At 44.7% G+C, this 56,859-nt stretch carries 60 protein-coding genes (1 of these 60 only partly in view); 43 read left to right on the top strand and 17 right to left on the bottom strand.

The genetic code is table 11. The features are described 5' to 3' along the window. Nucleotides 1–506 carry the beginning of a 2-oxoglutarate dehydrogenase E1 component gene (locus MD536_RS00295; protein ID WP_239594696.1) on the bottom strand. 2,254 nt of this gene lie to the left of the window's left edge, so the window shows 506 of its 2,760 coding nt (coding positions 1–506); it begins with the start codon at nucleotides 504–506; the stop codon falls past the left edge of the window. Between the two features lie 200 nt (nucleotides 507–706). Here MD536_RS00295 and rpsT point away from each other — a divergent pair, with 200 nt between their 5' ends. The 3 genes from rpsT (at nucleotide 707) to MD536_RS00280 (ending at nucleotide 3,640) form a co-directional block, all read left to right on the top strand. Then, complete coding sequence (gene rpsT / locus MD536_RS00290; RefSeq protein WP_239594695.1) at nucleotides 707–967, top strand: 30S ribosomal protein S20; 261 nt, start codon at nucleotides 707–709, stop codon at nucleotides 965–967. A gap of 93 nt (nucleotides 968–1,060) precedes the next feature. After that, the gene (locus MD536_RS00285) at nucleotides 1,061–2,791 is read left to right on the top strand and encodes a M14 family metallopeptidase (protein WP_239594694.1); all 1,731 of its coding nucleotides are present in this window, start codon (nucleotides 1,061–1,063) and stop codon (nucleotides 2,789–2,791) included. Nucleotides 2,792–2,869: 78 nt separating this feature from the next. Continuing rightward, on the top strand, nucleotides 2,870–3,640 hold the full coding sequence (locus MD536_RS00280) for a toxin-antitoxin system YwqK family antitoxin (RefSeq protein WP_239594693.1): 771 nt from the start codon (nucleotides 2,870–2,872) through the stop codon (nucleotides 3,638–3,640). 3 nt (nucleotides 3,641–3,643) lie between these two features. On the opposite strand, the gene MD536_RS00275 is transcribed toward MD536_RS00280, so the two are convergent. Then, the gene (locus tag MD536_RS00275) at nucleotides 3,644–4,366 is read right to left on the bottom strand and encodes a head GIN domain-containing protein (protein ID WP_239594692.1); all 723 of its coding nucleotides are present in this window, start codon (nucleotides 4,364–4,366) and stop codon (nucleotides 3,644–3,646) included. A 110-nt stretch (nucleotides 4,367–4,476) separates the two neighbouring features. Between MD536_RS00275 and guaA the strand changes: the two genes are divergently transcribed. From guaA to MD536_RS00245, 7 genes are read left to right on the top strand one after another with little or no spacing between them, the layout of a single operon-like run. Continuing rightward, nucleotides 4,477–6,012, top strand: a complete 1,536-nt coding sequence (gene guaA, locus MD536_RS00270; protein ID WP_239594691.1) for a glutamine-hydrolyzing GMP synthase — start codon at nucleotides 4,477–4,479, stop codon at nucleotides 6,010–6,012. Nucleotides 6,013–6,031: 19 nt separating this feature from the next. Then, nucleotides 6,032–7,243, top strand: coding sequence for an ABC transporter substrate-binding protein (locus MD536_RS00265; RefSeq protein WP_239594690.1), 1,212 nt, complete (start codon nucleotides 6,032–6,034; stop codon nucleotides 7,241–7,243). A gap of 52 nt (nucleotides 7,244–7,295) precedes the next feature. Further along, entirely contained in the window at nucleotides 7,296–7,439 is a 144-nt protein-coding gene (locus tag MD536_RS22125) for a DUF2256 domain-containing protein (RefSeq protein ID WP_369075794.1), read from the top strand. Between the two features lie 26 nt (nucleotides 7,440–7,465). Then, nucleotides 7,466–8,449 (top strand): ligase-associated DNA damage response exonuclease, encoded by a 984-nt coding sequence (locus MD536_RS00260; RefSeq protein ID WP_239594689.1) that lies wholly within the window; start codon nucleotides 7,466–7,468, stop codon nucleotides 8,447–8,449. Continuing rightward, the gene (locus MD536_RS00255; RefSeq protein ID WP_239594688.1) at nucleotides 8,427–10,064 is read left to right on the top strand and encodes an ATP-dependent DNA ligase; all 1,638 of its coding nucleotides are present in this window, start codon (nucleotides 8,427–8,429) and stop codon (nucleotides 10,062–10,064) included. Before MD536_RS00260 ends, MD536_RS00255 begins: the two co-directional genes overlap by 23 nt. 46 nt (nucleotides 10,065–10,110) lie before the next feature. Next, a complete protein-coding gene (locus MD536_RS00250) occupies nucleotides 10,111–11,502 on the top strand; it encodes a c-type cytochrome (RefSeq protein ID WP_239594687.1) in 1,392 nt (463 codons plus the stop codon). A gap of 3 nt (nucleotides 11,503–11,505) precedes the next feature. Continuing rightward, nucleotides 11,506–13,980, top strand: a complete 2,475-nt coding sequence (locus MD536_RS00245) for a ligase-associated DNA damage response DEXH box helicase (RefSeq protein WP_239594686.1) — start codon at nucleotides 11,506–11,508, stop codon at nucleotides 13,978–13,980. On the opposite strand, the gene MD536_RS00240 is transcribed toward MD536_RS00245, so the two are convergent. Further along, the gene (locus MD536_RS00240; RefSeq protein ID WP_239594685.1) at nucleotides 13,981–14,469 is read right to left on the bottom strand and encodes an otopetrin domain-containing protein; all 489 of its coding nucleotides are present in this window, start codon (nucleotides 14,467–14,469) and stop codon (nucleotides 13,981–13,983) included. It abuts the gene before it with no gap. A gap of 57 nt (nucleotides 14,470–14,526) precedes the next feature. On the opposite strand from MD536_RS00240, the gene pdeM reads away from it, so the two are divergent. After that, on the top strand, nucleotides 14,527–15,186 hold the full coding sequence (gene pdeM / locus MD536_RS00235; RefSeq protein WP_239594684.1) for a ligase-associated DNA damage response endonuclease PdeM: 660 nt from the start codon (nucleotides 14,527–14,529) through the stop codon (nucleotides 15,184–15,186). Then, nucleotides 15,183–16,094, top strand: coding sequence for a histone deacetylase family protein (locus tag MD536_RS00230; protein ID WP_239594683.1), 912 nt, complete (start codon nucleotides 15,183–15,185; stop codon nucleotides 16,092–16,094). Before pdeM ends, MD536_RS00230 begins: the two co-directional genes overlap by 4 nt. Before the next feature lie 79 nt (nucleotides 16,095–16,173). Here MD536_RS00230 and MD536_RS00225 read toward each other — a convergent pair whose 3' ends face one another. Continuing rightward, nucleotides 16,174–16,923 carry an XRE family transcriptional regulator gene (locus MD536_RS00225; RefSeq protein ID WP_239594682.1) on the bottom strand — a complete coding sequence of 250 codons (750 nt, stop codon included), beginning with the start codon at nucleotides 16,921–16,923 and terminating at the stop codon, nucleotides 16,174–16,176. 183 nt (nucleotides 16,924–17,106) lie between these two features. On the opposite strand from MD536_RS00225, the gene surE reads away from it, so the two are divergent. Both surE and MD536_RS00215 read left to right on the top strand, forming a co-directional pair. Next, nucleotides 17,107–17,907 carry a 5'/3'-nucleotidase SurE gene (gene surE / locus MD536_RS00220; RefSeq protein WP_239594681.1) on the top strand — a complete coding sequence of 267 codons (801 nt, stop codon included), beginning with the start codon at nucleotides 17,107–17,109 and terminating at the stop codon, nucleotides 17,905–17,907. Next, the gene (locus MD536_RS00215) at nucleotides 17,891–18,190 is read left to right on the top strand and encodes a hypothetical protein (RefSeq protein WP_239594680.1); all 300 of its coding nucleotides are present in this window, start codon (nucleotides 17,891–17,893) and stop codon (nucleotides 18,188–18,190) included. Before surE ends, MD536_RS00215 begins: the two co-directional genes overlap by 17 nt. On the opposite strand, the gene lpxB is transcribed toward MD536_RS00215, so the two are convergent. Both lpxB and MD536_RS00205 read right to left on the bottom strand, forming a co-directional pair. After that, nucleotides 18,151–19,278, bottom strand: coding sequence for a lipid-A-disaccharide synthase (gene lpxB, locus MD536_RS00210; protein ID WP_239594679.1), 1,128 nt, complete (start codon nucleotides 19,276–19,278; stop codon nucleotides 18,151–18,153). The genes MD536_RS00215 and lpxB overlap by 40 nt on opposite strands. A 27-nt stretch (nucleotides 19,279–19,305) precedes the next feature. After that, a complete protein-coding gene (locus MD536_RS00205; RefSeq protein WP_239594678.1) occupies nucleotides 19,306–19,467 on the bottom strand; it encodes a DUF6728 family protein in 162 nt (53 codons plus the stop codon). A gap of 121 nt (nucleotides 19,468–19,588) precedes the next feature. Here MD536_RS00205 and MD536_RS00200 point away from each other — a divergent pair, with 121 nt between their 5' ends. Together MD536_RS00200 and MD536_RS00195 are read left to right on the top strand one after the other, a co-directional pair. Further along, nucleotides 19,589–20,983, top strand: a complete 1,395-nt coding sequence (locus tag MD536_RS00200) for an OprD family outer membrane porin (RefSeq protein ID WP_239594677.1) — start codon at nucleotides 19,589–19,591, stop codon at nucleotides 20,981–20,983. 10 nt (nucleotides 20,984–20,993) lie between these two features. After that, complete coding sequence (locus tag MD536_RS00195) at nucleotides 20,994–21,176, top strand: hypothetical protein (protein WP_239594676.1); 183 nt, start codon at nucleotides 20,994–20,996, stop codon at nucleotides 21,174–21,176. A 2-nt stretch (nucleotides 21,177–21,178) separates the two neighbouring features. Here MD536_RS00195 and MD536_RS00190 read toward each other — a convergent pair whose 3' ends face one another. Then, a complete protein-coding gene (locus MD536_RS00190) occupies nucleotides 21,179–22,357 on the bottom strand; it encodes a phospholipase D-like domain-containing protein (protein WP_239594675.1) in 1,179 nt (392 codons plus the stop codon). A gap of 41 nt (nucleotides 22,358–22,398) precedes the next feature. On the opposite strand from MD536_RS00190, the gene MD536_RS00185 reads away from it, so the two are divergent. The 5 genes from MD536_RS00185 to MD536_RS00165 all read left to right on the top strand — a co-directional run bounded on the left by MD536_RS00185 (nucleotide 22,399) and on the right by MD536_RS00165 (nucleotide 26,930). Then, nucleotides 22,399–24,054 carry a Na/Pi cotransporter family protein gene (locus MD536_RS00185; RefSeq protein ID WP_239594674.1) on the top strand — a complete coding sequence of 552 codons (1,656 nt, stop codon included), beginning with the start codon at nucleotides 22,399–22,401 and terminating at the stop codon, nucleotides 24,052–24,054. 26 nt (nucleotides 24,055–24,080) lie between these two features. Further along, nucleotides 24,081–24,851 carry an MlaE family ABC transporter permease gene (locus MD536_RS00180; RefSeq protein ID WP_239594673.1) on the top strand — a complete coding sequence of 257 codons (771 nt, stop codon included), beginning with the start codon at nucleotides 24,081–24,083 and terminating at the stop codon, nucleotides 24,849–24,851. 21 nt (nucleotides 24,852–24,872) lie between these two features. Then, nucleotides 24,873–25,601, top strand: a complete 729-nt coding sequence (locus MD536_RS00175) for an ABC transporter ATP-binding protein (protein WP_239594672.1) — start codon at nucleotides 24,873–24,875, stop codon at nucleotides 25,599–25,601. Nucleotides 25,602–25,612: 11 nt separating this feature from the next. Further along, entirely contained in the window at nucleotides 25,613–26,602 is a 990-nt protein-coding gene (locus MD536_RS00170) for an MlaD family protein (protein WP_239594671.1), read from the top strand. A 100-nt stretch (nucleotides 26,603–26,702) separates the two neighbouring features. Then, complete coding sequence (locus tag MD536_RS00165; RefSeq protein ID WP_239594670.1) at nucleotides 26,703–26,930, top strand: YtxH domain-containing protein; 228 nt, start codon at nucleotides 26,703–26,705, stop codon at nucleotides 26,928–26,930. Between the two features lies 1 nt (nucleotide 26,931). Here the strand turns inward: MD536_RS00165 and MD536_RS00160 are convergent, their stop codons facing one another. Then, nucleotides 26,932–27,954, bottom strand: a complete 1,023-nt coding sequence (locus tag MD536_RS00160) for a metal-dependent hydrolase (protein WP_239594669.1) — start codon at nucleotides 27,952–27,954, stop codon at nucleotides 26,932–26,934. 21 nt (nucleotides 27,955–27,975) lie between these two features. After that, a complete protein-coding gene (locus tag MD536_RS00155) occupies nucleotides 27,976–28,404 on the bottom strand; it encodes an RrF2 family transcriptional regulator (protein WP_239594668.1) in 429 nt (142 codons plus the stop codon). 132 nt (nucleotides 28,405–28,536) lie between these two features. Here MD536_RS00155 and MD536_RS00150 point away from each other — a divergent pair, with 132 nt between their 5' ends. From MD536_RS00150 to MD536_RS00115, 8 genes are all read left to right on the top strand, one after another. Continuing rightward, a complete protein-coding gene (locus MD536_RS00150) occupies nucleotides 28,537–29,952 on the top strand; it encodes a S41 family peptidase (RefSeq protein WP_239594667.1) in 1,416 nt (471 codons plus the stop codon). Further along, a complete protein-coding gene (locus MD536_RS00145; protein ID WP_239594666.1) occupies nucleotides 29,952–31,031 on the top strand; it encodes a sensor histidine kinase in 1,080 nt (359 codons plus the stop codon). Before MD536_RS00150 ends, MD536_RS00145 begins: the two co-directional genes overlap by 1 nt. After that, entirely contained in the window at nucleotides 31,006–31,770 is a 765-nt protein-coding gene (locus tag MD536_RS00140) for a LytR/AlgR family response regulator transcription factor (protein ID WP_239594665.1), read from the top strand. Before MD536_RS00145 ends, MD536_RS00140 begins: the two co-directional genes overlap by 26 nt. Before the next feature lie 133 nt (nucleotides 31,771–31,903). Continuing rightward, entirely contained in the window at nucleotides 31,904–32,914 is a 1,011-nt protein-coding gene (locus tag MD536_RS00135; protein ID WP_239594664.1) for a hypothetical protein, read from the top strand. Nucleotides 32,915–32,941: 27 nt separating this feature from the next. Further along, complete coding sequence (locus MD536_RS00130; protein WP_239594663.1) at nucleotides 32,942–33,133, top strand: hypothetical protein; 192 nt, start codon at nucleotides 32,942–32,944, stop codon at nucleotides 33,131–33,133. Nucleotides 33,134–33,181: 48 nt separating this feature from the next. Further along, entirely contained in the window at nucleotides 33,182–33,769 is a 588-nt protein-coding gene (locus MD536_RS00125) for a DUF1349 domain-containing protein (protein ID WP_239594662.1), read from the top strand. Between the two features lie 110 nt (nucleotides 33,770–33,879). Next, nucleotides 33,880–36,144, top strand: coding sequence for a xanthine dehydrogenase family protein molybdopterin-binding subunit (locus MD536_RS00120; RefSeq protein WP_239594661.1), 2,265 nt, complete (start codon nucleotides 33,880–33,882; stop codon nucleotides 36,142–36,144). Nucleotides 36,145–36,162: 18 nt separating this feature from the next. Next, nucleotides 36,163–36,621, top strand: a complete 459-nt coding sequence (locus tag MD536_RS00115; protein ID WP_239594660.1) for a (2Fe-2S)-binding protein — start codon at nucleotides 36,163–36,165, stop codon at nucleotides 36,619–36,621. Here MD536_RS00115 and MD536_RS00110 read toward each other — a convergent pair. Both MD536_RS00110 and MD536_RS00105 read right to left on the bottom strand, forming a co-directional pair. Continuing rightward, complete coding sequence (locus tag MD536_RS00110) at nucleotides 36,618–37,451, bottom strand: hypothetical protein (protein WP_239594659.1); 834 nt, start codon at nucleotides 37,449–37,451, stop codon at nucleotides 36,618–36,620. The genes MD536_RS00115 and MD536_RS00110 overlap by 4 nt on opposite strands. An 83-nt stretch (nucleotides 37,452–37,534) precedes the next feature. Next, nucleotides 37,535–38,170 (bottom strand): hypothetical protein, encoded by a 636-nt coding sequence (locus tag MD536_RS00105; protein ID WP_239594658.1) that lies wholly within the window; start codon nucleotides 38,168–38,170, stop codon nucleotides 37,535–37,537. 96 nt (nucleotides 38,171–38,266) lie between these two features. Here MD536_RS00105 and MD536_RS00100 point away from each other — a divergent pair, with 96 nt between their 5' ends. The 5 genes from MD536_RS00100 (at nucleotide 38,267) to MD536_RS00080 (ending at nucleotide 42,511) form a co-directional block, all read left to right on the top strand. Further along, nucleotides 38,267–39,814 carry a glycosyltransferase family protein gene (locus tag MD536_RS00100; RefSeq protein WP_239594657.1) on the top strand — a complete coding sequence of 516 codons (1,548 nt, stop codon included), beginning with the start codon at nucleotides 38,267–38,269 and terminating at the stop codon, nucleotides 39,812–39,814. Nucleotides 39,815–39,875: 61 nt separating this feature from the next. After that, nucleotides 39,876–40,205, top strand: coding sequence for an ArsR/SmtB family transcription factor (locus tag MD536_RS00095; protein WP_239594656.1), 330 nt, complete (start codon nucleotides 39,876–39,878; stop codon nucleotides 40,203–40,205). Between the two features lie 17 nt (nucleotides 40,206–40,222). Next, nucleotides 40,223–40,672 (top strand): DinB family protein, encoded by a 450-nt coding sequence (locus MD536_RS00090; RefSeq protein WP_239594655.1) that lies wholly within the window; start codon nucleotides 40,223–40,225, stop codon nucleotides 40,670–40,672. 4 nt (nucleotides 40,673–40,676) lie between these two features. Continuing rightward, on the top strand, nucleotides 40,677–41,741 hold the full coding sequence (arsB, locus tag MD536_RS00085; RefSeq protein WP_239594654.1) for an ACR3 family arsenite efflux transporter: 1,065 nt from the start codon (nucleotides 40,677–40,679) through the stop codon (nucleotides 41,739–41,741). Beyond that, nucleotides 41,738–42,511, top strand: coding sequence for a metallophosphoesterase family protein (locus tag MD536_RS00080; protein ID WP_239594653.1), 774 nt, complete (start codon nucleotides 41,738–41,740; stop codon nucleotides 42,509–42,511). Before arsB ends, MD536_RS00080 begins: the two co-directional genes overlap by 4 nt. Here MD536_RS00080 and MD536_RS00075 read toward each other — a convergent pair. Then, the gene (locus MD536_RS00075; RefSeq protein ID WP_239594652.1) at nucleotides 42,489–43,430 is read right to left on the bottom strand and encodes an NAD(P)-dependent alcohol dehydrogenase; all 942 of its coding nucleotides are present in this window, start codon (nucleotides 43,428–43,430) and stop codon (nucleotides 42,489–42,491) included. The genes MD536_RS00080 and MD536_RS00075 overlap by 23 nt on opposite strands. 242 nt (nucleotides 43,431–43,672) lie before the next feature. Then, nucleotides 43,673–44,056: a Crp/Fnr family transcriptional regulator gene (locus MD536_RS00070; RefSeq protein WP_239594651.1), complete on the bottom strand. Its 384-nt coding sequence runs from the start codon at nucleotides 44,054–44,056 to the stop codon at nucleotides 43,673–43,675. A gap of 112 nt (nucleotides 44,057–44,168) precedes the next feature. On the opposite strand from MD536_RS00070, the gene MD536_RS00065 reads away from it, so the two are divergent. The 6 genes from MD536_RS00065 to MD536_RS00040 all read left to right on the top strand — a co-directional run bounded on the left by MD536_RS00065 (nucleotide 44,169) and on the right by MD536_RS00040 (nucleotide 51,720). After that, nucleotides 44,169–45,143, top strand: coding sequence for a DUF1259 domain-containing protein (locus tag MD536_RS00065; protein WP_239594650.1), 975 nt, complete (start codon nucleotides 44,169–44,171; stop codon nucleotides 45,141–45,143). A 47-nt stretch (nucleotides 45,144–45,190) separates the two neighbouring features. Continuing rightward, a complete protein-coding gene (locus tag MD536_RS00060) occupies nucleotides 45,191–45,577 on the top strand; it encodes a DUF6769 family protein (RefSeq protein ID WP_239594649.1) in 387 nt (128 codons plus the stop codon). A 96-nt stretch (nucleotides 45,578–45,673) separates the two neighbouring features. Next, entirely contained in the window at nucleotides 45,674–45,919 is a 246-nt protein-coding gene (locus MD536_RS00055; protein WP_239594648.1) for a hypothetical protein, read from the top strand. 15 nt (nucleotides 45,920–45,934) lie between these two features. After that, nucleotides 45,935–47,446, top strand: a complete 1,512-nt coding sequence (locus MD536_RS00050; protein ID WP_239594647.1) for an efflux RND transporter periplasmic adaptor subunit — start codon at nucleotides 45,935–45,937, stop codon at nucleotides 47,444–47,446. Between the two features lie 11 nt (nucleotides 47,447–47,457). Next, the gene (locus MD536_RS00045; protein WP_239594646.1) at nucleotides 47,458–50,538 is read left to right on the top strand and encodes an efflux RND transporter permease subunit; all 3,081 of its coding nucleotides are present in this window, start codon (nucleotides 47,458–47,460) and stop codon (nucleotides 50,536–50,538) included. A gap of 3 nt (nucleotides 50,539–50,541) precedes the next feature. Next, nucleotides 50,542–51,720 (top strand): TolC family protein, encoded by a 1,179-nt coding sequence (locus MD536_RS00040; protein WP_239594645.1) that lies wholly within the window; start codon nucleotides 50,542–50,544, stop codon nucleotides 51,718–51,720. On the opposite strand, the gene MD536_RS00035 is transcribed toward MD536_RS00040, so the two are convergent. The 4 genes from MD536_RS00035 to MD536_RS00020 all read right to left on the bottom strand — a co-directional run bounded on the left by MD536_RS00035 (nucleotide 51,715) and on the right by MD536_RS00020 (nucleotide 54,914). Continuing rightward, nucleotides 51,715–52,911 (bottom strand): hemolysin family protein, encoded by a 1,197-nt coding sequence (locus MD536_RS00035; RefSeq protein ID WP_317208114.1) that lies wholly within the window; start codon nucleotides 52,909–52,911, stop codon nucleotides 51,715–51,717. The genes MD536_RS00040 and MD536_RS00035 overlap by 6 nt on opposite strands. Next, entirely contained in the window at nucleotides 52,880–53,332 is a 453-nt protein-coding gene (locus tag MD536_RS00030; RefSeq protein WP_239594643.1) for an efflux RND transporter permease subunit, read from the bottom strand. The genes MD536_RS00035 and MD536_RS00030 overlap by 32 nt, the downstream gene beginning before the upstream one ends. Before the next feature lie 31 nt (nucleotides 53,333–53,363). Further along, entirely contained in the window at nucleotides 53,364–54,473 is a 1,110-nt protein-coding gene (locus MD536_RS00025) for an efflux RND transporter periplasmic adaptor subunit (protein WP_239594642.1), read from the bottom strand. A 75-nt stretch (nucleotides 54,474–54,548) separates the two neighbouring features. Then, a complete protein-coding gene (locus MD536_RS00020; protein ID WP_239594641.1) occupies nucleotides 54,549–54,914 on the bottom strand; it encodes a hypothetical protein in 366 nt (121 codons plus the stop codon). A 74-nt stretch (nucleotides 54,915–54,988) separates the two neighbouring features. Here MD536_RS00020 and MD536_RS00015 point away from each other — a divergent pair, with 74 nt between their 5' ends. From MD536_RS00015 to MD536_RS00005, 3 genes are all read left to right on the top strand, one after another. Beyond that, complete coding sequence (locus tag MD536_RS00015; protein WP_239594640.1) at nucleotides 54,989–55,630, top strand: (4Fe-4S)-binding protein; 642 nt, start codon at nucleotides 54,989–54,991, stop codon at nucleotides 55,628–55,630. Nucleotides 55,631–55,641: 11 nt separating this feature from the next. Then, nucleotides 55,642–56,223, top strand: coding sequence for a Crp/Fnr family transcriptional regulator (locus MD536_RS00010; RefSeq protein ID WP_239594639.1), 582 nt, complete (start codon nucleotides 55,642–55,644; stop codon nucleotides 56,221–56,223). Nucleotides 56,224–56,328: 105 nt separating this feature from the next. Continuing rightward, a complete protein-coding gene (locus MD536_RS00005) occupies nucleotides 56,329–56,763 on the top strand; it encodes an NAD(P)-binding domain-containing protein (protein ID WP_239594638.1) in 435 nt (144 codons plus the stop codon). Nucleotides 56,764–56,859 lie beyond the last annotated feature (96 nt).

The following is a 56,859-nucleotide window of genomic DNA, read 5'->3' as shown; positions in this document are numbered from 1 at the left end:
TTGGTCAGGAAGTCAACCTTACCCTGGTCGCTGATGTATTTGAATTCAATACCAACTTTAGACGCATAGGATTTTTCGAGATGAGCCAGGATATTCCGCAAGGTAGTTGTACCAAGCCCCACCCGGTTGCCAGCATAAAATTGTTTGTCCAGGTCTGCCTCCGTAAAACCAAAAAAGCCCAGATCCAGGTTGGCACCGCGATCGCGGCGTGTCCGAATTGGGTTGGTTTTGGCAATCAGGTGCCCCTTATTCCGGTACCCCAGGATCATGCGATAAGCCGCAATTTCCTTTTTGATATCCAGATCAGCAGGTAATCCGGGAGTAGTAGTGCCTCCTGTTACCGCCTGTTCCTTTCCATTTACATGGCCCTGTTCTACTGCAAAGTCAAAACCTTCAAAAAACTTCCGAAGCTCGGGGTCAACCGAAGCCGGATCTTTTACAAAATCCTGGTAAAGTGATTCAATAAAGGCTGGAGACGAATTGGTTATATACGAAAAATCCTTCATATGGATAGCCCTGTTTACGCGTAAAAAATGGGTCAGCAAATATCGGGAAAAGAAGTGAAGAAAGGCACTCAAACCGGTAATTTGCAAATCGGTTTAACAAACGTTAAAAGGGATGTTTTTCGGATATCCATCAATTTTTTTAATTTTTATTTTTTAGTATTTAGTTTTCCCATTACCTTTGCCGTCCAAAATTTAGAAGAATGGCTAATCATAAGGCAACCAAAAAAGATGTGCGTCAGGCAGCCAAGCGCCGTGAAAGAAATCGTTACTACGGTAAGACTACCCGTAACGCAATTCGTGATCTGAGAGCCACTACTGAAAAGAAAGCGGTTGATGAAACTATGCCGAACGTAATCTCTATGATTGACAAGCTGGCCAAGCGTGGAATTATTCACAAGAATAAGGCTGCCAACCTGAAGAGCAAGCTCGCCAAGCGTGCCAACGCTGTGGCTTCAGCATAAGCGATTTCAATCCCGATCTATCTGACCTAAATACGGGTCCAGTCACCAGACTGGACCTTTTTTTGTTTATTTTCCCGTCCTAATTCTCTGGAAATGAAAGCTTCCCGCATCTTACTGGTCCTTCTTTTTTATTGCAGTCAAAGCCAGGCACAGCTAGCTCCTACCCCTTATGAACGAACCCAGGGAGCAGAAACTTCCACCTACCCGGAAGTGATTCGCTATTACCAGCAACTGGATAAGCAATCAAGTCGCCTGACCTTGAAAACCATGGGACCTACAGATGCCGGTCATCCCCTGCATCTGGCACTTTATTCCAACGATGGAACAGCTGACCCGGTTCTATGGCACCGCCAGCAAAAAGTGGTATTGTTTATTCTCAATGGTATTCATCCCGGTGAACCAGATGGAATTGATGCCAGCATGCTTTGGCTGCGCGACCTGATCCAGGCTAAAAAGAAAATCCCCAATAATGTGGCCCTGGCTATTGTTCCGGTTTACAATATTGGAGGAGCCCTGAACCGCTCTCCTTATTACCGGGTGGATCAGAATGGTCCGGCTGCCTTTGGCTCCAGGGGCAACTCCCAGAACTACGACCTGAACCGCGATTTTATAAAAAATGACTCCCGGGAAGCCCGCAGCTTTGTTCAGATTTTTCATTATCTCCAGCCGGATGTTTTCATTGATAATCATGTCTCTAATGGCGCGGATTATCAACATATCATGACCCTGATCGCTTCCCAGCACAATAAGCTGGGAGGACCAATGGGCGAGTTTATGAACAAACAGTTTGAACCCGGATTATACAGTCTCATGAAAAAGCGCGGTTATGACCTGATCCCCTATGTAAATGCCTTTAGTGATACACCTGAATCCGGCTGGCCGGAATTTCTGGAGGGCCCCCGTTATTCCAGCGGTTATGCGAGCCTGTGGAACTGCTTTGCGTTTGTTCCCGAAACCCATATGCTCAAACCCTATCCGCAACGGGTGGATGCAACTTATGCCCTGATGGAATCCTTTGTAAGTTTCGTGTCTGAAAATGCTAGCACCATCAAGTCGCTGATCCGCCAAAGTTTTGAACAGCAAAAGCAGGTAGATCAATTTGCTTTGCAGTGGAAATTGAATCGTGACAAATGGAGCGACCTTGTATTCAAAGGATACGAGGCAGGGAGAAAACCAAGTGGCATATCCGGCTTACCCCGCCTCTATTATGATCGCAGCAAACCTTTCGAGAAAACCATCCGCTTCTTTAATCAGTATGAGGTGGCAGAAAAAATATCCAAACCAACAGCCTATATCCTGCCGCAGGGTTGGTGGAAAGTAGCAGAACTTCTGCAGCTCAACCGGGTAACGATGATCCCCCTGGCAAAAGATACCACCATAGAAGTGGAATATTATAAAATTGAGCAGTACTCCCCATCGGCCAGGGCTTTTGAAGGCCATCACCTGAATAGCAATGTGAAGGTTAGCACACACAAGGGAAAAATTCAATTTCGCAAAGGCGACTGGTACATTCCTCTCAACCAACGGGCCAATCGGTTTTTGGTAGAAGTATTAGAGCCACAGGGAATGGACTCCTATTTTACCTGGAATTTTTTCGATCCCATACTCGGACAAAAAGAGGGGTACAGCTCCTATGTATTCGAAGACACAGCAGAAAAATACCTGAAAGAACATCCTGAACTGCAAAAAGCACTCGAAGACAAAAAGGCAACCGATACCAGTTTTGCCAAATCAGCCGGTCAGCAACTGGATTTCATTTTTAAAAATTCTCCCTATTACGAACCTGGTCATAACCGCTATCCCGTGTACCGGTTATTACGCTAAGAAAGATTAGAATATAATGAGGCCTGAACCAGATAACCATCGGCTTGTTACCTTGTGCCTGAACAAGTACTTGCATCCATGAAACAATTACTCTATACCTGGCTGATACTTATCGGGACTGGCACTGCACTGTTATGGTCTGGCGAACAGGATGGAAATGCTGCTTCAAACGGGTATCGTTTCACGGTCAGCTATAAACGAAAATTGCCTCATGGTTTGTACCAGAGCTGGTTTGATTCGGCTCAACTCCGGGACAAAGGCAATTTCGTAATGGGGATTCCGGATGGAGAATGGAAAGGCTGGTACAGTAATGGACAACCGAGATTTATCAGAACCTACAGTGCCACCAAACTGCAACGCGTAAAGCAGGAAATAAAAAAACATCCCAAACATGTGCTGCTGCCATTGGCCCAGCAAGCCCAGAAGGATCGAAATGCGCTCACACAGGCAAGCTCCCCGATTCAATCTTTCTGGCATCTGTATGGAAAACGACATGAAGAGCTGCCTCCCGTACCCATCGACAGCCTGGTGCTGGCAAGTGTGCAGCTGAATGAGCAGGCGGGTGATAATGCTTATATGCCCCCATTCAAGGAATGCCTGCACCATGGGCTGTACATGAATTATTTTCCAAATGGAACACCCAAAGACTCCGGATACTTCAGAAATGGATTACGTGAAGGGCATTGGGAGCACTGGCTGAGCAAAGGTTTATTGCGCGCTTCCGGCTCCTATACACATGGAAAAAGAAGCGGCACCTGGTCTTATTATGATCCCCAGGGCCGCATCCGTTCACTGGCTACCTATGATCGCAATGGCAAATTGGTACACCAACAGTTTTATGATAAATAAGGATTAATCCAGTTTTTTAATATTCCCGCTTCCATGGATATCGGAGCGAATGGAAGGATTTCCTTTGTAACGAACATCGCCACTTCCCTTTACATCCACCTGCAGGCTTTTGCTGGAATTAACACTGGCATTGCCACTTCCCTTAATATCCACATTGGCTTCTTCAGAAAGCAGGTCAACTGCATTTAGGTCTCCACTACCAGTACATTCCAGGGTCACTTTCCTGGTTTCTCCTTTCAGGGTAACATTTCCGCTACCATAAATGGAGGCAGTTACTTCAGGTGCTGTGATTTCCATTTTGATATCCCCACTGCCTTTGGTTCCCACTTCAATAGGCTCATCATTTTTCACCATAGAATTAGAAACAATGTTACCTGAACCATAGGAGTACACTTTCTTATAGGAAGGTGCAGTTACTTTAATCCGGACATCCCGGGTAGGACGCAAATCAAACCCATCTTCAGTCTGAATCTTCAGCGTAGAGCCATCTATATAGGTTTCAATTTTCGAGATGATATTCTCCTCACCTTCCAGCATCACAGCATGTTGATCACCTACCAGCAATTCCACATCAAAAGATCCTTTTTGCTCAACTGCTGTGAAGGTACCAGGCGTACGATTGGAACTGGTACTATTTCCATCTCCCCTTACTTTTTTTCCGGTATTAAACATGCAGGCGGAGAATCCGAGGCTGAAAATCAAAGCAGCCATTAAAATTTTTTTCATGTGAGGTTGTTTAGTCAAAAAAACAAAATATTTACTGTCTTAGACGCCCATTCCTGTAAAAAGTTACCGGAATCTGAAGGGCTGGAAAAAGATTGTAACTTCGCGCCACCATGACTGAAAAAATTCTCATCCTCGATTTTGGCTCTCAATATACTCAGTTGATTGCCAGGGCTGTACGGGAGGCCAATGTATATTGTGAAATCATTCCCTATCACAAAGCCTTCGAATATGAACCAGGTTTAAAAGGGATTATCCTTTCAGGATCTCCTTTTTCTGTAAATGATGAAAACGCCCCGGATGTGGATATTCAGTCCATGATTTCCCGCCTTCCTGTTTTGGGTGTATGTTATGGTGCCCAGCTGACAGCCAAAAAATTTGGAGGCAGGGTAGAAAAAAGCAGCAAGCGCGAATATGGTCGGGCCATCCTTCAAATCCTGAAAGAAGACCGGATTTTCGAAGGCATGTCCAAACAGAGCCAGGTATGGATGAGTCACGCAGACAGCGTGAAAGAAATCCCTGCCGGATTTGAACTGCTGGCTGATACGCAATCCATCCCCATTGCAGCATTTCGCAAAATAGACGATAAAGAAATTTTATACGCCGTACAATTCCATCCCGAAGTGTACCACAGCATTGAAGGGAAAAAACTGATCCGCAACTTCCTGGTGGAAGTATGTGGTTGCTCGCAGGATTGGACACCAGCCCATTTTATCTCTGATACAGTTGCTGCCCTGCAAAAGCAAATAGGTGATCGTAAAGTGATCATGGCACTCAGTGGTGGGGTGGATAGTACCGTGGCTGCAACTCTTATTTCAAAAGCTATTGGCGACCGGCTCTACGGTATTTTTGTGGACAACGGAGTACTCAGAAAAGGAGAATTTGAGCAGGTATTAAAAACCTATAAAGACAATTTGCACCTCAATGTAAAAGGGGTGGATGCTAAAGATCGCTTCTACTCAGAACTGGCCGGCAAAACCGACCCGGAAGCCAAAAGAAAAGTCATCGGAAAATTATTCATTGATGTTTTCCAGGAAGAAGCCAAAAAAGTAGAAGGCATTGAATTGTTGGGACAGGGAACGATTTATCCGGATGTGATTGAAAGTGTTTCCGTGCACGGTCCTTCTGTAACAATCAAATCTCATCACAATGTGGGTGGATTGCCGGAGCAGATGCACCTGGAGCTGGTAGAACCGCTGCGCTATCTTTTCAAGGATGAAGTTAGAAAAGTAGGCCGTGAGCTGGGAATTCCGGACGAATTAATTGATCGTCATCCTTTCCCGGGCCCCGGACTGGCTATACGTATCCTCGGTGAAATAACAGAAGAAAAAGTTAAACTGCTGCAGGAAGCTGATCACCGATACATCTCCGGACTCAAAGAACACAACTTATATAAATCAGTATGGCAGGCAGGCGCCATCCTGCTGCCGGTAAAGAGTGTAGGAGTTATGGGCGATGAAAGAACCTATGAATATACCGTTGCGCTCAGAGCAGTAACTTCCGTAGATGGAATGACTGCCGACTGGGCTCATCTGCCCTATGATTTTCTGGCACATATTTCGAGTGATATAATCAACAACGTTCGGGGTATCAACCGGGTGGTATACGATATAAGCAGTAAACCACCAGCTACCATCGAATGGGAATAAGTAACTAAACCCAAGGCACATGCGCAACTACAGCAGGCTCTTTTTTCTTACGGTTGTTTTGATAAGTTCATTGATTGTCCCGGTATTAGCCCAGGACAGTGCACTGGTAACGCTGCCACAACAACTAACTAAAAAAAAGCAGGTAGTAACTTTCCTGCTACCGCTGTACCTCGATTCCGCTTTTGATGCAGGAGGGCAATATCGCTTTGGGAAACAGTTTCCTCGTTATTTTTTACCCGGACTTGAATTCTACGAAGGAGTTCAGCTCGCCATTGATTCCCTTAATAAGGAAAAAGTGGAGCTGGATGTGAACGTGATTGATACCCGTTCGAACAGAAACCTGCAGACCTTAATGCAGGATCCGGCAGTTCAGAATGCCAATCTGCTGGTTGGACATATCGGCAATAATGAAGTAAGGCCCTGGGCTGATTTTGCGAATAAAAAGCAGGTGCCATTTGTGAATGTAAACCTGCCCAATGATGCAGGCATCACGAACAATCCTTACATGGTAATTCTGAACAGTACACTTGCTACCCATGCGCAGGGTATTTATGAATACCTCGAGAAAAAAAGAAACCAGGCCTCCATCATTGTATTCACCCGAAACGGTGCACAAGAAACCCGCTTAAAAGGATACCTGAATGATGTGGAGAAATCCAAACCAGGCGCCCAGTTAAAACTGAAATACGTAACACTTCCAACAGATTTTGAAGCAGCTAATTTGCTTCCCTACCTGGATAGTACCAAAAGTACACTGGCAGTAGCCGGTAGCCTGGATGTGCAGTTTGCCCGCAAACTCGCTGGCCATTTAGCAGAACTCAATAAGACCTACCCTGTTCAGATTATGGGCATGCCCACCTGGGATGGTATCCGGGATTTTGAAAGCGATGAATACAAAGACCTCGAAATCTTTTATACTATTCCGTTCAATCCTGTTCGGACGGATTCTTTGAGTGTCTCCATCACCAATTATTTCCGCGACAAATTATTTGCACGTCCCAGTGATATGGTATTCAGAGGATATGAGGTGATGTATCGCTTTGGAAAAATGGTAGCTGACCAGGGACCTAATCTTGCACTGGGACTCGGAGAAAAAAAATACCAGGTATTCACTGATTTTGATATCCAGCCTGTATTACTCAATAAGCAGGAACAACAACTGGATTATTTCGAAAACAAAAAAATGTATGTGGTCAAACTCCTGAATGGTACGATCACCACTGTGAATTAAGGCAGGCCTGGCTTTTGCATAAACCTTCCCGGTGAAGGATTGTTAATAGGTTATGAAGCAAGTCAAAAAAGCCAATCTGCCACAGAAGATTTGCGTTACCTGTAATCGTCCCTTTTCCTGGAGAAAAAAATGGGCCGCGGTTTGGGAAGAAGTCAAGTATTGCAGTGAACGCTGCCGCCGCTCCCGCAATTCATAATTCACAATTCATAATTCATACTTCCATTGCTAAGCTTTACTCCATCAGGTATCTATTGCTCCCAAGGTGGATTTTATATCGATCCCTGGAAACCTGTGGAGAAGGCTGTAATCACACATGCCCATAGTGATCACGCGCGCTGGGGAAGTAAACAATATCTCTGTCACCCGGATACTGCACCTCTCCTGCAATTGAGACTGGGTCCGGTTGAAGTACAATCACAGGACTGGGGAGAGCAGTTAGATATCAATGGTGTTAGGGTAAGTCTGCATCCAGCCGGACATATCATCGGCTCCTCCCAGGTTCGGGTAGAATACAAAGGAGAAGTTTGGGTAGTAAGTGGAGATTATAAAGTAGTGTCAGATGGCATCAGTGGTGATTTCGAACCGGTAGCCTGTCATCATTTTATAACCGAATCTACATTTGGATTGCCCATCTACCAATGGGAAGACCAGGAAATTATATACCAGCAAATCAGGCAATGGGTGTTGGATAACCAGACAGCAGGATATAGTTCTGTATTACTTGCCTATAGCCTGGGAAAAGCACAACGCTTGATCAGTTGCCTGGCTCCCTTGCAACAACCCATTTATGCTCATGGTGCCATTGCTAATGTGCAGGAAAAATTGATAGACTCCGGATGGAAATTAACACCGGTAGTAAGGGTACCGGTGGAGCCTAACCGAAATCAACTGAAGGGATCAATAGTAGTAGCACCACCCAGTGCAGATGGCAGTAGTTGGCTGAAGAAATTCGGTCCGGTTAAAGTAGCTGTTTGCAGTGGCTGGATGCAGGTTAGAGGCAATGCCCGCAGAAGAAATGTGGATGCCGGATTCGTGTTAAGTGATCATGCCGACTGGAATGGATTGATAACTGCTGTCAAAGCAACCGGGGCTTCCTCTGTATATGTAACCCATGGATTCCAGGCAGCTTTTTCGCGGTATTTAACAGAGCAGGGAATCGAAGCCAAAGAAATTCAAACAGCTTATGGAACCGAAGAACAGGAATAGCAATACTGGCATGCGCCTGTTTGCCGAACTGGTGAAGCAACTAGGTTCCAGTACCAAAACCAATGATAAGCTGGCAGCCCTGCTAAGTTATTTTGAAACTGCACCGGAAGCTGATACCATTTGGGTGATCGCACTCTTTACCGGAAGGCGGCCTAAAAGAACAGTCAGCAGTACCTATCTGAGAGAATGGTGCATTGAACAAACCGGTTTATCTGCCTGGCTGTTTGAAGAATCCTATCATACCGTAGGGGATCTCGCTGAAACCATTGCATTATTATTGCCACCACCGACCAATGAATCCAGTCATTCCCTCCAGACCTACCTGGAGGCATTGCAAGCGCTCAGCGACCAGGAAGTAGAAGCAAAAAAATCATTTGTACTGCATGCCTGGGATGAGCTGAATCGCGAAGAACGATTTGTGTTCAATAAGCTAATAACCGGAGGATTTCGAATTGGGGTATCACAACAATTATTGGTGCAGGCACTTGCCAAACTGGTTAATCTGGAACAAAGCCAGATAGCCTATCTGATTAGCGGTCAGTGGGATCCGCGCCAGACGAGTTTACAACAATTGCTGTCCAGCAGTTATGCAGCCACCGATTTCTCCAAGCCCTATCCTTTTTATTTGTGTTATCCGGTAGAAGGGGAATTGGAAGCGCTAGGGAATCCGGCCGAATGGCAGGCAGAGTGGAAATGGGATGGTATACGCGGACAATTAATCAAGCGCAACGGCGAGCTCTTTGTCTGGAGCCGGGGAGAAGAATTGATAACTGAGAAGTTTCCGGAGTATCAGGGTTTACTGAATACCTTACCAGATGGGTTGGTTTTGGATGGTGAAATCCTGCCCTTTATGGAGGGGAAACCGATGCCCTTTGCACTCTTACAAACCCGGATTGGCCGAAAAAATATTACCAAAAAACAACTGGAAGCTGCACCCATTCATTTTTTCGCCTATGATTTATTGGAATGGGAAGGAACCGACTGGCGGGATCAGCCCCTGCAACAAAGAAGAACTAAATTAGAAGCGCTGGTAGCACAGGTTCAGCACCCGAAGCTGCTACTCTCTCCCAGTGTAAACTTTGATACCTGGGAAGAGCTTGCGGAACTCAGGAGCCGATCCAGAGAATTTGTAGCAGAAGGCATTATGCTGAAGAAAAAAGACTCGGTATACCAGGTAGGCAGGAAGCGGGGCGACTGGTGGAAATGGAAAACAGATCCCATGACCATTGATGCCGTTCTGATTTATGCGCAAAAAGGCCATGGGCGCAGAAGCAACCTCTATACCGATTACACTTTTGCAGTTCGAAAGGATGATAAACTGCTGGCATTCACCAAAGCGTATTCAGGACTCACGGATAAGGAACTGCTGGAAGTGGATGCATTTGTGAAACGCAATGCACTGGAGAAATTTGGTCCCGTTCGAACTGTGCCAGCCGAACTGGTTTTTGAGATCGCTTTTGAAGGAATTGCAGCTTCTTCCCGGCATAAAAGTGGAGTGGCACTTCGTTTCCCCCGAATCCTGCGCTGGAGAAAAGATAAAACCGTGCAGGATATCAACACGCTGGAGGATCTGCAGCAATTATTGCAACAATTTGGCAATGAAAAAGCAGATTAGAACCGTGGGAACAAGAAATTTGTTAGATTAAGATCAATACAGTGTTATGCTTACCCGAATCTTTTTATTACTGGTGCTCTTAGCCGGCAGTGGCGTGGTGTTGCTAACCAGCCATACAACCGCGCTGAATCCGGATAAACCGGTGCCAATTCCTCCTTCCAAACAACGAAGCGGTGATGCTGCCAAAGGATTTGACTACCTGACCACCGGAGATTATGTCAAGGGAGGAATTCCCTATGATTTTTTCTTGATGGGCAAAGGCAAGGAGCAGCAGAATTTTCTGAAAAGAACCGGACTCAATGCAACTGTACCGCATGATTACACCGTGGTAAAAGCAGTGAATGGAGAAAACCTGGTGGCTCCCAACTGTATGCAATGCCATGCGCAGGTATTCAATGATTCTTTGATTGTAGGTATGGGCAATACCCTGATTGATTTTTCCATGGGACAACAACTGAATCCTGCTGCCATCAAGATGATGGGCACCTTGATGAAAGCTAACGCTCCCGCAAAATACGAAGCAAGCAAACATTTCCTGCAGGTAGCAGGCACCATTGGCCCCTATTTGACAACAGCTGTACGAGGAGTGAATGCTGCAGACCGGCTGGCAGCAGTATTGGTGGCGCATCGCGATCCCAATACACTGAAATGGTCCGACTCTGCTTATATGGAGATTCCGAAAGAAGTAATTCCCAGTGATGTACCTGCCTGGTGGTTGCTCCGGAAAAAGAATGCCATGTTCTACAATGGATTCGGTCGCGGTGATTTTGGAAGATTTCTAATGGCCTCCAACCTGCTAACCGTAACCGATTCTTCTGAAGCAGCGGAAGTGGATAAACGCATCAGTGATGTACTCGCCTATATCAACAACCTGCGACCACCTGTTTATCCTGGCAAAGTGGATAAGGCATTGGCAGAAAAAGGGCGCATTCTCTTTATTGATAACTGTTCCAAATGCCACGGAAAATATGGTAACGAAGAAGAATATCCGAACTTATTGATTCCCGCTTCGATTATTAAAACCGATTCGGCCTTGTACCAAAGCAACTATCAGAATCCGCAGTTTGTAAATTGGTTCAATAAAAGTTGGTTTTCTCAAGGGGATCATCCGGCAAGCCTGGTGCCTTTTAATGGATACATTGCACCACCGCTGGATGGAATCTGGAGCACTGCCCCTTATTTGCACAATGGTTCCGTACCAACCCTGGAAGCCGTATTGAATAGTAAAATCCGGCCTACCTACTGGCAACGCAATTTTGACAAGCCCCGCTATGATATCGAGAGCATGAGTTGGGAGTACAAGGTAGTTGATAAACCGGGAGGCAGCCAGATTTATAACACCACGCTCAAAGGGTATGGTAACTATGGCCATTATTTTGGCGATAAACTAACAGACACAGAACGCAAGGCGTTGCTGGAGTATCTCAAAACCATCTAAGTATTGAAGCTCCGGCAAACGATAGGATACCAGGTCATACGGGATTGGTTAGCCGAAAACAACAGAACTCCGTTTGCCTACCAGGAAGAAGCATGGCAGTTGATATTGTCAGGTTCCTCCGGACTGGTAAATGCTCCCACCGGATATGGAAAAACATTTTCGGTTTTCTTAGGTGCCCTTATTCAATACATCAATGAACATCCGGATACCTTTAGAAGCAAACGACCACAGGCGCTGCAACTCTTATGGATCTCTCCTCTGAGAGCACTCGCCAAAGATATCGGTCGCGCTATGGAGGAAGCATTACTAGCTTTAGGCATTCCCTGGACCGTGGGTATACGAAATGGGGATACTCCAACCAGTGAACGACAGAAACAAAAAAGAAAATCACCGGAAATACTGATCATCACACCGGAGAGCCTGCACCTGGTGCTGGCACAGAAAGGCTATCCGGATTTTTTCAACTCACTCCGGCTCGTTGCTGTAGATGAATGGCATGAACTGATTGGCAGCAAGCGGGGGGTGCTGGTGGAACTGGCCATGTGCAGAATAGCGGCACTAAGAAAAGAGCAAGAACCTGAGCTAAGTTTTTCCATTATTGGTATATCCGCCACCATCGGTAACCTGGAACAGGCAATGGAGGTATTGTTATCGCCGCTGCAGGAGGAAGGAAGGATAGTACGGGCGACCCTTCCTAAACAAACAGAACTTATTTCCATCCTGCCGGATGAAATTGAAAAATATCCATGGGCCGGTCACCTGGGATTAAAGCTGGTAGAAAAAATTATTCCCATCATTGAAGCGAGCACCACTACCCTGCTCTTTATCAATACCAGGGGAATGAGTGAACGCTGGTACCAGACCATTCTGGATGTGGCACCACACCTGGCGGGTGCCATCGCCTTACACCATGGAAGTATTGAGCAGGAATTGCGGATCTGGGTGGAAGACGCATTACATGCGGGTACATTGAAATGTGTGGTCTGTACAGCGAGCCTGGATTTGGGTGTTGATTTTCGGCCAGTCGAGACTGTTATACAGGTTGGCTCGCCAAAAGGAGTCGCGCGCTTTTTACAAAGAGCCGGAAGAAGCGGTCACCAGCCGGGGGCGGTAAGCAGAATTTATTTCCTTCCCACCCATTCACTGGAACTGGTAGAAGCTGCCGCATTGAAAGCCGCCATGGACAAGCAACTGATTGAATCCAGGGAACCCTTCCTGTTATGTTATGATGTGCTGATTCAATACCTCAGCACACTGGCTATATCGGAAGGATTTACTTCAGAACAGGCATATCATGAAGTGAAATCTACCTTCTGTTTCAGGGAGATGACAAAAGCGGAATGGCAGCAGGTATTGCAGTTTTTGGTGCATGGCGGACAGGCCTTACAGCAGTACGATGAATATAAAAAAGTAGAATTGATCGATGGGCTGTATCGCATTACAAGCAGAAGAGTAGCCATGCGGCATCGCATGCATATTGGGACTATTGTAAGTGATGCCATGCTGAAGGTCAAATTTGTATCGGGTGGATATATTGGTGTGATTGAAGAATGGTTTATCTCCAAACTGGAACCGGGAGAAGTCTTTACCCTGGCGGGAAGAAACCTGGAGCTGGTAATGATCAAAGACATGACCGTATTAGTACGAAAATCAACCAGTAAAAAATCAATTGTACCAAGCTGGATGGGTGGGCGTATGCCCTTGTCTGCCAACCTGGGACAGCTCTTACGGCAAACCTTAAACGAAGCCGGAAAAGCGGGACCGGATAATATCGAAATGTATGCACTGGCTCCCTTATTTGAATTGCAGAATCAACTCAGCCAGGTACCGGAAGAAAATGAATTGCTGATTGAACAGATAGAAACCAAAGATGGATTTCATTTGTACGTCTATCCCTTTGAAGGCCGGCTGGTACATGAAGCGATGGCAGCCATCCTGGCATACCGCATCAGTAAAATCCAGCCCATCAGCTTTTCCTTTGCGATGAATGATTATGGATTTGAATTACTGAGTGACCAGCCCATACCGGTGGATGATACCAACGTGTATGAGCTCTTCAGTACGGAAAATCTGTTTGCCGATATCCAGCGAAGTGTGAACAGTACGGAGATGGCTAAACGAAAATTCAGGGATATCGCGGTGATCGGTGGCTTATTGTTCCAGGGTTATCCGGGTGAACATAAAAAAGCGAGACACTTACAGGCAAGTGCCTCGCTCTTATTTAAAGTATTCCAGGAATACGAGCCGGATAATCTCTTAATGCGGCAGGCCTACCAGGAAGTATTTGATCAGCAGATGGAAGAAACCCGCTTACGCAATATGCTCGAACGCATTCAGCAAAGCCGGATCATTTTGCGGTTTCCGGAGAAACTCACTCCTTTCTGTTTCCCGATTAAAGTAGACAGTAAGCGGGAACAGTTATCCTCCGAAACCCTGGAAGACCGGGTGCGTAAAATGCAGTTGCAATTGCTGAAATAATTATTTTAAATGTTTGAGCTGGGTTGCGTATAAAATGATCATGAGCAGTGGTACACCCAGGTTCGAGATATAACTGCTACCTCCAATAAATAGATTGGAAAATCCAAGTATGATGGTGAGTGCAATGATGGGTAATATCTCACCGATTACATACATAAAAAATCCATCCTTTTTAAATTTTCTCATTTGGATAGCACCATAAATACAAAGCGCCGCACTGGCAATTGTGATAATCCAAATAAGCGTAGCATTGGACTCCATCAAATCAAATACACGTACACTTTTTTCAAGATCCGCCACTTCTTTTTCACTCATCTTTTCTAACGCATCCGGGTTTTCTAATGCTTGTTTTGCGAATTTCATTCCAAACTTGGAAAGTGGGATAGAAAAAAGCTGAATTGCCGAGCCAATAAATGTCAGAATGGTCAGTACATTCAACATGGTGGGCAGCTTTTTCTGCTCTTGTTCGAATGGATTCAGGACGTTCATAATGAGGTGATTTGATTTAGGAATTCTTAAAAATAAAGCATTTAGCTTTGCCCTCCGATGAAAGCGCCGCATTCTTTTACCCTTTTCGGTCAGCAACTCTGGCTCACCCCCATGAAAGCGATTTATTGGGAGGATCAATCTGCCCTGATCCTCTCGGATCTGCATTTCGGCAAAACCGGCCATTTCAGAAAGTCCGGCATCGGAGTACCACAGGAAGTATTCAAACAGGATCTGCAGCGCCTCTTTCACCTGGTTCAGTATTATAAACCGAAAGAACTCATTATTGTAGGTGATTTCTTTCACAGCAGTTATAACCTGGAATCGGACTGGTTTGCACGCTGGAGAAAGGATCATGCTGATCTGGCCATTACCCTGGTAAGAGGCAATCACGATATTTTACAGGCATCCTGGTATGAGGAACAGGCCATTCATGTGCAGCAGGGAATGTATGCCAGGGGCCCTTTCCGATTTGTTCATGACCCGGAAGAATTACCGGAAGCAGAAAACGATACCTATACTTTTTCAGGTCACCTGCATCCGGGTGTGCTGTTAAGTGGTTCTGGTAAACAATCGCTTCGCCTTCCCTGTTTCTATTTCGGCAAAGCAAAAGCGATCCTGCCGGCATTCAGTGGATTTTCCGGGTTGGCATTGGTTTCTCCTGAAGCAGGGGCATCGGTATTTGCTATAGCCGGACAGGAAATCATCCCCATACAATGAAGGCCAGCAATCGATTTATAGCATTTGATCCGATCTATGCCCACCCCTTACCACCCGGACATAGGTTCCCCATGTTGAAATATGAACTGATACCTGAGCAGTTACTCTATGAAGGAATAATCACTGAAGAAGCACTGGTGTCTCCTGCCAGCTGCCCCACGGAATTGGTACTGAAAACTCATGATGCCGATTATGTGCAGAAGCTCCTGGAACAGACACTCTCAGCCAAAGAGCAGCGTCATATTGGATTTCCTCAATCGGAGGCCCTGACCAAGCGGGAATTCATCATCACCCAGGGCACGATTGATTGTGCCAGGCATGCCCTCCAGCATGGAGTAGCGCTGAATGTAGCGGGGGGAACCCATCATGCATTTGCCGACAGAGGCGAAGGCTTTTGCCTGTTGAACGATGTGGCTGTAGCAGCCAATGTATTGCTGGAAGAAGGAACAATTAAACAGGCAATTGTTATTGACCTGGATGTGCACCAGGGCAATGGAACTGCCAAACTATTTGAGCACAATCCGAAGGTATTCACCTTCAGCATGCATGGCCGGCATAATTATCCCTTTCACAAAGAGCAATCAGACCTGGATGTTCCGCTGGAAGATGGAACCACCACCGACGCCTACCTGGAGTTATTAGCAAAGCACCTGCCCCTATTGCTGGAAAAAGCGCAACCAGATTTTGCCTTTTTCATTTCAGGAGTGGACATCCTGGAAACCGACAAGTTTGGTAAACTGAAAGTAAGCAAAGCAGGTTGCCGCGAAAGAGACCGAATGGTATTCAGTACGCTCAAAAAAGCAGGTATACCCTGTGCCGTTTCCATGGGTGGGGGTTATTCTCCGGATATCCGGGATATAGTAGAAGCGCATTGCAATACCTTCAAAGAAGCTTTTAGTATTTACTGAAAAAAGAAAGCCCCGTAAAAACGGGGCCTTACTAACCCATAGTACTAAAAACAACAGATATGCATCAGGGGTAAGCCTGCTAATTCATTTTTTTCTTCAGGGAATTAACCTGGTCGTGCAAATTGGAAACAATCGAAGCCAATTGATCCACATCCCAGCGCTGTTGCTGGTTGGCCCGGGTAATTACCATCTGTGCCTGCCAGATTTCCAGCACATCATTGGCATCGATCTGGTAAGGCTGGTAAACCGGGTTATCACTAACCAGGGTAAGTTTCTGTTTAGACCGCCCATTTTTCATGATGCGTTTGTAAACAATTCCTTCCTGGCGGGAAACCACGATATACGTATTGCTGGATTTAAGATTCTCCGTGTCTTCCACCTTTTCCCCCACAATAATGGAACCACTGGGCGTTGGCAACATGGAATCCCCAACGATTTCAAAAGCCCGGTAAGAACCTGGGGCCAGCATGGGCAGGGTGAAGGTATTCAACTCATCAATGAACTCCGGATCTGCATAGCCATTCAAATAACCGGCAGCAGCTTTCATAGGCACATACTGAATAACAGTAGGCTCAGCAGCCAGCTTTTGTGCACGGCGTTTCGCAATATAACTGCCCTTGGTTTCAGAAAGATCCTTCAGGAAAAGCTCATCCAGACTCACTTTAAACAATTCACTCACCATTTCCAGCACCTCGAGCCGGGGTTCCGCCCGCTCTTCTTCATAAGCGCCCAGCAAGGAACGCTTGATCTTCAATTTGGCAGCAAAATCTTCCTGCGTCCATCCCCGCAGCTTACGTAAATGCTTTAGATTTTTTCCGGCAAATGACATGCTAACAGATTTAGTACGAAAATACTAAGAAATTTATCAAATAGAAATTTTTTTGAGAAAAATTTCTATTTGATAAATGTGAAAGGTGAAAAGTGAAAGGTGAAAAATGGTCAAAGGGAATAGGTGAAAAGGAGTTCTACTCTCTCACTTCTCACCTTTCACCTTTCACCTTATCTTCGCTCCATGCCAACCAGAAAAAAGAAAGAAGAACCTATTATCCTGATCACGAATGACGATGGCGTAACTGCCCCGGGAATCCAAAACCTGGTAGAAGCAGTACGCGGATTGGGGAAAATTGTAGTAGTAGCACCAGATAAGCCGCAGTCCGGAATGGGACATGCCATCACCATAGGATCTCCCCTCAGATTACACCCCGTTCAAATCTATGAAGGCATTGAAGCCTATGGTTGTACCGGCACCCCGGTAGATTGTGTAAAACTCGCGGTAGATAAAGTATTACATCGCAAACCGGATATCTGCCTGAGTGGTATCAATCACGGTGCGAATCATTCCATCAATGTGATTTATTCCGGTACCATGTCTGCTGCTGTGGAAGCGGCTATTGAAAGTATTCCTTCCATTGGCTTCTCCCTGCTGGATTACAGCATCGAAGCTGATTTTACAGCAGCTGCGCATTATGCCCGCATCATCACAGAAATGGTGCTGAGTAAAAAACAGGATAAACACCTGGTATTAAATGTGAACATACCCGCGGTTCCAAAAGATCAGATCAAGGGGATTAAAATCTGTCGCCAGGCATATGCCAAGTACCAGGAAGATTTCCTCGAGCGCCAGGATCCTCATGGTCGCCGGTATTACTGGCTTACCGGAGAATTTCTCAACTTTGACAAAGGCAGAGATACCGATGTTTGGGCCTTGCAGAATAACTATGTAAGTGTGGTGCCTGTACAATTTGACCTTACGAATTACGTTCTTAAAGCCAAACTTGAAAAAAGCTGGAAACTCGATGCTAAAAAAAGATAATCTCCAACTGGGTATTGTACTTGGATTTGTAGCTCCTTTAATCGGACTGGTCATCTACTACCTGATCGTGTTCATGCCCAGGCATGTGAGTTTCATGGAATACCTGGTTTACCTGAAACAACTGAAATCACTGCTGACGGGTGTTAGCAGCATTTCTCTGATTGCAAATGCTATTCTCTTTACGATTTATATCAACAGCCGGAAAGATAAAACCGCCAAAGGCGTGTTTGTTTCAACGCTTATTTACGGTGTTGTTGTTTTGCTGATCAAGCTGGTAGCATAATCCACAATTTCCTCCGCTGCTTTTGCAGATGCATTACCTCCCTGTTGCAGGAGCTGCCTGAGTTGATCGTAATCACCGGTTATCCTATTGCGGTATTCCTGGTTATGTAAGAGATTTTTTAATTCCTGCACCAGGTTCTGTGTATTCATATCATCCTGGATCAACTCCTTCACTACAAGCCGGTCCATGATGAGGTTTACGAGTGAAATGTATTTGACTTTGATGAGGCGCTTCGCGATGAGATAAGATATCTTGTTACCCTTATAACAAACTACTTCCGGCACTCCAAACAAGGCAGTTTCCAATGTTGCAGTTCCGGAGGTGACCAACGCTGCTTCCGCCTGCATTAATACGGCATAGGTTGCATTGCTGGTGGTGCGCACATTCGGAAATTTTGCCAACAATGGTGCATAAAAGTCATCGCTTACTCCCGGTGCCTTGGCTACCACAAATTCATAGTCCGGAAATGAAGGCGTCACAGACAACATCACCGGTAATTTTTTCAGGATCTCCTGCTTGCGGCTACCTGGCAGTAAAGCAATCAGTTTTGGATTGCGTTGCACCGATGCATTGTCCTGCTTGTATTTTTCTATCACTTCAGCCAAAGGATGCCCGACATAACTCACCGGGTACTTCCATTTGCGATAAAAATCCAGCTCAAAGGGCAAAATGACCAGCATCTTATCAATAGCCGTTTTGATCGTTTTCACCCGGTTCTCTTTCCAGGCCCAAACCTGGGGCGATATATAATAGACATTGTGAAAACCTTCTCTTTTGGCCCAGTCCGCCACTCGCAAATTAAAGCCGGGGTAATCAATGTAGATCAGCAGATCCGGCTGGAATTGCCGGATATCCTGCTTGCAGAAATCGAGGTTGCGAAGTATCGTCCTGAGGTTGGCTACCACTTCCACAAATCCCATAAAGGCCAGATCGCGATAATGTTTCACCAGGGTAGCACCTGCTGCCTCCATCAGATCACCTCCCCAGCAACGGATTTCCGCTGCCGCATCTCTTGCCTTTATCTCGCGGATCAGGTTGCTGCCATGCAAATCGCCACTGGCTTCACCGGCGATGATATAATACTTCATGCAACAAATATAGGAAGCCGGAGGTACTTACTTTTTGAGGAATACCAGTTTGATAAACAGGAAGATGAGCGCAAAGAGAAACATCAGGATAGAAATCCGGTTGATCCCATGCATGTACTTGAGCCATTTCGTCTCCGGTGTATTGGGGTCCTTTTTCTTGATATACAGATATTCCGCTATCTGACGCATGATGCCCATAACTGCTTTTCCAATTTTAACAAAAATAGTCCTTTTTTGTTCCGGCCCATTCCCACAACGTGATGCTTATCACAGAAATGCTGCCCCTCTTTTTCCAGTTTTGCACCACAATATGAACCGGATTCTATTCATACTTCTAGTACAAGTAACCCTGATCAGCGCAGCAAGCGCCCAAAACCTGCCTGAACCGGAAAGCACCAGGGATACCAGTTCCCTCTTGCATGTGTTCAAATCAGGCACTATCAATGGCCATGCACGTCTCTTTACAATGGCAACTGATAATGCAACCGGCATCCGGGATTATGCAGCTACTGCCATTGGAGGTGGATTGCGGTACAAAACAGGCTCCTTTCATGGATTCACAATGGGCATCGGAGGTTATTTCATTTATGATCTCGCTTCCTCCAACCTGGCCAAACCGGATCCCCTGACCAATGCTGCTAATCGTTATGAAATCGGGCTGTTTGATATCCAGGATGTTTCCAACAAAAATGATATCAATCGCCTCGAAGAATTGTATCTGCAATACAAATACAAAACATTCAAAGCAACTATCGGAAAACAATTACCCGATATGCCTTTTATCAACCAGCAGGATGGCAGGATGAGAGCAACCGGCATTGATGGTTTGCAAGTACATTGGAAACCCGGAAAAAATACTGCCTTACAAGCTGCTTATCTCTGGCAGATCTCTCCCAGGAGCACCGTACGATGGTTTTCCATTGGCGAATCGATTGGTGTGTATCCTGCAGGTATTGGTCCGGATGGCAAACCTTCCAACTACAAAGACGCACTCAAAAGCAAGGGTGTTGTGGTAACCAGCATCCAGCAACAAGTACACCCTACCCTTAGTATCCAGGTATGGAACCAGTTTGTAGAAAATATTTTTAATACAGCGATGATACAGGCTGATTTTCGAAAACCAATCGGGAATCAAAACAACCTGACAGCCGGCTTGCAACTGATCCGCCAGGATGCGATTAATGATGGAGGGAATGAAGATCCATCCAAAACCTATTTTACAAAAGGTGGGAAATCACTTGTTCTGGGTGGCAGTATTGGTATTGAGCATCAACCCTGGAATATCTCCCTGAATTATACCCGCATCACCAAAGACGGCCGGTACCTGATGCCACGTGAATGGGGTAAGGATCCTTTTTATACTTTTCTGCAGAGAGAACGAAACGATGGGTATGCAGATGTCAACGCAATTGCACTTAAAGCTAATTATAAGCTAGAAAAACTGCATTCCAAACTCTTTCTCGGGTATGGACATTATTACCTTCCGGATGTGCAGCATGCTGCATTCAATAAATATGCAACTCCCTCGTATCAGCAACTCAACCTAAGCTGGAAATACGATTTCCAGGCTTTCCTGAAAGGAATGGATATTCAGTTTTTATATGTTCACAAATCTGTATTGGGCAATGAATCCTATGCAGCTAAATACCTCGTGAACAAGGTCAATATGTCGAATTACAATCTTATCTTAAACTATACTTTTTAAATCCGTCATCATGTTAGAGAAAATCAATCCAGTCTGGTTTCACCGCATCCTTCGATTTGGCTTAGGCGGACTCTTTATCGGTATCGCATTCTTTTATAAAGATGCCTGGCCAATGTATATTTTTGGCGGCATTACTTTTATAACCGGATTTATTCGTCCGCGCAGGTGTATTGATGATCAATGTGAATTGTAAATTCAGTTGCGCCGCTGTTTAAAGTAAAAGGTAAACAAAACAAAAATCAGGCGAATACTGGTATAACAGATCTTCTGCCAGGCACGTGCTGCCCAACCATATTTCTGTTGCGCTTCAGATTCCGTAACCGGAACTGATTCCTGCTGAATGATTTCAAGTAACTCCTGTTTTACATGTGCCGTAAATTTTTCATCCAGTACTTCCAGGTTGAGTTCTATGCTGGCATAAGCACTGATAAAGTTGATATTAAAGGAACCTACCGTAGCCCATTTTTCATCTGCACAACTGATCTTGCCATGCAAAACATTCGACTGGTATTCGAATAAGGAGATCTTATTTTTCAACAACCATCTGTAGAGATAACGTTCGGCCTCTTTGGCCATCCATACATCCGATTTCCCTGCTGCAATTACATAAATTTTTACTCCCCGTTTGACAGCGTTTTCCATTGCCTTCCGCATTTGCCGACCGGGCAGGAAATAACTTGATAACATGTAGACTTCTTTTTTCGCATCCTGCATCATATGCAGGTAACTATTGGATATCTCTATGCGAAAGCGTACCCAGTCCTGCCGCCGCACCCGAACCAGGCAGTTCTCCTCCGGCAATGGTTTTCTATGATGTGGTAATCTGAATTGAATCGGTTTGGATTTACCCCAGCCTGCCTTGTTCCAGAGTTCCAGGCATACCTGGTATAATTTCTCCGCGGCTTCCCCTTCTACCAGCACCGCCCAATCGAGCCAGGCTGATTGTCCAGGTAAATCATTGTATCGGTTACTCACATTCACCCCTCCTACCAATGCAGTATCTGCATCCACTACACATACTTTCTGATGCAGGCGGCGACCGAAATAAAACTTGCGGGCTCTTAGCAATGGTTCAAACCACCTGAAATGCACACCGCGACCCCGGATTGCCCGGATTCGTTTTTTGGTCAGGTGCAAAGAAGCATAACCATCGACCAACATGTATACCTTTACGCCTCTCTCTGCAGCCAGGCAAAGATGCTCCAGCACTTCACCGCCGGTTTCATCTTCATCGAGAATATACATTTGGAAATGGATGGAATGGGTTGCTTCATCCAGCAAACGAATCAGGTTTTCAAAATAAGCTTTCCCACCCCGAACCAGTTCAACCCGGTTGCGTGAGGTATACCCTTTTAATGGATTCGGCTTTTTCATCCTACTGTTAATATAGTACATTTAGGCATAGCTATTGAAGTATGAACCAGGTTTGGGAATTATTAGCAGGAGTTGTGATTTTCATCATCGGCATGCATTGGCTGGAAGATGCCTTGAAAAGAATTGCCGGCCGATCGTTCAAACTGTTCCTGAAAAAACAAACCAGCAATAAAGTAAAAGGTATACTCGGCGGCGCATTGGTTACTGCTCTCCTGCAAAGCAGTTCGGTAGTGAATATCATGGTACTTGCTTTCGTGGGGGCGAAAGTGTTACAAATGGAAAATGCACTCGCCCTGATGCTGGGTTCCAACCTCGGTACCACTTTTACCAGTTGGATCATTGCATTGGTTGGATTCAAATTGAATATAGAAGCATTGGCATGGCCACTTACCGGAATCGCGGGATTAATCTGGACCATGCTCTCACCGCACAACCGATTTTATTCCTGGATACAATTTCTATTGGGATTTGGATTCCTGCTGCTGGGATTGTACTTCATGCAAACCGGCGTTGCCTCCAGCCTTGAACATATTGATCTGCTGCAGTTCAATCGCTTTCCACTGATTGTATTTCTCTTATTGGGTGCAGTGATCACTACCATTGTGCAGGCCAGTTCAGCCACGATTGCATTAACACTTTCGGTGCTGCATGCCGGTGGTATCAGCCTGGAAGCTGCAGCCGCTATTGTATTGGGAGCAGAAATTGGCACCACATCCAAACTGCTGATTCTTGCACAGGGTAAACTGGTTGATAAAAAACGTGTGGCACTTGGAAATTTTTTATTCAATACGATCTCCTCCATACTGGCTTTTGCTGCTATCAGTCCCTTGCTACATATCATTCAGCACTGGATTGGTGTTAAAGATGAGCTTACCTCCCTTGCTTTTTTCCAGACCCTCGTGAATTTATTAGGCATCCTCCTGTTTTTTCCTTTCCTGCAGCTCTTTGGCCGATTCCTACAAAACCTCTACAGCAACAACCAGCAGGATACCAGTTTCATCCACAAAGTATCTATTAAAGAAACGGAACTGGCATTACTGGCCACACAGGAAGAGATCAAACATTTTATGTATCATACCATCCAGTATGCAGTGGAGGCAATTGGCATCAAAAACTTTCAGTTACCGGTAACAGTCTGGAAACCCAGCCATCAATTTGCCAATCCTGATGACCGGTACGATTACCTGAAAGATGTACACGGTGATATCCAGCAGTACTATGTACAACTGCAGGCAGCCATTACAGAGAAAGAGGATACCGTTTTACTGGACCAGTTAGTTGCTGCACTCCGCAATGGCATGTATGGAGCGAAAAGCCTGAAAGATGCAAGGCTGGATGCAGAACAGCTGCGCAATTCTTCCAACGATAGTAAATTTGGTTATTACCAGATGAGCAGGCAGCGCATGGGAGAATTCCTACTGGAACTAGCTCCTTTTCTAACGGGAGAAAAACCAGCCAGCAGTGAAGAGCTGAAGAAAGCATTTACGGAACTGGCTGAGCAATACCAACATTCTATTATGGAGCTCTATGGTAAAAACCGGAGCCAGGAATTAACAGATATCGAACTATCTACCCTTGTTAACTATAACAGGGAGCTGTATACGGCGAAAAAATCACTGCTGCTGGCAGTATCGGAACTGATGCTGAACCCTCCAGATGCAAGCCGCCTGCGCGAATTACCGGGCTTTATCCGATAAGTTTTGTAATTTTTGATCACCCAATCATGAGACTCCCCCCCAATACCAAAAAATTCCTGGAAGAAGCCGGAGCTATTGCACAATTCACGGGCAGATTTTTCCGGGAAGTATTTCGTCCCCGGTACGAATGGGCTGCGTTTATTCATCAGTGTTATATGATCGGATACAAATCGCTGCCCCTGGTGGGCCTCACTGGTTTTATCATGGGCCTTGTACTCACTATGCAATTACGCCCCTCCTTAATTGACTATGGTGTGGAGAGTGAATTACCTGCCATGGTAGGCATTGCCATCATAAGGGAAATCGGTCCGGTTATAACCGCCCTCATTTTTGCAGGTAAAATTGGTAGCAGCATTGGCGCAGAACTGGGTAGCATGAAAGTAACAGAGCAGATCGATGCTATGGAAGTAAGTGGTACCAATCCCTTCAAATACCTCGTGGTAACACGTGTACTGGCAAGCACCCTGATGTTACCGGTCCTGGTATTATTAGGGGATGCCATTTCCTTATACGGAGCCTATCTTGGTGTAAACATAAAAGCCACTACCAGTTTCAGTCTCTACTACACGCAGGTGTTTGATAATCTTAGTTTCGGAGACGTGATACCTGCCTTTGTAAAATCTTTTTTCTTTGGATTTGCAATTGGCATCATCGGTTGTTTCAAAGGATTTAATTCCAGTAAAGGCACTGAAGGAGTTGGACATAGCGCAAACAGTTCGGTAGTGTTGGGGAGCCTGATGGTATTCATTCTCGATTTGATTGCCGTGCAGGTAACAGATATACTCGGACTCAATTAAAAGTGACAACCTATCTCAAACATGGAAGCAGCAATCATCATACAGGATCTTTATAAAAGCTTTGGGAGCAACCATGTGCTGAAAGGATTTAATCTGGAGCTAAAAAGGGGAGAAAACCTGGCGGTTTTGGGAAAATCCGGCAGTGGCAAATCGGTGCTGATCAAATGTATCATCGGACTGATGCAACAGGATGAAGGCGAAATCAATGTTTTGGGTCAATCAATCAGATCTCTCAACCAGGATGAACTGGATCACCTCAGGGTGAAAATTGGCTTCCTTTTTCAATCCAATGCCCTCTATGATTCTATGACAGTACGCGAGAACCTGGAGTTTCCTCTACGCAGGCACTGGATGGAAATCAGCAACAAAGAAACCGGGGATCTGGTAATGGAATCGCTCGAGAATGTAGGCCTCGCGCATACAGTAGATTTAATGCCCGCGGAATTATCAGGTGGTATGAGAAAGCGAATTGCGCTGGCGCGAACACTGATCCTGAAGCCGCAAATCATCCTGTATGATGAACCTACTACAGGCCTGGATCCCATCACTTCTAAGGAGATCAGCGAACTTATGAATGAGTTACAAAAAAAATACAATACTTCCTCGATCACCATTTCACATGATATGAATTGTATCCAGCGCACTGCCGACCGGGTGATCCTGCTGGTAGATGGCATTGCTTATGCAGATGGAGAATTTGATCAATTAAAAGCATCTACGGATCCGGTTATTTTACCGTATTTTGAATAAGTCAAGAACCCATGCAGAACAAAAGAACCAACCTGGTCAAACTTGGAATCTTCACCATCAGCGGATTACTCTTCCTGGTGTTGTCGCTCTATCTGATTGGCAGAAATCAACAACTCTTTCGTTCTTCCATCCAGGTTAAAACTTATTTCCGCCATGCAGGTGGCGTGGTTCCCGGAAACAATGTACGGTATGCAGGCATTCAGGCTGGTACAGTGAAATCAGTGAAGCTGATCAACGATACCACCATAGAATTTGAATTATTAATTGATAAGGAAGCTTCCAAACATATCCTGAAAAATGCCCTCGCCTCCATAGGTACCGAAGGATTGATCGGAAACCGGGTGGTGAACCTGGTACCAGGCATTGGAGTAGCCGAACCCATCCAGGAAGGAGATGAAATCGCCACAAAAAAAACCACGGATACGGATGCAATTCTGGAAACACTTTCTGTTACCAATCAGAATGCTGCTGTATTATCATCCGAATTGGTGCAAACCATCACCCGTTTTAATAATAGCAGTGCGCTCTGGACATTGCTGGAGGACAGCAGCCTTGCTGTATCCATCAAAACCAGCCTGGGAAATATTGAGCAGGCATCTGTTTCAACGCGGCAACTGACTGAAGAATTGAACCAGGTAATTCATGATTTGAAACAGGAGCGCGGACTGGTACAACACCTGATCTATGATACCGTGATGAGTGGGCAACTGGAAAGAACTCTGGCACAGTTGGAACAAACCAGTCAGCAAACTGTTACCATGACACAAAAAGTAAATGACCTGATCACCGGGGTACAAAATGAAATCAAGGAAGGGAAAGGTCCGGCTAATGCGATCTTATCAGACACCAGCATGACGGGCAGCCTGCATCGCAGCCTGAGCAATATCGAAAAAAGCACTGCCACTTTCAATGAAAACATGACGGCCCTGCAACATAATTTCCTGTTCAGGGGATACTTCCGTAAGAAAGAGAAGAAGGCCACCAAAGAGAAGAGCAACTGATTTTTATCATACATTTTAACAACTTCTATCAGGGTATACTGGCACTGTATTTGGTAACTTTATAATGAAACAAGATTACCTCATTCTACAACCATTCGTTATGACAAACACAAACAAGATTTTGACAGCATTGGCAACAGGCATTATCGTAGGTGGAGTATTAGGGGTGCTGTTTGCTCCTGATAAGGGCGAAAATACCCGGAACAAAATTGCTGAAGGCGGAAGGAAACTCTCCGACTCCCTTAAAGATAAAATGAACCAGGGCAAAGAAAAGCTCGCAGGTATGCGGAATTCCATCCGCGACCGCGTAGAAGAATTTTCAAGCTAAACTAGTCCCGCGCATCTTTTCCAATAGCCCTTCTTAACAAAGCAAGGGCTATTTCTTTATCCCACCTGGCGAAACGGCCGCGCTGTACTACCAATTCATTGCTTTGGGGATGTTGCAGGTAATAGTGGAAGACAAATTTCTCCCGGGGATCTTTCCAACCGATGATCTGGCCAAAACGCAGGTCGTTGAACACGAGGCTATCGCCATATTTTTCCACTGTGTAAAATTCCTGTGAAAAACGGATGAGGTCTTTTACTTCGGGGTGATCTCGTATTGTATCCAGCAATTCATCCTGCCGGGGAAAATATTCAAAATGCAGGGTACCGGGAGGATCAAAAAGTGATCGGAATCCAACATGATAACCGGAATCATTTCCTGCCACCACATACCATAGCCAGTTATTCAAAGGAGCAGGGGTTGTAAAATAGCGGGTATAGGGAATTTCTCTTTCCGCTAGAATAGTACGGGTATCCCGATCAATCTTTAGTTTATTCAGCGTCGCATAACCGAGGTAAACAATGGGCAGTATAATACCCAGTTTAATCCAAAAAGGGCGCTTCGGACTCATGATGGGAATGAACAGCAGGGCAACAGCAGCCAGGGCCGGCCAGAAAGAAAAGAAGGGATCTGCCACATAGATGGTATTGAAAGAAAAGCGGCAGTGACTAAAAGGTTCGAGCCAGCCGGTGCCATAGTTGTTGAACCCATCCAGGAAAATATGCACCATGATTTCGATTCCGAAAAAAAATATCCAGCGATTCAGTGAAATAGGAAGCTCCCGGTGCAGGGACCTGCCCAGCAGTGCCATAAGCGGCGTTATCAATACCAGGAATAAAATAGAATGTGTAAAGCCCCGGTGCGCTAATAATTCCTCTGAAAGGGGCATCCAGAAACCAGCCACAAAATCCGCATCCGGAATGCTTTGCGCCAATCCGCCCCAGAGCAATGCTTTCTTTCCGATTTTTTTATCCAGGAAAGCTTCCCCGATACAGGCACCTAATGCGAAATGTGTGATGGAGTCCATGCTGAAATTTCCGGTGAAAAATTAAGAAAGAAAAGCGGCACCCTTTGAAATATCCCTGCTAATCGCTTCAATAGAATTGGTGCGAAAGAGTTGCTCCAACTTATCCCGCACTTTCGCGTAGGCAGCATGCAGGGGGCAGGGCTTGGAGGCTGAACAATGCGGTAATCCGAGTCCGCATGCTGTAAAGAGTTCATCCCCATCCAGGGCCAATACCACATTCAATAGCGGTGCCTGAACCTGCTCAGCTGTCATGAAGAAACCACCGGTTGGCCCCTTGCTGCTACTGATCACTCCTTTTTTCACCAGCATTTGCAGGAGTTTTCCCAGGGTATGTTCATTGCCTTCCACCCCGGAAGCAATTTCCTGGATGGAGAATTTATCCCCGGTTTTGAGTCTGGTTGCCAGAAAAAGCACTGCGCGTATGCCGGTTTTACAGGTAATGCTAAGCATGGCTCAAAACTGCTGCTTTTTTCCGATTCATCCATAGCCAAAGCAGGTTCAGCTACAAAAAATGCGGGATCGGCAGAATTGGCTGGTGGGGGCGCCTGCCGCCAATGAATTTTGGGTCTCAAACTTATATGTATGAACCTATCCATGATCTGGCAGTTCTTGATTGGCTGCCTTCTCAGTACCGGGCTACAGGCCCAGCAAAAAATGACACCGGCTCAATTGAAAGAAGACTTGGCACTGGTAGATCAGGCTTTGCAGGAAGCGCATCCCGGACTCTTTCGGTACACTAACAAGTCCGCCTATACGCAGTTGGTGCGTTCTATAGAAACCGAACTGAAAGAAGCATTGACAGAAAAAGAATTCTTAGTGAGGTTACAGTCGCTGATTGCGCAGATCAGTTGCGGACATACCAAACTCCTCCCTTCAGCCTACCAGGAAGGAAAGTTCTTATACCCGGCTGCACACGCTTTTCCGCTTCGTTTGTATTTTGAAGAGCAGGACGTATTTGTGTTGGAAAGTTATAGTGCAGAAGCAGGCATCCCGGCCGGCGCGCGTATCATCCGAATCAATGGGGTTGCCATGCAGGAAATCAGAAAAAAACTAAGTTCCTTACTGCCGGCGGATGGAACCATGCAAACAGGTATAACAGCAACCCTTAACCGCTCCTTCAATTCCTTGTATGCAATATTTTTGGGCGAGTCGCCGGTTTATACAATCAGCTATGAATACAAGGGCAAAAAGCGCACAGCTGCACTGAAAGGGATTGCTTCTGAAACTATTGAGCAGGCCAATGCCAACCAACAAGCAAGTGGGCTAAAGCCCTTTGAACTGGAGTGGAAAGGCAGCACTGCCTGGTTAACCATTCGCAGTTTCATGGCGGATAAGCAACAATATCCTTTTGAGAAATTTGCAGACAGCGTATTCAGTGAATTAAAAACTAAACTAACCAGTAACCTGGTGATTGACTGCCGGGATAATGAAGGCGGTATTGAAGACTGGGGCGGATATCTCTACTCCTACCTGGCAGACACCAATTTCCGATATTACGATCGCATACTGGTCAACAAAAAAGACAGTTTCAGTTTTCAGCCCTATGCCTGGTTGCCTCCCTTTTATCACCAGGCCCGCAACCTGATCCAGGAAAAAGACGGAAAGTTTTATTGGCCGCTGCAAACCTATCTGAAAGAGCTACCTGCAAAAGAAAACCGCTTTACCGGAACTGTTTACCTGTTGGTTAATGGTCGCAGCTTTTCAGTAACTTCCGAATTGGCCACGGTAGTAAAACAAAATAAAAGAGCCATCATTGTTGGAGAAGAAACAGGGGGCAATGGATACGTGAACAACAGTGGACTGTTTGCTGTGCTCACCTTACCTAATTCCAAACTGCAAGTGGGTATACCCCTGGCATCTTTTTATATGAACAGTGATCCCGTGAATGGCAGAGGAGTTGTACCTGATTTCAAAATAGCAACAACCATCAAGGATGTCCTGAACAAGAAAGATCCGGTTGCAGCATTTGTGCTGAACAAGATTAAGACAACACATTAATGCGTACACAAAAAAATACCAAAACTTACCGGTTGAAAGATAACTGGATCCGCTTTATCGGCATTCCGCTGATTGCCTTTACTTCTCATATCATTTTTTTTAATGAACAACATTTTGAAGAAGAGCGATTTGGTTACTGGCAGATATTTCTGATCAGCCTGGCAGAAGCTGTGCTGCTCTGGGAAACCAACCGGTTGGTATTACGCTATTTTCATAAGCGCTATACAGAAGGAAAAGATGGTGTTAAACGCATAATTGGTATTCTGATAGGCTGTATGCTGGTAACCATATTGGTGCGTTACCTGAATATCTGGTTCTATGATAAGACCCTGTTCTGGGGTTATCTCTTTCCGCCGGAAGGTTATCTCTACAATATCCTGATCGCTTTATTGTATGTGGTGATTGTGGTGGGCATTTATGAAGGTCTTTATTATTTCCGGGAATGGAAGCGCACATTTGAAGAGAAGGAAGCATTGGAACGCGCATCGCTGACCATACAACTGGAATCACTCAAAGCACAGATCAATCCGCATTTTCTATTTAATAACCTGGGCTCGCTGGCATCGTTGATTACTGAGGATCAGGAGCGGGCGGTTGAATTCGTTCGACAGCTATCTTCTGTATACAGGTATGTATTAAAAGCCAATGAAAATCATTTAGTGCCATTGAACATGGAACTGGATTTCCTGGAACAGTATTTTAGGTTACTGAAAACCAGGTTTGAAGATGGTATAGAACTGATGATTCATATTGCCGAACCTTATCACAAATGGCAGTTACCTCCTTTAACGCTACAGGTACTGCTGGAGAATGTGATCAAACACAACAGCATATTACCCGATCAGCCCTTACTGGTGAAACTCTATACAAATGAAGAAGGTAAACTGGTGATGGAGAACAATCGCCAGTCCAAGCAGGTGCTGATCGGGTCTGAAAAAATAGGCTTATCCAATTTGCGCAAAAAATATGAGTTGCTACATGAAGGAACTGTGCTGGTGGAGGAAACGTCCTCGCATTTCAAGGTAACCATCCCTTTAATCAAAAAAGAAAACTATGCGCTTGCTGATAGTGGAAGATGAAAATTTGCTGGCGAGTCAGCTTACCAAAATGGTGAAGGAACTGGAGCCGAATGCATCAATCATGAGCCGGACTAACAGTGTGGCATCCACAATATCTTTCCTGAAGGAAAATGAAGCACCGGATTTGATCCTGATGGATATTGAGCTGGGAGATGGTCAGTGTTTTGAGATCTTCCAGGAGGTGAAAATAACTGCACCGGTAATCTTCACCACAGCCTATGATGAACACACCCTGAAAGCTTTTAAAGTAAATAGTATTGACTACCTGTTAAAGCCGATTGAGCCAAAGGAATTGAAAGCGGCATTTGAAAAATACCGCGAGCTTTACGGCAACCAGCAGGTAAGTCCTTCAACTGAAAAATTGAGTCGCCTCCTCAGCCAGTTGCAGGCTGATAGCCAGGTAAAGAACAGGTTCCTGGTCAAAAAAGGGCAGCAGTACCTCACCATATTAACCAGTGAGATTGCCTGCTTTGAATCGAAGCAGAAATTAACTTACCTGCATACCTATACCAAAAATAAATATGTAGTGGATTACACCCTGGATGAGCTGGAAAACATGCTGGAGCCCGGAGATTTTTTCCGGATCAACCGCCAAACCATCTTACATATTGGAGCCATTGAAACGATCTATCCCTGGTTTAAGGGAAAGATCAAACTTGAATTAAAGATCCCGCTGGAGGAGGAAATGCTGGTGAGCCGGGAGCGGGTTACGGACTTTAAAAACTGGCTGGGAGCTTGACAGGCGCACTAATCAACGGGAAAAAAAGTCGATTTATCTAAAATAAATAAAACACTTATACTAAGACTAGGTGGATACCGTTAGATCTAGGTAGTTTTGCTTACTGATCGTAAGTACAACCCTTAGAAAACTCATGAAAAAGCTAACCGTTACCCTTCTGGCTGTTTTTCTGTTGTCCGTGGCTGTTGCAGCCTGGTACAGCTCCAATACTACCCTAACCAGCGGGGTCTATCCCAATACCGGCTGGAATCAAACCCTTACCATTGCAGCAAATAGTACGGTTCGCTTTACCGGAAATACCAATTTCGCGGGGGGCAACCTGGTGATAGAAGAAAATGCCAGCCTGACCATCCAATCACAGGGACTTGCGGCCAATGGGAATATCACCCTGAGGCCAGGTGCCAGTTTAATTGTAAATGGTAACCTGGTGATCAATCATGGAAGTGCCAGTTTGCGAATCAACCAGGCAACGGTAACGGTTAATGGAAATTTTACCCAATCCACCGGTCCGGTTGAAGTAGGAAATGATGCTTTGCTGGATGTTTCAGGAACAGTTACCTCTAATTCAGGAGGTATCACTGTGTTGGACGGAGGTCGCATCAACGCTAACAATTTTGTTTTTAATGGAACCAATACAATAGCCGGCTTACTGGTTGCGAACCAGAACAGCCGGATCAACAATGGCAACCTGGCCTTTACGGGATGCGGTGAGCTACGTACCAGTACCCTGGACATAAGGAGTCCCAATACCGTATCCGGCAATGGCTTCCTGGTAGTATCGCAGAGTTTTGCCAATGGAAGAAATCCGGGCTGGACAGGCCATCAGTTAACCAGCAGTAATGCAATTGGGGTTTACTATACGGGTCCGGCTATCAATGCCAACTGGGGAGGAGCTTACATGAATCCAACAGCCAATAATCCATGCCTGGATTTGCTACCTGTTTCCTTTGAAAAATTCCAGGCGCGCCCGCAAACCAATAATCAATTTATGTTGGAATGGACTGCACCCGAAAACGAAGAAACAGAAAGTTATGAGATCCAAGTATCCGAAGACAATATCAATTTCCGCACCATAGAAATCGTACCTGCCAGAGGAGAAAAAGGCGATAAACGATATCAACAGAAAGTTCATTTAGGATTTTAATCAAGACTTCCCTTAAGCCCGACCGTTATGAAAACAACTATAGCAACAACTCTATTCTTCCTTAGTGCCTTATTCCTGCTCAGTTCCTGCGCAAAAGAAACTGCCGAACCAGTACCAACTGGTCAGAAGCAAATGATCATCCGCATCAAACAGGTGCAGAAAGATGGAACGGTTACTTATTCACCCAGGGTGAGGGTGCAGGTACGGAGTGTGAGGTGAGACGTCAGATGTGAGACGTGAGACGTGAGAAAGTAACATCTTTGTAGCATGTCAAACAAGATCGACCTTACTAAATGGCAATGGTTACATCAACCGGATAGATTTGAACTAACGGAAACGAGTGTATCCATTCATACCACTACTAAAACAGATTTCTGGCAAAGGACCTATTATGGATTTCGGGTAAACAATGCCCCTGCCCTGCTTACGGAAACAGCGGAAGATTTCAGCTTTTCTGTGAAAGCAGCCTTTCAGTACAATAAACTGTATGATCAATGCGGGGTGCTGGTATACCACGACGAAGAAAACTGGTTCAAGGCATCCATTGAATTCGAGAACGCATCCATCTCAAGACTGGGTAGTGTAGTCACCAACCTTGGTTATTCCGATTGGGCAACAACTGATATTCCTACCGGATTAAAGTCAATCCATTTCAGGCTATCCAGAAGGGGCAACGACTTTTTAATCGAACAAAGTAAAGATGGCATTACCTTCACACAAATGCGGATTTTTCATCTGCATACCATCCAAACAACGATTAGAGTGGGAGTATATGCCTGCAGTCCGGTTGGTCCGGGATTTCCTGCAACCTTTTCAGCATTCAAGATAGAGTCCTGTAGCTGGCCAAAATATTAGTCAATCAGGAATACTGGTAGGAAAAACCGGAATTTGTATACTTCCTATAATCCTCAACAATGGGATCTTTAAAATTGTATTTAAGGTAACTTACAGTAAAACAAACGACCATGAGCCAGACCAACAACTCCGTTAACCGGCGAACTTTTCTGAAGTCGTCCGCACTTGCCGGAGGCGGACTCTTACTCAGCTTCACCTTTCTCTCCGCTTTCAAAAAAGGAGAACTGCCAACAGATCTTGAAGCCGAAGACCAATGGTATGAAATAACCGGATATATTAAAATCACACCGGACAATAAAATCAAAATATTGAATCCGAATCCGGAGTTCGGACAAAATGTAATGACATCGCTACCCATGATCGTGGCGGAGGAACTGGAAGTAGACTGGGACAAAATTGTGGTGGAAATGGGCCCGCACGACAATGTAAAATTAGGGCCTCAGTTCACGGGTGGAAGTAATTCTATCCGGATGTACTGGAAACCCCTTCGGGAAGCGGGTGCTGCAGCGCGACAAATGTTGCTGCTGGCGGCTGCTCAAACCTGGAATCTGCCAGCAGATGAACTGACAGCCAAAGCAGGGATGATCTATCATGAAAAATCAGGTAAATCAGGCACCTATGGAGAATTTGCATCCAAGGCCGCCACTATACCCATCCCCAAAGGCATGAAGCTTAAAGATGTAAAGAACCTCAAGCTGGTGCGGAATTCAAAAAAGAATGTAGAGGGACAGAAAATCGTATCCGGCCAACCACTCTTTGGCATCGATTTTAAACAGGAAGGCATGTTGATCGCGATGATTGAACATCCGCCAGCATTTGGGATGAAACTAAAATCATTCGATGCAACAGAAGTGTTGAAAATGCCCGGGATCAAAGATGTATTCCGGCAAACATTGTACGCAGATGGTATGGAGCAGGGAGGTTTTGATACCCGAAGCTTTAATGAATTGTTGGTGATAGTTGGAAAGACTACCTGGGAAGTGATGAATGCCCGAAAAAAGTTGAAAGCAAACTGGGAGCCGGCAGGTGAAACAAAGGACATTATCAATGGCAGAGGTGGTAAAAAAGAAGTGATTGTTCCTGGAAAACTGGAAACTACCAGTGAACAACGAAAACTTATGCAGGAATATGCCAATCGCCCTGCACAGCAATTACGAAAAGATGGTGATCCGGAAACAGCGTTCAAAAATGCTGCACAAATCATCGAACGCACCTACAATGCACCTTTTTTGGCACATAACTGTATGGAGCCGATGAATTTCTTCGCGCATGTTGAAGCTGACAAAGCATTGTTGGTAGGACCCTTGCAGGCACCCGCCTGGACGGAGCCCCTGCTTTCCAAAGTATTAGGCCTTCCAGCAGATAAAATCGAAATACAGATGACCCGGATGGGAGGAGGATTTGGTCGCCGTGCCTATGGGCATTATCTCGCAGAGGCTGCCTTAATTTCAAAAAAAGTAAACGCTCCGGTTAAGCTGATTTATACCCGGGAAGATGATATGACCTATGGTATTTATCGACCCATGTATACCGCCACCTACCGGGCGGCGCTTGATGCCAATAAAAACCTGATTGGATTTCATGTAAAAGGAGGTGGTATTCCTGAACATGCAATTCATGCCAACAGATTTCCGGCAGGTGCAATTGACAACTACCTGGCAGAGGGCTGGGAGATACCCTCCAATATTACCATCGGAGCATTCAGAGCACCACGATCCAATTTCAATGCCGCTGCGGAACAATCTTTTCTGGATGAAGTAGCAGAAGCAATGGGCAAGGATCCGATTGATTTCAGGCTGGAGTTATTAAAGCGTGCGAAAGAAAATCCGGTTGGAAAAAACAAAGAGTATGATGCTGACCGTTATGCCGGCGTATTAAATCTGGTAAAAGAAAAATCCGGCTGGAATATGGAAGAAAATAAAAAATACAGTCGCGGTGTAGCAGCTTATTTCTGTCACAATTCCTACGCAGCCCATGTCATAGATTTCATCAACAAGGACGGAAAACCAACTGTTGAGCAGGTATTCAGTGCAATTGATTGTGGTATCGTAGTAAATCCGGATGCCTCCACCAATATGGTGCAGGGAGCAGTAGTAGATGGTATTGGCAATGCGCTATATGGTTCACTCACACATAAGGAAGGAGCAGCTGAACAGAATAACTTTCATCGATATAAAATGATCCGCATGAATGAAACACCGAAAAAGATCGAAGTACATTTTGTGCAGAATGATATTGATCCAACCGGATTGGGTGAGCCGCCGTTCCCGCCTGTATTTGGGGCAGTTGCGAATGCATTGTATAGAGCAACCGGAAAACGTTATTATGATCAGCCTTATGGGCCTCAATTAAACAGTGCAAAAAGAGCTTTCTAACAACAAAATTATTCAACGATGATTTCCTTAACTATCAATAATAAATCGTACAACCTGGATGTAGATCCTGCAACACCATTGTTATGGGTACTCAGAGACCATTTGGACCTGGTTGGAACCAAATATGGTTGTGGCATGGCGCAATGCGGTGCCTGCACTGTGCATCTGAATGGGGAAGCGGTTCGCTCCTGTGTAACAAGAGTGAGCCAGGCGGCTGGTAAAAAAGTAGTAACCATAGAAGGTTTGTCTGAAACGAATGAACATCCGGTGCAAAAAGCCTGGCTGGAATTGGATGTTGCACAATGTGGTTATTGCCAAACCGGTCAGATCATGTCTGCAGCAGCCTTGCTCAGAAAAAACAGCAATCCTACAGACAAAGAGATTGATGCTGCGATGGCTGGAAATATTTGCCGCTGTGGAACTTATCTGAGAATACGGGAAGCTATTCATATGGCGGCGGAGATGGGGAAGGGTTAACCTGCTCCTACCCTGTTCTGAATTCTTCTAGAGAGGATGGCTGTGGTTGCTGCAGCAATGGCGGACCGGGTGGACTCATCCAACTCTTTGTAGAGCCACAGGTTTTTACCCCAGGTATCAATGATGGCGCAAACTTCATCGCCGATTCTGAATTCATAAGCGAAGGGGATGGCAAAAGGCATGGCATGTTCCTGTCCGTGTTTATCAATCACACGTTGTACCCGTACTGTTTTTATAGTAAGCGTATCACCGGCGGTAACCAGCAAACCACCCTCATTGAAATCAGCTGCCTGGAAAGGTTGTTGGATCGACCAATCATAATTGCTATACATCACCAGGTTCCATGGCTCGCCTTGATTAGGGTTCTGGGGTATAAACCTGGCGGAGAAAGCATATTGAAAAGACTGCTCCCGGTACACTTCACTCACCCAACGCGTGTTGGATTGAAACCTGGCCCCTTCTGAGATTTCCTGTTCCTGTGCGAGTACCTGAACAGCTTGTTTCCCATCGGTAAAACTAAACTCAAATTTATCCCGCTGCACCGAACGCAGGGAACCTAATTCAATCTGAAACAGATTCAGCAGATTTTCCTGTAAGAGCGATTGTTCATTCCTGTTATATCGGCCCCTGGTAGTAAGCAAGCCGCGTTTGATCCGGGAGGTAGAATAAGGCCCTAGCCGGACAGGCTTTCTGCCCTCCCCGGTACCGGCTATTTTCACCGGATACTGGATCGCCTGCTCTTTGAACCGGTCTGGAATGGCAATCTGCATATTGGGAGTTCCGCAGGCAAGGAAAAGGGAGGCCAGTACGAATAAAACACAGGTTTTCATTTGTTTCATTTAATAATTGGTAAGGTGTTTATTCATATACCCCTGCAAGAAACAAAAGGGTTGGGTAAACGCTCCAGTTTTTTTTAGTTGGCTGGCATCGGCTTCATCTTGTGTTTGGAAAGCAACTCACTCAGGGGCGCTACATTCAACCGAATGCGCTCCTCATCTGTAGCCAGGGTAGTATCAATAGGTGCCAGCAGCGAAGCTCCGGTAGCAGCATCAAACACGAATTGGGTACCATATTTCTGATAGCCTTCCGTGTATAGTAGAAAGCGATCATAATTCAACGCAACCATTCTTGGGAAGTTTTCCTTTTTCAGGGAGGCGGTATCATTCGCTGACTGCAATTCTTGCAAAGCAGCACTGGAAAGATGGTAGGCCAGTAAATAATTCTCGGGACTAACACTGCCCAGTTCCCCCTCGCAAAGTTTACCAGCAGTATGTTGCAGGATCAGTGCTGCACGAAATTTATCCAGGGGTGTCTTCACCTGGCCGGCTGCCAGCAACTCAAAAATCCGGTTGCGATGCACTTTATCAAAGTTTTCCAGGATTACCGTATCGGTTCTGGCATCAAGCTCCCGCACTTCAATATCCTTGAGGAAAAGCTGTTCAATTTCAGGATGATCAACTGGCTTTACTGTTTTCTCTTCCTGCGCCTCTTTACAACTCAAAAGCGATACAAGGCCAATCAGCAGGAAAGACAAGTGAAAATTTCTCATGGTGTTGAAATTAAAAGCAGTGTGCAAATAACAATATCCGGGCAGACAGATAAATTATCTTATGGTAAGTTTTATAAGATTATTTAAATTCAGCATATGAGAAAAGACTATAGCCCCAGGAAGCTCAATTTTTGGCTGCTGTTAGTCTTTATAGTAGCCGTTGTATTGCGCGCCGTCCATTATTTTAGCAGATCCTCCATGTGGCTGGATGAATTGGCAGCTGCTTTCAATGTCAGTGAACGAAGTTTTTACCAATTAGCAACAGAAAGCCTGGATTTCAACCAGGTAGCTCCACTGGGTTTTTTATGGCTTCAAAAAACAGCTACATTACTGTTTGGTGTAAACGATCATGCTTTTCGATTTTTCCCCTTTGTATTATCCTTGCTATCCCTCGTATTGTTTTTGTCCATCTGTAAGAACTTCCTGAAAGGATTACCCCTGCTAGGGGCTTTTACCCTATTTGCATTAAGCATTTCGATGGTATTCTATGGAGGTGAATCCAAACAATATTCGGGAGATGTAACAGCAGCGCTGTTCCTGGTTTGGAGCAGTCTTCAATTAGTTAAAGGAAAACTGAAAACTTCACAGCTATGGGTGCTATGCATTGGCGGATTTCTGTTCATCTTTTGCTCCATGCCGGCAGTAGTGCTGGCTCCTTTTGTACTGGGCATGGTGTTTCTCCAACTGATAAAAAAGAAAACAGCTTTATCCGTCCGGCAATTTGCGCTGGTAGCTGCCAGCTGGGCTGTTGCCTGTATCTTATTAACCTACTACGCCAAATTTGTAATCAGTACCGGCACACAAGAGGCCATGAGTGAGTACTGGTCAAGAGGATTTGCGCCACTTAGCTCTGTTCCGGATTTTTTACTGTGGATACCATTTAAATTACAAAAGGAACTAAGTTTTTCATTAGCCTGGTTCGCAACGGAAGAACTACCACAATTGAAATACATAGCCTGGGCACTATTGATACTCTCAGTACCAGGTATGCTTTATTTGCGAAAGCAGTCTGGCATGGCAACGGTGATGCTGCTGGCGTCGGTTATTGTTGCCTTGGTACTTGCTATTTTCCGGGTTTTACCTTTTGATGGCAGGGTATCCATTTATGCAACCTGGCCTTTTTTAGTAACAGGTATGGCAGGAATCAATGCTATTTCACAATGGGTTCCCAAAACAGTAGCACCTGCTATTTCAACGAGCTTAACACTTTTGGTTTCCTTGCCAATCGGATTACTATTAATCCTTGTTCCACCTCTTCACCCACCCTATAATAGCCAGTCGGCCCAGCCGGTATTAAAAGAACTTAAAAAACAACTGCAACCGGATGACATACTTTATGTTTATTTCAAATCGAATTATGCCATTCGGTTTTATGGACCAGAGGAAGGAATCACCAACTATATCGCGGGTCTTGGTTATGCAACAGCAGACTCCATACTCAGAGATATTGATACATTCAAAGGACGCAAACGTGTCTGGTTTTTCTTTACCCAGTGGACCCGCAAACAACCTTTCCCGGATACGATTAAAGCCTACATGGGCAAGGTTATCGGAAAGCAAATAGGTTATATTCCAGACCCGGATGGCAATACAGCCGATACAGAAGCGGCGGCCTATTTGTATGATTTATCCGGGAAAGATTAAAAAATTCTTCCAATCTGCCTGAATTAAATTTTCCATCGTAATATTGCGATACAATAATACAATGGGCGCAACCAAATCATCCGAATTCAGTGCGAAAGAGAACCTGCTGGCTAAATATGCCAAGGCACTGGGACATCCTGCAAGAATTGCCATTCTTAAGCTATTGGTAAGTAAATCCACCTGTCAGTGCGGGGATATCGTTGAAGAACTGCCACTTTCGCAAAGCACGGTTTCTCAACATTTAAAAGAACTGAAAGAAGCCGGGCTCATCAAAGGGGAGATCGAAGGTGCCAAAGTATGCTATTGCATAGATGAAAAAGAATGGAAAAAAGCACAGAAATCCCTTAATCAATTGTTCGATAGCTACAAGGGATGTAATGAATGTTGCTAATTAAAAACACACGTATTATGCAAGCCGAAAACCTCTTACAACTCTGGACCGAAGGCAGAACCCGGTTCACCAATCAGCTTTCTTCCATCACCGAAGCGGATCTGACTAAACGATTAGGAGATGCGCCGAATTCAGCAGGATTTCTTATCCGGCATATTGCGGATGTAGAACTCCTGTTCACCAAAAATGTGTTTAAAGCAGAGGGACTGCAGGTACATGCCAAAACAGTGATAGCACAAAAAGATACCGGCGAATGGACCAATCTGTCGGAATTGCTATCCTATCAGCAAACAGCATATGAAGCACTAAGAGCGGTATTACTCAACCAGCCGGATAGTGCATGGGAAGAGATCATCACGACCAAAGAATTTGGTACCAAAACGAAAATAGAAGCTCTGGGGCGCATCACTACCCATACCGCCTATCATGCAGGGCAATTAGCGATCATTTTAAAATACGGCAAGTAATAGTATGTCAGCAAACAACTGTGCACCCGCACATGAAAGAAAACAGTTGAACTTTTTAGACCGGTATTTAACCCTATGGATTTTTTTGGCCATGGGACTGGGCGTTGCGATTGGTTATTTTTTACCTGAATCCTCTGGCTTTATCAATTCTTTTTCCTCCGGCACTACGAATATTCCACTGGCAGTGGGACTGATACTGATGATGTATCCGCCCTTTGCCAAAGTGCGGTACGAACAACTGAAAGAAGTATTCCGGAATACGAAAGTGCTGGGTATGTCGCTTTTTCTGAATTGGGTGATTGGCCCCATTCTGATGTTTATCCTGGCAATCGTTTTTTTGCAAGATTACCCGGAATACATGGTCGGACTCATACTCATAGGCCTCGCACGCTGTATTGCGATGGTCATTGTATGGAATGAGCTGGCAGAAGGAAGCAGGGAATATGCAGCGGGACTGGTAGCACTCAACAGTATCTTTCAGGTGCTGCTATACAGCGTTTATGCCTACCTGTTTGTAACCGTTTTGCCTCCTCTCTTTGGCGTTACAGGTTCTGAAGTAAACATCACCATTGGCCAGATAGCGGAAAGTGTTGCCATTTATCTGGGGATTCCTTTTGTTGCCGGATTCCTTACAAGGATCCTGCTTCGCAAAGCAAAAGGTGATGAATGGTACAACAACAGTTTCATTCCCTTTATTTCTCCCATAACCCTAATCGCATTGCTTTTCACCATTGTAGTGATGTTTAGTCTCAAGGGAGAACTGATTGTTCAGATCCCATTTGATGTGGTAAGAATTGCCATACCGTTGGTGATCTATTTCGCAATCATGTTCCTCGTGAGTTTTTTCCTGGGTAAAAAAATGGGGGCGGATTATTCCACGAATGCTTCCATCGCATTCACAGCGGCAGGCAACAATTTTGAGCTGGCGATTGCAGTGGCGATTGGTGTATTTGGCATCAACAGCGGGCAGGCATTTGCCGGGGTAATTGGCCCACTGGTGGAAGTCCCTGCTTTGATTGCCTTGGTGAATGTGGCTTTCTGGCTGAGAAATAAATACTACAGTATATGAGAATAGCCTTGTTCAGCGATATACATGCCAATCTTCCGGCATTGGAAGCTTGTTTTAAAAGTATGGAAGAACACCAACCGGATGCCATTTATTGCCTGGGTGATTTGGTTGGATACAATGTTTGGCCCAATGAAGTGATCAACGAAATCAGAAAGAGAGGCATCCCAACCATTGCAGGGAATTATGATCAGGGCATCGGGTTAATGAATGGTGAAAGCGGTTGTGCCTACAAAACAGATACCGACAAGGACATGGGCAAAATCTCCATCGGCTTTACCAATTCAATAGTAAAAGAAGATGAACGCCGCTATCTGAGAACTTTACCTGCTCATATCCGGGTAGAGTTTCAACTGAACGATGACAAACTCAATCTTTTACTGGTACATGGAAGTCCGAGGAAGATAAATGAATACCTCTTTGAAGACAGGGAGGAAAAAAGTCTGTTACGCATCATGGAGGAAGCAAATGCAGATATCCTGTGCTTCGGACATACACATAAACCTTACCATCGTATATTGCCAACTGAACCAACTACACCAGCGCACTATCGGCATGCTATCAATATTGGGTCGGTTGGAAAACCTAAGGATGGTACTCCTAATGGTTGCTATGTAATCCTGACAATCAACTCCGAAAGCAGCATCACCAATAAAGAGGCCATACAGGTTGAATTTATCCGGTTTGCATACGATGTAGAGAAAGCCGCAAAAGCAATAGAGGACAGTCCCTTGCCAAATGAATTTGCAGCTATGCTACGAAAGGGATATTAATCCTTACATCCACATTTCCTTTCTTTTTTCCGGCATCAACATATCGGTGGGCGGCAACGATTTCACTGAATGGGAATACCTTGTCGATAACAGCAGAACATTTCCCTTTCTCAAATAAATCGCAGATCAACTGCAAATGCTCTATTTTCTCAGATGCCATAACCATGCCATTGACAGTTAGAAAGCTTCCCCCCTTTTTTAACAGGGGCTGGCAGATTTTTTTATTTGTGTAACCCACTGCATCGAATATGATATCGAATTTTTCATCTAATTGCGTAAAATCTAGTCGGTCGTAATAAACTACCTTATCTACTCTCAGTTGGTCCATTAATTCTCCCCCGGCGCTACTGCAAACAGCTGTTATGGTTGCCCCATAAAACCTGACTACCTGAACAGCTGCGCTACCGACTGATCCGGTTGATCCATAAATAAGTACGTTGGGATTTTCAAATTTCCGGATACCTGCTTTGTCTAAAAAATAAATCGCGGTATGCCATCCAAAAGGAAGGGCAGCAGCTTCCTCAAAACTTGCATTAGCAGGCATACAGGCAACAATGCCGGCTTCATTTAGGGTAATGTATTCAGCATGGGTACCAAAACGAAAGCCAGTCATACCGAAAACCCGGTCCCCTTTTTTAAACCGCGACGTTTTTTTGCCCGTCTGTTCTACTATTCCGGAAAACACAGTCCCCAGTATAGACCTGCGGGGTTTATAAAAACCAAAGATGATCTTCATGATAAATTTTTGAAACCTGCTAACTGCCAAACTGCGAACTTTTACATCGCCGGAATTTACAGACGCAGCCATAATGCGCACCAATAGTTGATTTTCCTGGCAGACAGGTTTGGGCAGCTCCCGGATCTCCAATTGCTCCGGTGCTCCGTATCTTGTACAGATGGCAGCTTTCATTGTTTGCATCTGCAAGTATAGGTTACCTGGACGCATCAACTTCTTAACTATAGGTAAGATTGCTGGCGTTTAACCAGCCTGCCTCTTAATCGGCTCAGCGATTCAGGAGTAATACCAAGATAACTTGCCAACTGATGTTGAGGCACCCGCTGAAACAAATCTGGCCGCGATTCTATAAGAGCCAGGTAACGCTCTTCCGCAGAGGAGGTTTTAAACTTGTCTAATTCCAATCGGGCTTTAGCAACTAATTGTTAAGACAATACTCTGCACATCATTTCATAACGGGGGAACCTGGTAAATGCTGCTTGTTCAAGTTCAGGGTTCGAAATGCAAACGAGGGTATCCTCAACGCAGGAAATAGAATACTTTAAGGGGGATCCATCAAGAGAAGAAGCAGCGGATAACGCCTCCATTTCGGTATAAAATTCAGTAGTTTTCTCTTCGTTGTTTTTCAGGCAGAAGGTTCTGAGGCAGCCTTCCAAAACAAAATAGCTATCATGAGAAACCTTGCCCTCTTTTAAGAGAATTGTACCTTTTTTGTAGGATTTGATGATACTCAACTCGCGGATAAGCTGCTTTTCATCCGGCGAAAGTTCCATATAACGTTCTATAAAATCAAAAAGCACCTGTTCCATAGTAACTTATTATCAATTAAAACCATTCTATTCAACTAAGATACTTCATCATTGGCCGAAAGTTAATAGCTTTAGAATGATACCAATGTTTTTTCTGATTATAAAGTAACCAATGATATACAAATTTCGGATTAATACACCATCTCTACTACTGCTTTTGTTTACAATTGTATTCAAGTCCTGCACCTCCTTAAAAAAGGATGATAAGGAGCTATCTACAACATCAGCCACATCGAATGATACCATTTATTGTGCACCGGGAGCCTCTCAGATCGACACGGCAATTATCCAATCCATAACAGGTGAAAAAGGGGTTTATAAAAATGGAGAATTTAAAATCACCATCCCCCAGAATGATCTTTCCATCATAGTGGACGGATTTAAAATCATCCCACCAATGGGACTTGGTACCTGGGTAGCTTTTACCCCCTGTGCAGATACTGCCATGGTGATGGGAGACCTGGTACTTACCGAAACTGACCTGGCCCCCGTTCAACGCGAGGTCATCCGGCAGGGATTTACGATCACTGCCATCCACAACCATTTTGTCCGCAATCGTCCGAATGTGATGTATATGCATATTGATGCAAAAGGCAGAGTACCTGAGCTGGCAGGCAAAGTCAAAACTATTTTGGCCAAAATAAATGAAGTTAGAGGGCATATTCCTAAGGAAGGTAAAAGCGACAGCGTAGTAAATTCCTTAAACCGGATGAAATTGGATACCCTCCTGGGTTATACAGGTGAATACGCCAAAGGCGTTTATAAGTATACGATCGGACGGCCGGATGTGAACCTGCGCGAACATGGGATTCCGGTTAGCAGTTTTATGGGATTCAATACCTGGGCAGCCTGGCAGGGCAGCATGGAGAAAGCCGCAGTAGCAGGTGATTTTGCCATGCTGGAGAATGAGGTGGAGCCGGTTATCAAAACCCTGATTGAAGGAAATATTGAAGTGGTAGCGGTACACAATCATATGGTACATGAAAATCCCCGGATATTTTTCCTCCATTACTGGGGTGTCGGAAATGCTGATTCCCTGGCAATTACCCTGCGCAAAGCACTGGACCAGACCGGTACCCCAAAATAAAATTAGCCATCCTGAAAGCCATTCTAAATTTTTATACCTTTGGGCGGATGGGATTCAATAAAAAAATAAGTAGCTTTTTTCTGCTGGCATTCCTGCTTTTGCAGATTCACAGCCTTATTCCCCATCATCACCATAAAGAGCGTACATCTGAACATACCCATCATGGTTCCGGTGCGCACACCCATCACCATGATGAGGAACCTGCCTCAGATCTTCCACATGATGCAGATCTTGGGAAGATAGTAACCCGTCAGGAAGAGTCCGGTTTATCAGCTTATACCATCCTTGTAGAATTTGATTTACCTGAACAATTCACGTTTCAGCTTAAGGCCAGGGAATTCAACCAGGATACCCTATTTAGTGGAAATAAGGCCTTCGAACCAGATCCCGGATTCCCTCCCGGTAATTCGCTGCGCGGTCCACCCAGCGCCTGATCCCCCATTTACATAATTAGTTGTAGCTGATTAGCTGGCAGACTTAGCCGGCTACAGTTGCAGGCCCGCATTTATTCATTTCTTAAATAAACAATCATGAAGCCTTTCATCAGTTTGCTGCTGTTGGCAGCAGGATCTTTTATCATGTCTTGTAATGACGCTCCGAAAGAACAGACTCATACCCACGAGGATGGTTCTACGCACGCTGACCATGCAACGGATACCACCAAACCCGTACAACAGGAGTTTACACTAACGGATTCCACTAAAACAGATTCCTTAAAAACGGATACCAGTGGAAAAGCGCATACCCATGCAGATGGAAAAGAGCATGTACACTAAAAATCAAAAAAACGCATGAAGCAGTTTTTAACAGTTTGCCTGATGCTGGCACTAGGTATCGGTTGTAAACAACCGGCCCCAGACAGCCATGCCCATAATGCGGATGGCAGTCATCCGGAAGAAGGACCAGCCGCTATTTCCTATACCCAATACAGTAAGCAATCCGAATTGTTTGTGGAATTCAAACCCTTGATTGTTGGTAAGACTTCCTCCTTTGCAACCCACTTAACGGTGCTTGGGGAAGTCTTCAAACCACTTACCAGGGGGAAGGTAACACTGAGTCTGATCATCAATGGAAAAGGAATCAGAACTATAGCAGCAGAACCTGGTTCTCCGGGTATATTCCGGCTTGCCTTACAACCTGTAACCGCCGGCACAGGCAAACTGGTTTTTACCATCGAATCTGACTCCATAACCGACGAACATATCATTGAACCGGTGGTGGTTTATGCGGATGAGCAATCGGCTTCCAGTCAACCGGCCGCCGCCACAACGGCTGATATCAGTTTTCTAAAAGAGCAGGCCTGGAGAATTTCCTTCGCCAATGAACCAGCTACCAATGAACGGATTATTGACCAGATTAAAGTTACCGGCCAACTCATTGCAGCCCCGGGCGATCAGGTAACAATGGCTGCTCCCACCGCCGGCATCCTTCAATTTAGTGGCAATAAAACCATTCTGGGTACACCTGTCCGTAAAGGGACTACTCTGTTCACCATTAAAGGTGCCGGACTCACCACTGACAATATTGACGCAACCGTACAAGTTGCAAAAGCAGAGGCCAATACCGCCAGTATTGAATATGAAAGGGCCAAACAATTGATGGCAGACAAACTGATTACAGCAAATGAATACCAGGCAACAGAATTGCGGTACAGGAACAGTCAGATCCAATTAAAAAACCTTACGAATCAGTATGGCCAATCCGGGAAATCAGTCATCGCACCCATAAATGGTTTTCTGGGTACGGTGCTGGTGAACGATGGTCAATATGTTCAACCCGGACAACCACTTGCTGTAATCAGCCAGAACAAAAAAATCCTGCTGAAAGCTGATTTGCCTATGAAACATGCGGCATCTCTTAAGAAAATCAGAGGCGCTGATTTTACCATTCTTCAGAATGATCAGTTATACACTACAGAAGCATTGCATGGAAAACTGATTTCATTTGCAACAACTACCAGCCCGAATCTGCCGGCAGTACCACTGCATTTCGAAATTGATAACCGTCCGGAATTTTTACCCGGTTCTTTTGCAGATGTATTTCTTAAAACGGATTCGCTTGAATCTTCTATTACCATTCCCGTTACTGCATTACTGGAAGAGCAGGGAAATTTTTCAGTATATGTGCAAACAGCAGGTGAAAGCTTTCAAAAAAGAGAAGTACAAACCGGTGCCCGGGATGGCAAAAGGGTACAAATCCTTACCGGCATAAAGCAAGGAGAGCGGGTGGTTACAAAAGGTGCCTATCAAATCAAACTGGCTTCTGCAAGCAGTGCGCTGCCTGCCCATGGCCATGAGCATTAAACCCTAACAAGATGTTGAACAGGATCATACTTGGATCAATACAGAACAGGTATATAGTACTGGCGATTTCCGCATTACTTATTATAACCGGAACATATACTGCCAACCGCATGGAAGTGGATGTATTTCCGGATTTAACAGCCCCCACTGTAGTCATTCTCACAGAAGCACATGGAATGGCTCCCGAAGAAGTGGAACGAATGGTAAGTTTTCCGGTTGAAACTGCGGTTAATGGGGCAGGCAATGTAAGGAGAGTGCGTTCCAGTTCTTCAGCAGGAATTTCCATTGTTTGGGTGGAGTTTGACTGGGGTACTGAAATTTATCGCGCCCGGCAGATTGTTAGTGAAAAACTTGGCATGCTGGCCAATCAATTACCCGCAGGTGTCAATGCACCCGTGATGGCTCCCCAATCCTCCATCATGGGTGAAATTATGCTGATCAGTGTAACCGGAAGCCAAACCTCTCCGATGGAGCTACGCACCATTGCAGACTGGAATATCCGGCCACGATTACTTTCCATTGGCGGAGTTTCCCAGGTGGTTGTGATCGGAGGCGCTTACAAACAATACCAGGTCCTGGCTTCCCCGCAAAAGATGGCCTATTACAATATTACCCTGGAAGAGCTTTTAACAACAGCCCAACAAGCCAACCTCAATGCCTCCGGTGGCTTCATGAATGAATACAGCAATGAATACATCATCAGGGGAATTGGACGCACCAATGAGCTGCAGGAACTGGGAAAATCAGTTGTCAAAACCACCAATGGTCTGCCTGTTAAACTGGAAGATATAGCCAGTATTGTTATTGGTGAGGCGGTCAAAATCGGAGATGGCTCTTTTAAGGGTGAGCCGGCTGTGATTCTCACTGTTATGAAGCAGCCAGGTACCAATACACTGGAACTGACCGATCAGATTGACACTGCGATTGCTGGTTTACAAAAGACGCTCCCAAAAGATTTAACCATCAATACAAAAATATTCCGGCAGGCAGATTTTATCAATGCATCCATTGGTAACATAAAACAGGTATTACTGGAAGGGTCCTTATTTGTTGTGCTGATTTTATTTCTGTTTTTAATGAATACAAGAGCCACGCTGATTTCCCTGCTGGCTATTCCAATCAGTTTGCTTACTGCCATTCTGGCGCTGAAACTCATGGGTTTCACCATCAATACCATGAGTTTGGGAGGAATGGCAATTGCTATTGGTGATCTGGTAGACGATGCCATTATTGATGTGGAAAATGTATTTCGTCGCTTAAAAGAAAATGCTGGCAGACCACCTGAACAAAGACAATCGAACCTTAAGGTAATATATGATGCGTCTGTTGAAATCCGTAGTTCTGTTATTAACGCAACCTTTATTATCATCGTTGCCTTTCTTCCCCTGTTCTTTCTTTCGGGTATGGAAGGAAGATTACTTGCTCCGTTAGGCATTTCCTTTATTGTGGCATTATTTGCCTCCCTGATTGTAGCCATTACACTTACACCGGTATTGTGCAGCTACCTGCTTACGAATGAATCAATGCTGCTAAAGCAAAAGAAAGAAAGCTGGTTGGTTCAGAAATTGACAGCCGGTTATGAAAAATTATTGATTCCGGCATTAAAAATTCCGAAACCGATTTTATTTACAGCCCTCCTGCTTTTTGTTGGTGCTCTCCTTCTCTTAAGCAAACTGGGTCGCAGTTTCTTACCAGAATTTAATGAAGGTTCCCTGGTGGTCAGTGCTACCAGTTTGCCTGGCATTTCACTGGAAGAAAGCAATGCAATTGGTACTAAAGTGGAACAGGCACTATTAACCATTCCGGAGATCAGCATGACAACCCGCAGGACCGGCCGGGCAGAACTGGATGAGCATGCACAAGGTGTAAATGCTTCTGAAATTGATGCTCCATTTGTGCTGAAAGACCGTTCAAGAGAAGCATTCCTGGAGGAAGTAAGAGAAAAAATGCAAGAGATTTCCGGTGTTAATATTACCATCGGGCAACCCATCGGTCACCGGATTGATCATATGTTATCAGGTACCCGGGCCAATATTGCTATCAAGTTATTTGGCACAGATCTGAATAAATTATTCTCCTTATCCAACGAGGTGAAAGCTGCTATTGAAAACATACCCGGACTCGTTGATATCAGTGTGGAACAACAAGTGGAAATTCCTCAAATCCAGATAAAGCCCAACCGGGAACGCCTGGCCTATTATGGCATCACCATTGGAGATTTTACCAATTTTATTGATGTAGCATTTGCCGGTGAAAAAGTAGGAGAAGTGTATGATGAAAACAAGCGATTCGATTTGGTGTTGAGATTCGACAGCAGTAATCGGGGAAGCCTGGACAAACTCAGGAATACACTTATCGATGCAGCTGACGGACAAAAAATTCCACTGAGTTCAGTGGCAGAATTGGTATCGGCATCCGGTCCGAATACCATTAACAGAGAAAATGTTGAAAGAAAAACAGTTGTATCGGTAAATGTAGCCGGAAGGGATCAGAAATCTGCCGTAGCTGCCATTCAGCAGGAAGTTAACAGCAAGCTACAACTTCCACAAGGATACCGCATTGAATACGGCGGACAGTTTGAGGCAGAGAAGGAAGCATCGGCAACCCTGGTCTACACCTCACTTCTTGCCATAGTTATTATATTCTTCCTGCTGTACCATGAATTCCAATCTTTGAAAACAGCCGGAATCATCTTATTGAATTTGCCATTGGCTTTAATCGGCGGTGTACTCAGTATTTATTTCAGCTCAGGAATCATCAGCATTCCGGCAATAATTGGCTTTATCACATTATTTGGGATTGCCACAAGAAATGGTATACTACTTATATCCCATTACAAAACACTGCAATCAGAAGGCATGGAACTAAGGCGGGCAATTGTCGAAGGATCGAAAGACCGCTTATCTCCCATTTTGATGACTGCTTTAACTGCAGGGCTCGCGCTGATTCCACTTGCGCTCGGTGGCGATTTACCAGGCAATGAAATCCAAAGCCCCATGGCTAAAGTCATACTGGGCGGACTCCTGAGTGCAACCTTGCTTAATCTCTTTGTAATTCCGATCGTTTATTTCCTTTCAAATAATAAGAAATAAGACATGCGATACTTCTTCATTGGATGCTTCATTTTAAATTCAGTTCTTACAGTGAACGGGCAGGAACAGCTGCAACAGGCATTGGATGCTGTTCGCATCAATAATCTGGCTATAAAAACCAACCAGAAATTCTGGTCGGCAAAAAATGCAGTATCGAAGACAGGCTTAACAATTACTGATCCATTGGTTGAATATGATTACATGTTTGGCTCGCCAGCAGGCGCAGGCAATCAACGGGATTTTGCTATTACCCAGCGACTTGATTTTCCATCTGTGTATAAAAGAAAGAAAACAGTATCGCAGCTGCAGATCAATCAATCGCAACCCTATCTCCGGGCCTATGAGCAAACTATTTTGCTGGAAGCCAAACTGCAGCTGATTCAATTGATTTATCTGAACAAAAAACGAAACATAGTTCAGGCAAGACTGACAAAAACTCAAAAACTGGTTACTGACTATGCTAAAAAACTGGAACAGGCTGCCGTTACCATTCTTGATTATAACAAGGCCCGGTTGCAGTTGGTGACCATACAAAATGAACTGGCCTTACTTGAAAATGAACAACAAATAATCCATACCAAACTTGCAGAATTAAATGGTGGAACCACCTTCCATTTTAAAGACAGCAGCTACCCGGCATATCCGGACATACCTAATTTCGAATGGATAGATAGTATAATTGAAGCGAATGATCCTGTCATCCAATCGTTGGAGCAGGAAAAGATCATCAGCCAGCAACAGGTGCTGGTACAGAAAGCATTGAATCTGCCCAAGTTCGAAGCCGGATACCATTCTCAGGGAATACTCGGGCAAAGCTACAAGGGAATTCATGGAGGCATTGTCATTCCGCTTTGGGAAAACCGGGGCAGACTGGAAGCCGCCAGAAAGCAGGCAGAGCATGCACAGCAATTAGAAATTAGCAGTCGCCTTGAACATAGCAAGGAACACCAGCAACTCTATGAACAACTGGCAGTGCGGGAAACTGCAATGAAAAATTATAAGTCGACCCTTGATTCCCTGAACAATGAATACCTGTTGAACAAAGCACTTCAGCTTGGCCAAATTACTGTTATTCAATATTTCATGGAAGAGTCCTACTATTACCAGGCGGTTGATATGTATTTACGATTGGAACATGAATACCAGCAAACCTTAGCCAGGCTTTTCAAATACCAGTTATGATAATTTTTTAATCCTGATTTTTTCAATGCGGAGATGATCCATCTCCAGAATTTCGAAACCTAAACCATTCCAGTTTAATTTTTCACCTACTGCTGGAATATGATCCAGTTCCTGTAGCAGAAAGCCTCCCAGTGTATTGAAATCACTATCCTGATCGGTTTCTTCAATGGAGAAAAAATGCAGGAACTCAAAATAAGAATACTGACCGTCTGCAACCCACTGATCAAGTCCAGTTTCAATAATTGCATATTCGGCCTGGTTGTATTCTGTGACATCTCCTACCAGTGCATCCAGAATGTCATCCATTGTAACAAGTCCTTCCAATGCCCCATATTCATCAATTACCAATCCAACATGCATTTTTTCTTTCCGAAATTTCTCCAGCACCCTGTAAGCCGGAGTAGAACCATGCAGATAAAGCGGCTGGCGAATAAACTGATCAATTTCAAATGCCTGTCTACCGCAGATCACCGGAAACAAATCTTTTACCGAAATAACCCCTTTAATTTTATCAAGTGAACCCTGGATAACCGGATATACCGAATGAGGCTCCTCTGAAATTTTTCTGGCTATTTCTGTAAGTTCATCTTTGTAATCCATATACACCAGGTCGCTTCGATGTGTCATTAATTCATTTACTTTTCGATCACCAAGCGCAAACACTCTTTCTACAATATCCTGCTCAATCTCCTGTATCTCTCCGCTGTCTGTACTATCCTGAATGATGGCTTTGATTTCTTCTTCACTAACAATCCCTTCTTCCTTATTCTTCAAACCAAACAATCCCAGGAAAAAGTTATTAGTAATGGTAAGCAGCCAGATGAATGGCTTTGTAATTACCGATAACAGGTTCATTGGTTGCGCTACCAGTTTGGCAATAGTTTCCGGGAACATCAGGCCAATACGTTTAGGGATCAGTTCTCCAAATACGATGGAGAAAAAAGTCAATACGATCAGCACCACCGCAACAGAAACTGTATCAGCATAAGGCTGTAAAAAGGAAATACTGCTTATAAACGCTTTTACATCTTCCGTAATTTTTTCACCACTGTAAATACCGGTCAGAATGCCGATCAGCGTGATTCCAATCTGCACTGTAGATAAAAACGTATTGGGATTTTCAGAAAGCTTGAGCGCAGCTTTTGCTGTAAAGAAATTTTTACTGGTGTTCCGGGTTACTGCTGTAGATATTCAGATACAGCAACATCGCATTTTCTTCCTTCGCAATTTTCACCCCATTCTTTGTAACCTCGGCTGGTAGTTCGGCGGTAACGGCTGCTACCCTGTTCTGTACATTGATTGCCGCCACATCGGGATCTGTTCCAATTTCAAAAATTACCTGTACCACTCCCACTCCATCATTTCCGGCATCGGATGACATATACTTCATTCCGGGCACGCCATTGATAGCTCTTTCCAATGGAACAAGGGCTGCTTTGGTTACCGTTTCCGCGTTGGCCCCGGTATATTCCACAGTAACATTTACTTCTGGCGGAGCCACACTTGGAAACTGGGTCATGGGCAGCCGGAACAAGGATAAAATTCCTAGCAGTGCAATAATTACAGATATGACAATAGATAAGAGAGGTCTGCGTATAAACTTGACCGTCATGTAGGATTGAATTAAAGTTGAAGAATAAAAATCAACGTTTCACCAGTTCCGGTTGAACCAGCTCGCCTTCCCGTGCCAGCTGTACCCCTTCATAAATAATGCGGTCAGTGGCTGAAATTCCGGATTCCACCAGGAAAAGATGAGGCAACCGGCCTTTGGGAATAATTCTTCTTATTCGTACCCGGTTGGCAGAATCAACAACATAGACATTGAGCTGATCCTGCACTTCAAAAGTGGACCGTTGAGGTATGGCGAATACCTCTTTTACTTCCATTTCCCGAATCACTTTGGCAGTAGCGCCGTGTTTCAACCAACCCTTTTTATTGGAAAAACGTGCCCGAAATGCAAGGGTGCCGGAAGCCTGATTTATTTCCGATTCAATCGTTTCAACTGTACCCATTACCGGATAAAGCTCACCGTTCGCCAGCTTCATCGACACCTTTAGATTGCGGGTGCCGGTTTCTTTTTGCATGTCCAGGTATTCTTTTTCAGAGAGATTGAAATAGGCAAACACTTCCTGGTCATTCGACAAAGTAGTCAACAATGCCCCTTCGTCTACCAAACTTCCGGTTTTATTAGGTATTCGGTTGATCTTCCCTGCAAAAGGAGCCCGAATCTGTGTAAAGGACAAATTCAATTCTGCCAGTGATACCGCAGCTGTTGCTTCTTCAATTTTTGCTGCTGCAGCTGCCTTTTTTGCATTAATTAAATCAATTTCTGCACTGGAAATAATGTTCTTATCCGTTAGTAATTGTGCATTCTGCAACTCCAGTTCTACGGCTTTCAATTCTGCTTGCAAAGATTTCAATTGTGCCCTGGATTTAAGTAAATCTTCCCGGAAAGCGCGACTGTTTAACTGAAATAAAACCTGTCCGGCTGCAACGGATTGCCCTTCATCAACCAGGATCTTTTCAATAAATCCGGCTACTCTGGAACGAATTTCAACCTGTTGGACAGATTGAATAGAAGCGACATATTCTTTCTGAAAACTGGTATCGAGTTTTACCGGGTGAATAACCTGAAAATTTGTTTTCTCTTCGGTGGCTGGTTTTTCAGTTGAAGTGCAGGAAACCAATAAGTAAGCTATACCTGTAAACAGGATAGTGCACCACCTGTTAAGGTGATAGATATGATAATTCATAAAACTGAATAAATTAATAGAGAATACAGGCGATTAGAGCCTGATGGACCAAAAAATACGTTCTAAGAGAATACACTATGCCAGTTCAGGAGGGGGAGAAAAAATATCGCCTGATAAACGATCGAGCATGGTATTGATGTAATAAGCCGGAGGGGTATTTCCCGATACTCCAATAACCGGATTAATCAGCTCATAATGAGGTAAATAGTCATAATAGACCAGTTGCAACTGCTGAAACTTTTGTCCGTTGTCGCTGTCTTCATCTTCGGGGGTATCATCCACGTATCCAAAAACCACCTCCGTAAGAAATTCAGCCAGGGAGTTGATATCATCCAGTTGCTGGCCATGGCGATCATACACATCCACTTCCTGCTGTTGCGGCAGAAACATGGCCCCGTTAATATGAACGATGAGCAATAGGAAGGTAACCAACTTTTTCACAGCGCAAAGATAGACGAATAATTAATATTTCTAGTAGGCCAAAAAATAGTAGCTTTTTGATAATTAGAAAGTTTATGCAATACAAAATGGAAAAGCCTTTGATGGGCACCATCGAAACCGAAAAATACCAGTGTACCATTGAATGGCGGAATGGAAAAATCATTGCGGATGAGCCGGCTTCATTGGGAGGAAAAGATACGGGACCGGATCCCTACAGCTTGTTATTATCTTCTTTGATTTCCTGCAAACTGATAACGCTTCGCATGTATATCGATCGTAAGCAATGGGATATTCCCAATCTGACGATTCATGCCAATATGTACCAGGAAACAAAAAATGAAGTGATCACCAGTTATATCGATTGTGATTTGATTTTTCCTGCCGGGGTACCGGATGACCAGCGTTTGCGCCTGCAGGAGATTGCTAAAAATTGTCCCGTTAGCAAAATTTTACAGGGCGAAGTCAAAGTCCGCATGTTTGCCTTCCGGGAACCCGAAACCAAAACCATCCGCTACAGTACGGAAGAAGTAACCGTTGAATGGAAACCGGAACTCTGTCAGCACTCCACCCGTTGCTGGAAACAGTTGCCCCAGGTGTTTAAGCCGACACAGAAAAAATGGATTGAGCCGGAGGGAGCAGATAAAGAGCGAGTGGAAGAACAGGTAAAGAGGTGCCCGTCCGGCGCGCTGGTATTTATTGATAATAAAAAAGTATAGAACTGCTGATCATGTACGAACTCTTTTTCCAGGCATTCAATGAAAAAGTTCCTTTAACTTCAGAGGAGCAGGAAACTATTAAAACCTTTCTCACCCCTAAGAAATTACGCAAGAAACAATACCTGCTGCAGGAAGGGGATATCTGCAAATACATCGCATTTGTAGAAAAAGGCGCGCTGAAATCTTATGTAATAGATGACGCCGGAACGGAACGTATCACGCAGTTTGCGTTGGAAGGATGGACCATCTCTGATCTGTACAGTTTTCTCACGGGCGAACCAGCAACGTATCATATAGATGCGATAGAAGATGCCGAACTGGTCCTGATCAGTAAAGCGGCACATGAAGAACTGCTGCAAAAAGTACCGAAATATGAAACCTATATCCGCCTGCAAATAACCGGTGCATATATCGCGCTGCAAAGAAGACTTACATCGATTATCAGTTTACCAATTGAAGAACGATACAAGAATCTCATTGCCCTCTATCCTAGCATCGTTCAGCGTGTACCTCAACACATGATTGCCTCCTATATGGGTCTTACGCCGGAAACACTTAGCAGAGTACGCGGACGGGTATCAGGTAAAAAATAAGTCGCAGTTATCAGTCATTGATTAAAATCAAGGGAATTTCTTGCTCCAACGTAATGGAGCAGGCCCTGCTGTGGCAGTAGCTTTGTGTTATCAAAAAGGAAGATGATGAGCACAAAACAAACCATAGCAGTGATCGGCGCATCCGGAAATAGGGGTGCAGCAATATCCAAAATATTGGCCAAAGGGAATAACCGGCTCCTGCTCATCGCCAATGAAAAAGAAAAGGTAGAGAATGTAGCACAAGACATAACCAATAATACAGCCTCTGCAGAAGTGGAAGTACTGGAATGTCCTACAGATGCTTCCTGGGAGGCAGACCTAATTATTTTGGCAGTTCCTTATCAGGCTGAAAAAGAAATCGCAGAGAAGATCCGGGAAGTATCCAATCAGAAAATTGTCATCTCGCTAAACAATTCTTATAACAGCTCGCAAGAAGCGTTACAAAATCTGTTACCCAACTCCAAAGTAGTAAAAGCAACCTTAGAAGAAATTCAATCCATCATTCAAAAGCTGAGTTCAACAGATAAGTGCAATTTTTGAAAACAAATGACAAAATGATTTTGAGGTCATTTTGTCATTTGACTGAGTAGTGCAATCTTTGGATTGCTTATGTCAAAAAATTACAAACAACTCAGT

The organism is Flavihumibacter cheonanensis (assembly GCF_022352215.1).
GTDB lineage: Bacteria > Bacteroidota > Bacteroidia > Chitinophagales > Chitinophagaceae > Flavihumibacter > Flavihumibacter cheonanensis.
Note: the sequence above shows the minus strand (reverse complement) of the source record. Positions and strands in the feature narration are given on the sequence as shown.

Excerpts from the sequence above, each read along its gene's own strand:
- rpsT (WP_239594695.1), top strand. The coding sequence starts at position 707 with ATGGCTAATCATAAGGCAACCAAAAAAGATGTGCGTCAGGCAGCCAAG.
- MD536_RS00285 (WP_239594694.1), top strand. The coding sequence starts at position 1,061 with ATGAAAGCTTCCCGCATCTTACTGGTCCTTCTTTTTTATTGCAGTCAA.
- MD536_RS00280 (WP_239594693.1), top strand. The coding sequence starts at position 2,870 with ATGAAACAATTACTCTATACCTGGCTGATACTTATCGGGACTGGCACT.
- MD536_RS00275 (WP_239594692.1), bottom strand. The coding sequence starts at position 4,366 with ATGAAAAAAATTTTAATGGCTGCTTTGATTTTCAGCCTCGGATTCTCC.
- guaA (WP_239594691.1), top strand. The coding sequence starts at position 4,477 with ATGACTGAAAAAATTCTCATCCTCGATTTTGGCTCTCAATATACTCAG.
- MD536_RS00265 (WP_239594690.1), top strand. The coding sequence starts at position 6,032 with ATGCGCAACTACAGCAGGCTCTTTTTTCTTACGGTTGTTTTGATAAGT.
- MD536_RS22125 (WP_369075794.1), top strand. The coding sequence starts at position 7,296 with ATGAAGCAAGTCAAAAAAGCCAATCTGCCACAGAAGATTTGCGTTACC.
- MD536_RS00255 (WP_239594688.1), top strand. The coding sequence starts at position 8,427 with ATGGAACCGAAGAACAGGAATAGCAATACTGGCATGCGCCTGTTTGCC.
- MD536_RS00250 (WP_239594687.1), top strand. The coding sequence starts at position 10,111 with ATGCTTACCCGAATCTTTTTATTACTGGTGCTCTTAGCCGGCAGTGGC.
- MD536_RS00240 (WP_239594685.1), bottom strand. The coding sequence starts at position 14,469 with ATGAACGTCCTGAATCCATTCGAACAAGAGCAGAAAAAGCTGCCCACC.
- pdeM (WP_239594684.1), top strand. The coding sequence starts at position 14,527 with ATGAAAGCGCCGCATTCTTTTACCCTTTTCGGTCAGCAACTCTGGCTC.
- MD536_RS00230 (WP_239594683.1), top strand. The coding sequence starts at position 15,183 with ATGAAGGCCAGCAATCGATTTATAGCATTTGATCCGATCTATGCCCAC.
- MD536_RS00225 (WP_239594682.1), bottom strand. The coding sequence starts at position 16,923 with ATGTCATTTGCCGGAAAAAATCTAAAGCATTTACGTAAGCTGCGGGGA.
- surE (WP_239594681.1), top strand. The coding sequence starts at position 17,107 with ATGCCAACCAGAAAAAAGAAAGAAGAACCTATTATCCTGATCACGAAT.
- MD536_RS00215 (WP_239594680.1), top strand. The coding sequence starts at position 17,891 with ATGCTAAAAAAAGATAATCTCCAACTGGGTATTGTACTTGGATTTGTA.
- lpxB (WP_239594679.1), bottom strand. The coding sequence starts at position 19,278 with ATGAAGTATTATATCATCGCCGGTGAAGCCAGTGGCGATTTGCATGGC.
- MD536_RS00205 (WP_239594678.1), bottom strand. The coding sequence starts at position 19,467 with ATGCGTCAGATAGCGGAATATCTGTATATCAAGAAAAAGGACCCCAAT.
- MD536_RS00200 (WP_239594677.1), top strand. The coding sequence starts at position 19,589 with ATGAACCGGATTCTATTCATACTTCTAGTACAAGTAACCCTGATCAGC.
- MD536_RS00195 (WP_239594676.1), top strand. The coding sequence starts at position 20,994 with ATGTTAGAGAAAATCAATCCAGTCTGGTTTCACCGCATCCTTCGATTT.
- MD536_RS00190 (WP_239594675.1), bottom strand. The coding sequence starts at position 22,357 with ATGAAAAAGCCGAATCCATTAAAAGGGTATACCTCACGCAACCGGGTT.
- MD536_RS00185 (WP_239594674.1), top strand. The coding sequence starts at position 22,399 with ATGAACCAGGTTTGGGAATTATTAGCAGGAGTTGTGATTTTCATCATC.
- MD536_RS00180 (WP_239594673.1), top strand. The coding sequence starts at position 24,081 with ATGAGACTCCCCCCCAATACCAAAAAATTCCTGGAAGAAGCCGGAGCT.
- MD536_RS00175 (WP_239594672.1), top strand. The coding sequence starts at position 24,873 with ATGGAAGCAGCAATCATCATACAGGATCTTTATAAAAGCTTTGGGAGC.
- MD536_RS00170 (WP_239594671.1), top strand. The coding sequence starts at position 25,613 with ATGCAGAACAAAAGAACCAACCTGGTCAAACTTGGAATCTTCACCATC.
- MD536_RS00165 (WP_239594670.1), top strand. The coding sequence starts at position 26,703 with ATGACAAACACAAACAAGATTTTGACAGCATTGGCAACAGGCATTATC.
- MD536_RS00160 (WP_239594669.1), bottom strand. The coding sequence starts at position 27,954 with ATGGACTCCATCACACATTTCGCATTAGGTGCCTGTATCGGGGAAGCT.
- MD536_RS00155 (WP_239594668.1), bottom strand. The coding sequence starts at position 28,404 with ATGCTTAGCATTACCTGTAAAACCGGCATACGCGCAGTGCTTTTTCTG.
- MD536_RS00150 (WP_239594667.1), top strand. The coding sequence starts at position 28,537 with ATGAACCTATCCATGATCTGGCAGTTCTTGATTGGCTGCCTTCTCAGT.
- MD536_RS00145 (WP_239594666.1), top strand. The coding sequence starts at position 29,952 with ATGCGTACACAAAAAAATACCAAAACTTACCGGTTGAAAGATAACTGG.
- MD536_RS00140 (WP_239594665.1), top strand. The coding sequence starts at position 31,006 with ATGCGCTTGCTGATAGTGGAAGATGAAAATTTGCTGGCGAGTCAGCTT.
- MD536_RS00135 (WP_239594664.1), top strand. The coding sequence starts at position 31,904 with ATGAAAAAGCTAACCGTTACCCTTCTGGCTGTTTTTCTGTTGTCCGTG.
- MD536_RS00130 (WP_239594663.1), top strand. The coding sequence starts at position 32,942 with ATGAAAACAACTATAGCAACAACTCTATTCTTCCTTAGTGCCTTATTC.
- MD536_RS00125 (WP_239594662.1), top strand. The coding sequence starts at position 33,182 with ATGTCAAACAAGATCGACCTTACTAAATGGCAATGGTTACATCAACCG.
- MD536_RS00120 (WP_239594661.1), top strand. The coding sequence starts at position 33,880 with ATGAGCCAGACCAACAACTCCGTTAACCGGCGAACTTTTCTGAAGTCG.
- MD536_RS00115 (WP_239594660.1), top strand. The coding sequence starts at position 36,163 with ATGATTTCCTTAACTATCAATAATAAATCGTACAACCTGGATGTAGAT.
- MD536_RS00110 (WP_239594659.1), bottom strand. The coding sequence starts at position 37,451 with ATGAAAACCTGTGTTTTATTCGTACTGGCCTCCCTTTTCCTTGCCTGC.
- MD536_RS00105 (WP_239594658.1), bottom strand. The coding sequence starts at position 38,170 with ATGAGAAATTTTCACTTGTCTTTCCTGCTGATTGGCCTTGTATCGCTT.
- MD536_RS00100 (WP_239594657.1), top strand. The coding sequence starts at position 38,267 with ATGAGAAAAGACTATAGCCCCAGGAAGCTCAATTTTTGGCTGCTGTTA.
- MD536_RS00095 (WP_239594656.1), top strand. The coding sequence starts at position 39,876 with ATGGGCGCAACCAAATCATCCGAATTCAGTGCGAAAGAGAACCTGCTG.
- MD536_RS00090 (WP_239594655.1), top strand. The coding sequence starts at position 40,223 with ATGCAAGCCGAAAACCTCTTACAACTCTGGACCGAAGGCAGAACCCGG.
- arsB (WP_239594654.1), top strand. The coding sequence starts at position 40,677 with ATGTCAGCAAACAACTGTGCACCCGCACATGAAAGAAAACAGTTGAAC.
- MD536_RS00080 (WP_239594653.1), top strand. The coding sequence starts at position 41,738 with ATGAGAATAGCCTTGTTCAGCGATATACATGCCAATCTTCCGGCATTG.
- MD536_RS00075 (WP_239594652.1), bottom strand. The coding sequence starts at position 43,430 with ATGCAAACAATGAAAGCTGCCATCTGTACAAGATACGGAGCACCGGAG.
- MD536_RS00070 (WP_239594651.1), bottom strand. The coding sequence starts at position 44,056 with ATGGAACAGGTGCTTTTTGATTTTATAGAACGTTATATGGAACTTTCG.
- MD536_RS00065 (WP_239594650.1), top strand. The coding sequence starts at position 44,169 with ATGATATACAAATTTCGGATTAATACACCATCTCTACTACTGCTTTTG.
- MD536_RS00060 (WP_239594649.1), top strand. The coding sequence starts at position 45,191 with ATGGGATTCAATAAAAAAATAAGTAGCTTTTTTCTGCTGGCATTCCTG.
- MD536_RS00055 (WP_239594648.1), top strand. The coding sequence starts at position 45,674 with ATGAAGCCTTTCATCAGTTTGCTGCTGTTGGCAGCAGGATCTTTTATC.
- MD536_RS00050 (WP_239594647.1), top strand. The coding sequence starts at position 45,935 with ATGAAGCAGTTTTTAACAGTTTGCCTGATGCTGGCACTAGGTATCGGT.
- MD536_RS00045 (WP_239594646.1), top strand. The coding sequence starts at position 47,458 with ATGTTGAACAGGATCATACTTGGATCAATACAGAACAGGTATATAGTA.
- MD536_RS00040 (WP_239594645.1), top strand. The coding sequence starts at position 50,542 with ATGCGATACTTCTTCATTGGATGCTTCATTTTAAATTCAGTTCTTACA.
- MD536_RS00030 (WP_239594643.1), bottom strand. The coding sequence starts at position 53,332 with ATGACGGTCAAGTTTATACGCAGACCTCTCTTATCTATTGTCATATCT.
- MD536_RS00025 (WP_239594642.1), bottom strand. The coding sequence starts at position 54,473 with ATGAATTATCATATCTATCACCTTAACAGGTGGTGCACTATCCTGTTT.
- MD536_RS00015 (WP_239594640.1), top strand. The coding sequence starts at position 54,989 with ATGCAATACAAAATGGAAAAGCCTTTGATGGGCACCATCGAAACCGAA.
- MD536_RS00010 (WP_239594639.1), top strand. The coding sequence starts at position 55,642 with ATGTACGAACTCTTTTTCCAGGCATTCAATGAAAAAGTTCCTTTAACT.
- MD536_RS00005 (WP_239594638.1), top strand. The coding sequence starts at position 56,329 with ATGAGCACAAAACAAACCATAGCAGTGATCGGCGCATCCGGAAATAGG.